Raw genomic sequence first — 57,079 nt, forward strand, 5'->3', positions numbered from 1 at the left:
CCCCCCCCCCCCCCCCCCCCCCCCCCCCCCCCCCCCCCCCCCCCCCCCCCCCCTGCTCCCCCCCCCCCCCCCCCCCCCCCCCCCCCCCACCGGCGTTCCCATGCGGACAGCGTTCGAGGCCGGCCCTCCGGCGAAACATTGGAGGACTGCTGGTGCTGGCCCTCAACAGCGGGTCCCTGGGGTCGTTGCCGTCCCGCGGAGGTCCGGCCCCCAGACCGTCGAACCCGCAGTACTTTCCCCTTGTTCGGAGACACCCTGACGCGTGCTCTGCCCCGTCGTGCCGTGCTTGCCGCTCCGTGCCGTCCTGATGTTCACGCTGGCCGCCTGCGGCGGTTCCGACTCCGGCGCCGACAACTCCAGCGCCGCGAACAACCAGCAGCAGGCCCAGAGCGCGGGTGGCGCCGAGGTGGCGGGTGAAGCCGCCGGAGACGCCGACGACAAGATGGACGCCACCGGCGCTACCGGCCCGAAAGGCGCCGCCTTCGCCGGACGGAGACGTCGGTGACGCGGGTGCTGGATGCCGCAGTCGGCCGCGCGGCGGGCACGCCGTCCGGAGGTCCGCTCGGTCACGTCCGTCTGCACAGGATGCTGAGCGAGTTGGCCGCGACGATGGCCCCGATACTCGCCCACTCCGTCCAGCCCAGGTCCTGGCCGAGGCCGATCCAGCCGACGACCGCGGCGAGGACAGGGTTGACGCTCATGAAGAGTCCGAACGCCTCGGCGGGCACCCGGCGCAGCGTGAACAGGTCCGCCAGGTACGGGACCGCCGAGGACAGGACACCGGCCGCGACGGCGTAGCCGACCGCCGGCCCGGTCGGAGGCTGCTGAAGGAGGAGCACGATGCCGACCGGCAGGAACATCAGGGCGGAGACCGTGGCGGCAGCCGCGGACCCCTGCGCGCCGGGGACGCGTCGGCCCACGGTGCGGTTGAGCAGGATGTACGACGCCCAGCACGCAGCGGCGAGCAGACCGAGCCCCATGCCGGCGTAGTCGGTCGAGGGCTGCGGGCGCATCAGCGTGACGACCCCCGCCGCGGCGATCACCGCGCAGCACGCGTCCACGCGTCGGCGCGCGGCGGTCAGGGCGATCGTGAGCGGACCTAGGAACTCCAGTGTCACCGCCAGCCCCAGCCCGATGCGGTCGATGGCGCTGTACAGGGACAGGTTCATCGTCCCGAACACCACGGCCAGCCCGAGCACCGGCCGCCACTGCCGCCAGGTGAAGCTCCGCAGCCGGGGCCGGCCGACCGCCAGCAGGACGAGCGCGGCGACGTACTGGCGGACGGCGACGACACCGACGGGCCCGAGGACGGGGAAGGCGAGCGACCCGATCGCGGCGCCGCTCTGGTTGGACAGGCCGCTGCCGATCATCGCGGCCACGCCCGCGAAGCGGCTGCGGTCGGGCTCCGGGTCCGGGCGCGCCGCAGCGTGGGCGGACGGGGCGGAGCGGGTGGGCGCCGTGACGGGGGCGGGTTCGGCTCGCATGCCTCGATCGTGTGGCGACCCTGCCCATGCGTAAAATGCGTTCACCGTTCGATCTATACGATCGAGTCATGGATCTGGAGCTTCGGCAGTTGCGCTGCCTCGTCGCCATCGTCGACGAGGGCACCTTCACCGACGCGGCCATTGCCCTCGGCGTCTCCCAGGCGGCCGTGTCCCGGACCTTGGCCTCATTCGAACGGGCCCTGGGTGTACGGCTGTTGCGCCGCACCTCGCGCGAGGTGACACCGACCGCGACGGGGCTGCGGGTGCTCGCGCAGGCCAGGCGGGTGCTCGCGGAGGTGGAGGATCTGGTCCAGGAGGCCACCTCGGGCCACACCCGCCTGCGGATCGGCTACGCATGGTCGGCACTCGGCCGCCACACGCCGGCCTTCCAGCGCCGCTGGGCCCAGGCGCAACCCGGCACGGACCTGCGTCTCGTGCGCGTCAACTCCGCCACCGCCGGGCTCGCGGACGGCGCCTGTGACCTCGCGGTGGTACGCAGACCGTTGGAGGACCGGCGTTTCGAGTCCGCCATCGTGGGGCTGGAACGACGGCTCGCCGCCCTGTCCGCCGACGACGCCCTGGCGCCGCGCCGCTCGCTACGGCTCGCGGAGCTCAGCGAGCGCACGCTGCTGATCGACCGGCGGACCGGCACCACCACGCCCGACCTGTGGCCGCCGGACTCCCGTCCGGCGACCGAGGAGACGCACGACGTCGACGACTGGCTCACCGTGATCTCCAGCGGCCGCTGCGTCGGCCTGACGGCCGAGTCCACCGCCCACCAGTACCCGCGCCCCGGCGTCGTCTACCGGCCGGTGCGCGACGCTGAGCCCATCGCCGTACGCCTCGCCTGGTGGCGGGACGACCCGCACCCCGCCACCCAGTCCGTGATGGAACTGCTCACCGCCCTCTACCGCGAAACTCGACGATCTCCACCGAGCTCTTGTCGTGCTGGAAGGAGGCGTACACCTGCTGCCGGATGATCCCGCTGGGCAGCCGGCTCAGCTTCGGCCGGACGAACATGCCGTGCTGGTTCTCGCAATGACGCCGATCGCTATGCGGCCCAGCTGTGTGAACGTCTGGGCGTGGCCAGGGAGTTCAGCTCTGCGGACGGCCCGCGGGTCGCCTCCGAACTCCGCGAGGAGAACGACGTACTGCGCTCCCTCGCGCCCGACTACCAGGTGTGGGGCGGGTACGACGGCCGAGGCCTGGTCATCCGCTCTCCCGAACCGGTGGACTTCCACCCGGACGGAAAGATCGTCAGCGTCGTCCCGGTCGCCGCACTGACCGAAGCCGTCGCGCACGCCGGTGTCGCCACGCAGACGGTCGGTGTGTACCCCGACCGGCGCAAGGCGGAACTGCGCGACGCCCTCGCCTGTGCCGGAGTCCAGCGGCCCGACTGGTAGGCGATCACGACCGGTCGGGCACGGTCGCGCGCGTCGAGTTCGGCCATGGCGCGTTGATGTGGCTGCGGACGGTCAGCGGGCTGAGGACGAGATGGTCGGCGATCTCGGCGTCGGACTACGGCAAAGGCATCTTCGTTCACGGCCGCCCCGGAGAGGTGGCCGAATGACCCCCTCGGGCGACTCCCGGGGCGACAGACGATACGTCGTATCGTACGGTGACCCGTATGCCCCGCCACTCACCCTCACTGGACCGCGCGACCCCGGACCGCATCGCCGAAACCGCCCTCCTTCTGATCGATGAGGGCGGGCCCGAGGCTCTGACCTTGCGCGCGCTGGCATCGCGGCTGGAGATCTCCCTCGCCTCGCTCCAGCGCCGCTGCACCGATCTGGCCGGACTGCTGGACCTGTGCATCGACCATCTGGCCGCCCGGCTGCCCGAGACCGGTCCGGACACCGACTGGGCCACCGCCACCGAGACCCGGTTCACCGCGCTCTACCAGCTGCTCACGGCGCATCCGGGACTGCTCGCCCTGCGCGGGACGCGGCCCTGGCTCGGACGCCACCTGCTGGCCCGCCTGGTCGAGCCGCAACTCGCCGACAGCCTCGCCGCCGGAATGACTCCCGAGGAGGCGATCACCGCCTACCGGCGGATGTACCTGCTCACCCTCGGCAGCGCCGGCTTCGTGGACCACCGGGACGCCAAGGCCGCCCAGGCCACCACGCGCGCCGCCCTGGCCGCGCTCGATCCGGAGGAGTTCCCGGCGCTGAGCGGCAACCTCGCCGCGATCGTGCCCGCCGTGACCGACCACGACGTCTACTACGGCGCGCTGCGCCAGCTCATCGCTGCCGCTGCCGTCGTCTCTCCCGCCGCCACCGCACCACAAGGAACGTGACCATGAGCACCCCCACTCCCGCGGCTCGCATCTTCAGCAGCGACAACGTCGCCGGCGCCTCTCCGGAAATCGTCGACGCCGTGACCCGGGCGGCCTCCGGCCAGGCCCTCCCGTACGGCTCCGACAGCATCACCGGCGACGCCCGGCGCCGTCTGTGCGAGATCTTCGAGTGCGACGTCGACGTGCTCCTCGTCTCCACCGGCTCCGCCGCCAACGCCCTGGGCCTGGCCGCCCTGACCCCGCCGTGGGGCAGCGTGCTGTGCCACCGCGAGAGCCACATCAACAACGACGAGTGCGGTGCGCCCGAGTTCTACACGGCGGGCGCGAAGCTGGTCCCGCTCGGCGGGGACGACGCCAAGATCGACCCGGAGGAGCTGCGGGCCGCCGCCCGGCACAAGGCCGGGGACGTGCACAGCGTGGAGCCCTCCGTCGTGAGCATCACCCAGGCCACCGAGAGCGGAGCGGTCTACACACTCGACGAGATCCGCACCCTCGGGTCGATCGCCGAGGAGGCGGGGCTGCGCCTGCACATGGACGGCGCGCGTTTCGCCGGAGCGGTCGCCTCCCTGGGCTGCCCCCCGGCCGAACTGACCTGGCGGGCCGGAGTCGACCTGCTGTCCTTCGGGGCCACCAAGAACGGCACGATGACCGCCGACGCGATCGTCGTCTTCGACCGCTCCCTCACCGCCGAACTCGCCTTCCGCGCCAAGCGTGCCGGCCAGCTCACCTCCAAGATGCGCTTCCAGGCCGCCCAGTTGGACGCCTACCTCACCGACGGCCTCTGGCTGCGCAACGCGGCCCACGCGGGCGCCATGGCCGCCCGCCTCCAGCAGGGCCTGAAGGCGATACCCGGGGTGGGTCTTCTCGGCGCCGCCGACGCCAACATCCTCTTCTGCCGTCTGCCCCAGGAGGTCACCGAAGGACTCCTGGCCGAGGGCTTCGCCTTCTACCACGACCGCTGGGAGGCGGGCGTCGTCCGCTTCGTGACCTCCTTCGCCACCACGGAACAGGACGTCGACCACCTCGTCCAGGCCGTCAGTCGCCTCGCCGTCTGATAATCGGTTGCCTGTCGGCGATGGTGGTGGATGCAATGTCCGGCATGATCACCCAGATGCGCCGTCACGGCGAGATGAGATGAATACGCCCGCGCTCGCCGTGATGCCGCGACCGCTTCGTCACACGGGAGACGCCAGCGCATGAGTACGCCACCATCACCCCCGAGAGCGGAGCGGACTGCCGGGTCATCCGTCCGGATCGGCGTTCTCGTTCCGCTGACTCGGCCTGGCTGGGTGGAGGCGGGCCAACACTTGCTCGCGGGACTCGAGCTGGCCGTTCGCGAAGTCAATGACGCCGGGGGCATCGGCGGAAGACCGCTCGAGCTGGTGGTCCGGGACACCGCGGCTGATCCGCAGAGGGCCGCGGCGGCCGTAGACGAATTGGCTCGCCTGGGCGTGGCCGCGTTGGCGGGGGAATATCACAGCGTCGTCGCTCGCGCCGCCGCCGCCAGGGCCGACGCCCTCGGCCTGCCGTTCCTCTGCTCGTCAGCGGTTCTCGACGCGCTCACCGAGGAGCCGACGGAATGGGTCGCGCGCCTCTCCCCGCCGCAGTCCCGCGGCTGGCGGCTCTACGCGGACTTCGTCCTCGGCGCGGGCCACAGCCGCATCGCCGTAGCAGCCCAGCCGAGTGTCTACTGGGCATCCGGGTCCCGCATTCTGCGGGACCACCTCGCTCCACGCGGCGGCACCGTCATCGAACTCGACATGCGCACGCTCGCTCCCACGGCCCTGTGCGACGAACTCGTCGACAACCGCGCGACAGCCCTCCTTCTTCTGGTCGGCCATCCGGAGCCGGCAGTGTCGATCGTCAAGTCCGTCCGCCGCGACCAGCGCCTCGCCGAGATCATGATCGGTGCTCCGGCCGGGCAACCGGAGTTCGCCGAATGGGCGACGTTGCTGGGCGACGACAGCGCCGCGATCCCGTTCCTGCGCTACCTGCCCGAACGCCTCACCCCACTCGGTGCACGCGTCGAGACCGCCCTTCGTGAGCGGCTGGCCGAAGTGCCCTCCTTCGTCGCCTTCGAGGGCTACGACACGATCGCCGTCCTCGCCGACGTGCTGCGCTCTCACGGCACGGACCGGGCGCGCACCGCAGAATCCTGGCCGCGCGTCGCAGTCGAAGGCACCCGCGGGCAGATCCAGTTCTCCCGCACGCCCGGCATCAGCGTGTGGCAATGGGCTTCGACGCCGATCCAAGTGGTGGATCGAGATCCGGCGGAACCTGATCGCTTTCGGATCCTGCACGCCGGCTGAGAGCGCGGGGAGGCCCGACTGCCCGGCCGCGCTCGGCCGGCGGCCGGGCCAACTGAGGGCCCTGCATGAGCAACTGACTGCTCGGACTCACCGGATGGTGCCTGCCTCCGTCCGGGTGCCGCCGCACAGCACCGAGAGCTCCTCCGCGAGCACCCTCAGCGTCGCCGTGAGGAGTGCTGGGGGGCGCTCAGTCGCCGATCCGCAGCAGCAGCTTGCCCGTCGACCTGCGCCCACCCATCAGCCGGTGGGCCTCGGCCGCCTCCGCCAGCGGGAACTCCGCGGTGACCGGGAGGTTCACGATGCCGTCGGCGACCGTGCGGAAGGCCCGTTCGGCGAGTGCGCGCAGCGCCTCGGGCGCCGACTGCGCGAGTGCGAGGATGGAGAAGCCCCCGACCGATCGGCCCCGTGCGTAGAGCTCGGGCTGTCCGACCTGCCACGGCCCTTCCCCGCTCGCGTTGCCGAAGGACACCAAGCGTCCGAAGACGGCCAGGGTGTCGAGGCCGCGGCGCAGGGTGTCGCCGCCGACCGGGTCGAGGATCAGGTCGACGCCCTTTCCGCCGGTGGCGCGGCGGACGTCGTCGGGGAAGGTGTCGGTGGTGAACACCTCGTCGTAGCCGTGCTTGAGGGCGTGGTCGGCCTTGCTCGTCGAGGAGACCACGCCGTACACCGCCTCGGCGCCCGCCGCCCGGGCCAGCTGCCCGGCGACCGTGCCGACGCCCCCCGCGGCACCGTGCACCAGCACGCTCTCTCCGGTACGCAGCCGGCCCACCTCGTGCAGGAGGGCGTGCGCGGTCGGCACCACGGTGGGGAGGGTGGCCGCGGTGCGCAGGTCCACGCCCTCGGGCAGCGGGAAGACGGTCGCGGTACCGGCGAGCACCACCTCCGCATAGGCGCCGCTGTTGACCAGAGCGGCGACCTCCTGCCCCGGGTGCAGCCCCTCGACGCCGGGGCCGACGGCACGGACCCGCCCGGAGACCTCCAGGCCCGGTCGGAAGGGCAGCGACTCCACGCGGTAGCCCTCGGTGCGGGCCTTGAGATCGGCGAAGTTCACGCCCACGTAAGCGGCGTCGATGGTCACCTCACCCGGCCCCGGCTCGGGGGTGTCGGCCTGCACGATCTTCAGCACCTCGGGGGCGCCGTACTCCTGGAACTCGACTGCACGCATGGGCGGAACGCACCCTTCGACGACTGTTCGGATGGTTGTCCGGATAACTGTTCAATGGAAAGCGAACACTGGGACTGTAAGATATTCATCGAACACTCGGCAACCGGCCGGGACACTCTGCGAGGCGTGTCACGGCGTCGTGCGGGACGGGGGAGAGGGCCATGTCGAACCAGGTCGCGGGCGGCAGTCATCGTGCGGCGCCGGTCCATACGCATCCCGAGGATGTGTCCGTACTCACCGCACTGTCCGCGGTCGCCGATCCCGTCCGCATCCAGCTCATCCGCGAGCTGGCGAGCTCTCCCGACTGGACGCGCAGCTGCGGCAGTTTCGACGTGCCCGTCGGCAAAGCCGCCAAGAGTCACCACTTCTCGGTGCTGCGCGGCGCCGGCCTGGTCGAGCAGCGCGACGAGGGACCCAGGCGGGTCAACCGCCTGCGCCGCGAGGAGTTCGACGCGCGCTTCCCGGGGCTCCTCGATCTGGTCCTCCGCGCCGACGGCACTGACTGAGGACGCCCGGCCCGGGCGCGTCTTCCCGGTGGGGCAGCTGGGGATGGCGCCCCGCGCCGGCGATCACACGGTGGCGTGCGGGAGGGGGCTCAGCAGGGGCCTGGCCTTCGGGGGTGAGTGGATCGTTGGGGCCCCTGGTTCGCGGTGGCGGCCAGGAGCCGGGCGCTGGTGGTCGCGACGGTGCCGCGGCGAAGATCCGCGACAGCCGATCGGAGCGCGGTCGCGTGGCCCGTGGCGCCGGTCAGTCGCTCGGCCAGAGCCTCGGGGGTGGTCCGGCTCGGGTACCAGTGGGTCAGGGGCGTTCACTGGGCGGTGCGGGCCGGGTGCGCCTGGAGGAAGAACGGTGATACGAGCGTGAGTCGATCCACCGCGTGGGGGTGGGCGGTCGCGGCCTCGACGGCAGCCGCGGCGCCGATGGAGTGGCCCACCAGGTGACGGGCACCGGTCTCGGCCACCGGTGCGGTCAGCCAGGACGGCCAGTCGTCCCGGCGTTTCGTACTCATGCCCAGGCCGGGCAGGTCGACGGCGCGGGCGGGTCCCACCGCTGCGACGACCGGCGCCCAGGTGTCGGCGTTGACCGGAAGGCCGGGCAGCACCAGAGCGCAGCGGAAGGGCAGGCTGTTGCCGTGGAAGACCATCCGATGGAGCGGCGGGATGTCTCCATCGGAGGCGAGTGGGTGAAGCGGGTGGGGAGGGCCGTCCGCGAAGTCGTCTCCCGTCGACCGAGGAGGTCGTCGGCGAGATCCCGATCTTGACCGTGGAGGACGTGCACCGTGCCGTGGCGGCCGCCCGTGCCGCCTTCGACGAGTACGGGACCTCGGACGACACCGGACGAACGAGCCGACGTCCTGGCCCGCGCCACCATTGCCGCCTCCGGCCTACGACCGCCAACGGGCCCCGGGCCGACCGCAGTTCCACCGGCCGGCCCGGGACGTCCGCGAGTTACTTCTGGGTGAGCGGTGTGACGGCGATCCGGTCGATGACCGGCGCGTACGGGGAGCGCTGGTCGTACGGGTTGTAGGTGTCGCCGTTGAAGTCGGGCAGCTCGTCCGCCGTGAACATGAGCCGGTTCGTGCCCTTCTTCAGCGTCACCGGGACGGTGAGTTCCCAGAAGTTGTTGAAGTGGAAGGTGGTCGGGAACAGCACCCGGCGGGCCGGTCCGCCGTTGACCGAGAGGTCGGCGTGTCGGGCGATCGGGTCGGGGTTGTAATGGGTGGCCGGCGCCTGCTCCGCGTTGGAGTAGCGGATGGTCACCGCGTGCCGCCCGGACCGCTGGGCGACGACGTCGACGCTGAGGGCGTTGTCCTTGCCGTCGCCGATGTCGGTGACCGCCTTGGCGCCGGAGGCGAAGGTGTAGGCGTCGGTGACCTTGGCGGCGCCCGTCAGGGTGCCGGCCTCCGCCTGGTACACCTTGGTCGTCAGCGTGCCGCTGGACGGGGCGGCCCGCAGCCGGTCGAGGAGCAGCTCGCCTGACGTTCCGGTGACGGTGATCTTGTTGATACCGCCGGACAGGAACATCCGGACACTGTCCGTGCCCTTCTTACCGCCTCCGACCTTGGGTACGTCGAGCTTCTCGCCGTTGAGGGACAGGCTCGCCCGGCCACCGCCCAAGTGGTCGACGGACACGGTCGATTCACCGTCGGTGGGGGAGTGGACCCAGAAGGTCGCGGAGTCGCCCTTGGCCAGCGGTACGGCGCCGGGGCCCGAGGCGCCGGGGTGGGCGTAGTCCGGCCTGGCCCCGTCGAGCGCCGCGTACTCGGCCTCGTAGACCGCGGGTGCGGTCACGCGCTCGTCCCGCAGCGCCAGGTCGACCTTGTCGATGATCGCGTCGCCCTTGGTGACACCGAGATCGGGGTCCTGCGCGGAGAGCGTGATGCGGTGCTTGCCCGCCGTCAGCCTCACCGTCGTGTCGGTATGGCCCCAGACCACCCATTTGTAGCCCAGCGGCAGCCTCAGCTCCTGCGGGTCCTTCCCGTCGACGCGCAGGAAGACGTTGGTGGGGCCCTGCTCCTTCACCAGGTCGTAGAGGTTGTAGGAGTTGGCGAAGACGCTCAGGTCGTACGTGCCGCCCTGCGGGACCTCGACGTCGAAGGCGAGGACCCCGTCGGAGCCGGTGCGCAGACCGCCCACGTTGTAGGCGCCGGAGGTGGCGAACTTGCCGACGTCCTTCGGCGAGCCCTCGGGGCCGTTCTTGGAGTAGCCCTTGCCGGTGTAGGTGGCGTTCTCCGCCTCGTACGTCTTGCGCCAGCCGACGGAGGGTTCGGCCGGGACGCCCCCTTGGCCGCCGGGGGAGAGGATGACCTGGTACGCCGACATCTCGTTCATGCCGGTCATGGGCAGCGTGACCGAGCCGTCCGCGCCGACCGCGAGCTCCTGGTCCGCGAGCCGCAGAGGCTGGGCGGAGTCGCCGACCTGTCCGGTCCAGGGGATCTCCTGGACGGTGGCGTGGACGGTCGTTCCGAACAGCTTGGGGTCGATGTTCTTGAAGACGACGTCCGCGTCACCGCTCTTGCCGCCGAAGATGGCCCGGGACTGCTTCTTGTCCTCGTCGAGGGTGGCGACGCCCTGGAGGGTGTACTGCTGGTTGGGGTGCGGGGCGGTCACCTCCACGGTGTGGCCGGTCATCTGGCCGTAGGCGTTGAACAGCCACCACTGTCCGTTGCCCTTGTTGGCCTCCACGGCGGAGTCGTTGAGGTTGCCGTCGATGTTCCAGTACGCCAGGTCGGCGTCGATCTTGGACTCCTCGATGGCGGAGACCCACTGGACGACCTGGCCGGGGACGGAGAGGTGGTAGTTGTGGCCGTACTCGTTGACGTTGATCGGCAGCGGGCCGACGCCGACGTCCTTCTCCATCTGCCGGTACTTCGCCACGTTCGTGCGGACAGCGGCAGGCGACGACAGTTCGTGCCAGGTCATCACGTCCGGGACCACGTCGTTGGCCTTGGCGTACTGCAGGAAACCCTTGACCTGGTCGTAGAGGACGCTGGTGTTGGGGCCGGCGATACGGGCGTCCGGGTCGAGGTCCTTGATGAGGTGGTAGACCTCCTTCCAGGCCTCGAAGTAGTACTGCGGGTCGTTCAGCCAGGAGACCTTGTTGTAACTCCACTCGCCGGTGCCGAACATGTTCCCTTCGGGCTCGTTGAAGGGAACGTAGACGACGTGGTCCTTGTAGTCGCCCATGGTCAGAACCTGCTGGACCTGCTTCTTGATCTTCTCCTTGAAATCGGCGAGCCGCGACGGTCCGTCGGCGCCCGGCCACTGGTAGGGGAAGCCGCGGTAGATGTCGGTCATGTAGATGTAGACGTCCTTGCCGCCGGAGTCCACGAACGGCGGCAGCATCTCCAGGGCGTCCGCGCCCGGGTGCTGGGGCCCGTCCTGTGCCTTGGTCGACACCGTGCGGACGTGCATGCCTTCGAGGACGTTGCGGCTCGGCACGCCGTCGCCGTAGACGCCGTACAGCGAGCCGGAGGCACCGCCGTGGAAGGCGCCGGTGTCGGTGGCGAGGTCGATGGTGAGCTGCTCCGGTTCCGCCGCGCGGGCGGTGCCCGCGGTGGGTACGGCGAACAGGGCGGCGAGCACTGCCGCCGCGGCACCGGCGCTTGCTGCTGTTCTGCTGCGTCTGCGTGGCACTGAGGTCTCCGTGAAGGTGATCCGTCGCGTCGGCGATACGAACCGGTTGGATCAACGGGTCGAGTCGATGAGGCCTCGCTCGGCGCGGTACGACTCGGGGCATCGCGATCACGAGCGGCTCTTGATCGGAACTGTCGAACCGGTTCGCCGGAACCTAGCACCGCTGGAAACGGCCCAGCAATACCTCCGACACGGATCGGCAGGTGAATCAACGGAATTGCGTACGGGGCATTGACACTCCACCCCCGGTGCTCCTAGCTTCCCTTCACGCGAACCGGTTCGACGGTCGGTCCGCCCGTTGAAGCGGTTCGCCTCATTCGCTCCGTGCACTCTCTCGCCGAGCACCACGCCTTCACCGGTCCCGGCGGCCGGTCGCCACTCTCGTCTGTTTGGCATGCCCATGTTCATGTCCCTGCCGGCTCGCAAAGGAACGCACCATGAACGGATCCACCGGACGGCGGCTCACCGCCGCAGCCCTGACGGTCGTCGCCGTCGCCACCGGCACCACCGCCTGCTCGTCCGACGGCAGCACGTCCACGAAAGGCGCGGGCAGCGGCACGTACGCCATCTGGGATCCGTACCCGCAGTTCGCCAAGGGGTCGGCCTGGACGGCGCTGCTGGACAAGTGCGGTACCGAGGCCGGTGTGAAGATCAAACGGACCGGTTTCGACACCAGCGATCTGGCCAACAAGACGCTGCTGGCGGCGCAGCAGGGCAACTCCCCGGACGTGCTGATCGTGGACAACCCGGTGGTGTCGACTTTGGCGGAGGCGGGCGTGCTCACCACGACCGACGACACCAAGCTGGACACCTCCACGGTGGACCCGAACCTGCTCGCGGCCGGTCAGGCGGGCGGGAAGACGTACGGCACGCCGATCGGTGCGAACACGCTCGCGCTCTACTACAACAAGAAGGTGCTGAAGGAGGCCGGTGTCGACATTGCGTCGGTCAAGGACTGGAAGTCGCTGTCGGCGGCGCTGGAGAAGGTGAAGAAGGCGGGGAAGAAGGGCATCACCTTCTCCGCGATCGGTACGGAGGAGGGCAGCTTCCAGTTCCTGCCGTGGTTCTGGGGCTCCGGCGCGAAGCTGACCGGACTCGACTCCGCGCAGGGCGTGTCGGCGCTGTCGCTGTGGAGTGGCTGGCTGAAGAAGGGCTATGCCCCCAACTCGGTGATCAACAATACCCAGACGACGAGCTGGCAGGAGTTCGCGAGCGGGGACTACGCGTTCGCTGAGAACGGTACGTGGCAGCTGGCGAATGCCGAGAAGGCGGGCTTCGATTACGGGGTCCTGCCCATTCCCGGCGCCGACGGGGGCAATGCCTCGGCTCCGACCGGCGGTGAGTTCGTCACCGTCCCGGTGCAGGACGACACCGGCCGCTACGCCACGTCTCAGAAGCTGGTGTCCTGTCTGACCAGCATCGAGAACCTGTACAACACCGACACGACGCTGTCCTACGTGGCTCCCACCAGCGAGGTCCAGGACAAGCAGGTGACAGCGAACCCCAAGCTGAAGCCGTGGGTCGAGGCGGTCAAGGCGGCCAAGGGGCGCACCAGTGACGACCTCGGCACCAAGTATCCCAAGATCTCCGAGCAGATGTGGAAGGCCGTCCAGACTGCCCTCAGCGGAGCCAAGTCCCCCGAGGACGCGCTCACCGAGGCGCAGTCCGCAGTCAAGTGACGTGGACCTGATGAAGCAGACGACCCACCCGCCGGACCGCTCACGCCCCCGCTCGCAGCAGTGGGCCGCCTGGGCTTTCCTCGCCCCGGTGACTCTTTACCTTGTCCTCTTCTATGCCTATCCGCTCTACCGCAACCTCGACCTGAGCCTGCGCAATTACACCGTCCGCTCCTTCGTGCAGGGCAACGCGCCGTTCACGGGCCTGAAGAACTACGACACCGTCTTCGACGATCCGGCCTTCGGCCCGGCACTGGAGCACACGGTGGTGTTCACTGCCGTGTGTCTGTTCTTCCAGTACGTCATCGGTCTGGCACTGGCGGTCTTCTTCAACCAGCACTTCCGCCTCTCGGCGACTTTGCGGGCGTTGTTCCTGGTGCCGTGGCTGCTGCCGTTGATCGTGTCGGCTTCCACCTGGTCGTGGATGCTGAACAGCGATTCGGGGATCGTCAACTCTGTGTTGAGTGGGGTTGGGGTCGATCCGGTGAACTGGCTGACGTCACCGCAGTGGTCGCTGGCTTCAGTGATCATCGCCAACATTTGGATCGGTGTGCCGTTCAACCTGGTCGTGCTCTACAGCGGTCTGCAGTCGATCCCGGCGAATCTGTATGAGGCGGCGGCCCTCGACGGCGCGAACGCGTGGGTGCGTTTTCGTCGTATCACGTTCCCGTTGCTGCGGCCGGTCTCGGCGATCACTTTGCTGCTCGGGCTGGTTTACACCCTGAAGGTCTTCGACATCATCTGGATCATGACGAAGGGTGGTCCGGCGGACTCGTCCACCACTTTTGCCACCTGGTCCTACCGGCTCGGCTTCGGCAACCTCCTGCCCGCCTTCGGCCCGGGCGCGGCGGTGGGGAATCTGCTGGTCGTCGCGGCCCTGGTGTTCGGTCTGGTCTATCTCAGGGTCCAGCGAAAGCAGGTGCAGTCATGAACCGAAGCCGCCGTAGGGGATGGAAGACGGTTCTGGGTCTGCTGCTGACCGCGGTCATGCTCTTCCCGGTCTACTGGATGCTCAACGTGTCCTTCACCCGTGACCAGGACATGCGCAAGAGTCCGCCGGACCTGCTGCCGGTCCACGGCACGCTGGAGGGCTACCGGACCGTCTTCGATCAGCAGTTGCCCTACCTCGCAACCAGTCTCGTCATCGGCCTGGGCACCGTGGCCCTCACCGTGGCACTGGCCGCGCCGGCCGGCTACGCGCTGGCGAAGCTGCGCCCGCGTGGCGGAGGCCTGCTCAGCTTCCTCTTCCTGGTCGCCCAGATGATCCCCGGCATCATCATGGCGATGGGCTTCTACGCCATCTACCTCAGCCTGGGCCTGCTGCAGTCGGTACCCGGCCTGATCGTCGCGGACTCCACGCTGGCCGTGCCGTTCGCGGTACTGATCTTCACCGCGTTCATGTCCGGTATACCCGGCGAGCTGCTCCAGGCCGCGAAGACCGACGGAGCGGGGCCGTGGCGCACGTTCCGGTCGATCGTGCTGCCGATGAGCCGCAACGCCGTGGTGACGGTGTCGCTGTTCGCGTTCCTGTGGTCCTGGTCCGACTTCGTCTTCGCCAGCACCCTGGCCAACGGCGGCGCGCACGAGCCGATCACGCTCGGGATCTACCACTACATCGGCAACAACAACCAGGAGTGGAACGCCATCATGGCCACCGCCGTCGTGGCCTCGCTGCCCGCCGCGGTGATCCTCGTCCTCGCTCAGCGCTACGTCGCCGCCGGCGTGACCGCCGGAGCCGTCAAGGACTGAACCCCAGAGAAATGAGTAACGCCTGATGACCGCCGCCCGACCCGGCCCGGCCTTCTCCCTCCATGACATCCCGTTCAGCACGCACGGGTCCTGGTTCGGTATTTCTCCGGTGCTCGCCGAAACGACGCGCTCCGAGGACCTCCATCTTGTCTCTCACCAGAACGGCATGCACGCCGTCCTGCGCTTCGTGCCCCTCGACGCGTCGACCGGCGGCCGGGCCGAGACCCGCTTCCAGACGACACCGGGCCTGCTCGAATGGGCCGGCGACAGCGGACGCGTCCGCCTCGCCTACGCGTCACCGGACACCATCCGTCTGCGGGGCGAGGGGCTGGGGCTGCGCATCACCGCGGCGGCCACATCTCTGACCCCCTTCACCGGCCCCTACTTCCACCGCGACCCGGTGTCCGGCGCGCACATGTTCACCACGTACGAGACAGGCCGCCGTTACCGGATCACCGTGCTCTCCGGCTCTGTCTCCGAAGTCTTCGGCAGCCAGGCCCTGGGCACCGCCGACCGCGGCCTCACGATCACCGCGGACGCCGGTGGGGCCTGGGAAGCGGCCGTGGAGGAACTGGACAGCGCGAGACGCCCCTACGCCTCCTCACAGACGTTCGACCACGTCGTGGCGACAGTGCAGGGCACCTTCACCGCCTTCGCCGACGCGGTGGCCCCTTGGCGCTCGTCCGACACCCCGGCCGCCGAACTCGCCGCGTACGTCCTGTGGTCGGCCACGGTCCGCCCGGCATCCCTCGTCACTCGGCCCGCTGTGCTCATGTCCAAGCACTGGATGGACAAGGTCTGGAGCTGGGACCACTGCTTCAACGCCCTCGCCCTGGGGCCCGGAGTGCCCGCGCTGGCCTGGGACCAGTTCTCACTGCCGTTCGACCACCAGGACGAGAGCGGGTCCCTGCCCGACTCGGTGACGCATTCGGAGGTTCTCTACAACTTCGTCAAACCCCCGATCCACGGCTGGGCCCTGGGCCGGCTGCGCCGACGGCTCCCTGAACCCCTCGACCGGACGGAACTCACCGAGATCTACCGCCGGTTGGAGCGCTGGACGGACTTCTGGCTCACCTCGCGCCGCGCCCCGGGCGCCGCCCTGCCCCACTACCAGCACGGCAACGACAGCGGCTGGGACAACGCCACCACCTTCGACCCCGAGCGCGTCGTCGTCACCGCCGACCTGGCCGCCTTCCTCACTCTCCAACTCCGGCAACTCGCCGACCTCGCCACCGAACTGGGCCTACCGACCGAGGCCCACCGCTGGACCCGTACCGCCGAGGCGACCCAGGCGGCGATGCTCGACGAGCTGTGGACGGGGGAGCGGTTCGTGGCGCGTGGCGTCGACAGTTCACAGACCTGGAGCACTTCCAGTCTGCTGGACCTGATGCCGATGGCGCTGGGCGAGCATCTGCCCGAGAACGTCTCCGCCGTGCTGGCGGCCGGGATCGAGGCCCATCTGACCCCGTACGGACTGGCCACCGAACTGCCCGCCTCGCCGCACTACCGCCCCGACGGCTACTGGCGCGGCCCGATCTGGGCCCCCGCCACCGTTCTCATCGAGGACGGCCTGCGCCGCAGCGGCCACCACCGCCTCGCGGACGAGATCAGTGCCCGCTTCCGTGCCCTGTGCGAAACCCACGGCTTCGCGGAGAACTTCGACGCCCTCACCGGGACCGGCCTGCGCGACCGCGCCTACACCTGGACCGCGGCCGCCTACCTCCTCCTGGCCGAAGCCCACGAACTCCGGCGCGCCGCGCCCGGGTCCACCGCCCGCTCCGGCGGATGAGCCCACCCGCGTCCGGTCGGACGCCAACAACACCACCGGTGTCTTCGCTTTCCGCAACGACAGCTCCTTCCAGGCTCCCGGCCTGGGGTTGACCCGCCCCTGCCACCTCCACCTTCCCCTTCTCGGGAGATCACATGGGCATGTCCCGCATCCTCGCTCCGCCCAGACTCAGCGGCCGACCCGGCTCCGCCGCAGGCAGCCGTCTGCGCAGGACCACCGCGCTCGCCGCGCTGTTCGCGTCGGTCGCGGCCGTCGTCCTCCCCGGGACGACGGCCCAGGCCGCCGACACCACCGTCGCCGTCGACTTCTCCATCGCAGGCGGCGCCCCCAGCTACCGCGCCTCGGGCACCATCTACGGGATGACCGAGAACGGCTCGCTGCCCCAGGACCACTTCTACAAGGACATCAAGTGGAAGTTCATGCGGGCGGGCGGAGCCCAGCTGGACAACCCGGGTGGTTGGGTCGCCGGTAAGTACGACCGCCGGTGGAACTCCACGCTCGCCCAGTACAAGCGCACCAAGGCGCTGGGCGGAACGTTCGTCATGCTGCCGCACGACCTGTGGGGAGCCGACGGCACCACCACTCCCACCTTCCCGGGGGACAACGGCGACTGGTCCCGCTTCGACGCCTTCTACGACCGGCTGCTGTCCGACGTGAAGGCGGCGGGCATGACCGACATCGAGTGGGACATCTGGAACGAGCCCGACTGCGGCCTGTTCTGGGGTTCCGGCCAGCCCCAGTACCTGGAGATGTGGAAGCGCGCCTACCATAAGATCCGCGCCGCCATCCCCGGCGCGGTCGTCGTCGGCGCGAGCACCTGCGGCAGACCCACGGCATCCAACACCTGGTGGAACACGTACCTCGACTACGTGAAGGCGAACAACGTCCAGCCGGATGTCTACAGCTGGCACGACCTCCCCGGTGACCCGGTCGCCGACAGCAGCACCCTGAAGGCCAAGCTGTCGGATCGTGGCATGACGACGAACCGTCCGTTCCAGGTGAACGAGTACGCGAACACCAACGAGCAGAACCCCGGCCGTGGCGGCTGGTACATCTCGCGTCTTGAGCGAGCGGGGGCGGACGGGCTGCGCGCCAACTGGGCGTCGGGCGCCAACCTCCACGACTTCCAGGCGAAGTTGCTCACCAGGACCGGTAGCCAGTACCTGCCCCTGGGGGAGTGGTTCCTGTACCGCTATTACGGTTCGCAGTCGGGCAACATCGTGAACCTCGCGCCCGGTACGAACACGGACGGCCTGGCGACGAAGGACAACGGCGCCCGCAACGCGAAGATCCTGCTGGGCAGCAACGGCAACACCGGCACGGTAACCGTCAACCTCAACCGCCTCGACACCACTTCCGTGGTGGAGAACGGCCGGGTCCGCGCGGTCGTCCAGCGCATACCGAACAACGGCGGCGGGGCGGTGAGCGGACCTGTCACCGTCTCCGACCGACTTCTCACGGTCAGCGGCACCTCGGCCTCGGTGAACGTACCGTGGACGGACGCCTCCGACGGCTACACCGTCACGCTGCTGCCGCCGTCCAACACCACCGTCTCCACGGTGGCGGTGGTCCAGCACAGCGGTCAGTGCCTGGACGACACCAACCTCAGCACCGCCAACGGCACGCAGTACCAGCAGTACCACTGTGAGGGCGGCTACCAGCAGATGCTCGACTTCAAGCCGGTCGCCGGCCGCGCCAACACCTACACCGTGGTCGACGAGCTCAGCGGCAAGTGCCTGGACGTCGCGAGTGGCTCCACGGCCGACGGTGCCGCGGTCGGCCAGTACACCTGCAACGGCGGCACGAACCAGATGTTCACCCTCAACCCCGTCACCGCGCTCGGCAACAGCAAGGACTACCAGCTGGTCGCCGTGCACAGCGGCAAGTGCGTCGACGTCAGCCAGATCTCGACGACACCCGGAGCGAAGATCCACCAGTGGACCTGCGACCCGGCCAGCGCGCTGAACAACAAGAGGAACCAGATCTGGCGCCTCCAGGGCATGGGCTGACCCTCGCCCCTACCTCATGGGGCTCCCCGCGACGGCAGGGAGCCCCCCCCGGCTGTCGTCCCTCCCGCGCTCTGTGCCGTTTACCGGGCAGTCCCGAAGTCCTGCGTCCAGTAGCTGTTGGGCTGTGCCAGTCCGACTCCGATTTCCTTGAACGCACAGTTGAGGATGTTCGCCTTGTGGCCGGGGCTGGACATCCAGCCCGCCATGACCTGCTCGGGTGTGGCGTAGCCGTAGGCGACGTTCTCGCCGTAGGTGCTCCAGATGTAGCCGGCTCGCGTGATCCGGTCGCCGGGGGAAGACCCGTCGGACCCGGTGTGCGACATGTTCTGGTGGGCTGCCATGTCCGCGCTGTGGGCCTGGGCGGCCTTGGTCAGCACCGCGTTCAGCGTCACGGGCGAGCAACCGACCTTGCCGCGCTCGGCGTTGACGAGTTGCACGATGCGAGCGGCGACCCCGGACGCCGGGGCGGCGGCCTTCGGGGAGCTGGGCGATGTCGGAGTTGCTGCGGGGGTGGTCTTCGCAGTGCTGGTAGGCGCGGTGGTCCTGGGCGCGGGAGCCGCGCTCTTCGCCGTGCTCGGCGGCGCGCTGGTCCTTGGTTTCGGCGCGGTGGTCTCCGGGGCGCTCGCAGCGGCGGTCGGAGTCTTTGACGCTGCGGAGCTGGGCCGGCTGTGCTCGGTGCCCTTCCAGTCGTGGCTCCAGTCGCCGTGCCGGGGGCGATCCTGGGCCCGGTCGTTCCACCAGTCCTTGGCGGCCGTGTTCTCGGCGCTGTAGGGCTGGTGCCCTCCGCTGTCCTGCCAGTCGGTACAGGCCAGCGCGACGGACGGCAGGCCCACGGTGCCCACGCCGACGGCAACGATGACTATTCGCCGGTAATGCCCTCTTCTACGGTGCTTACCCATGAATGACCTCACTCGGTAATCGCCGAGCGCCCCTTGTGCGGCTGGGTCTGCGCAGACTCGGCTCCTGAGCTGCGGAGATGCTCGGCGGGTCGTCATTCTTAGGACGGGTTCGCGTGCGGAGCAAAGGCACTGTCTACTACGTTGCCTCGTAGATCTGCACGGCCCTTGCCATGGGCGTGGGCGCGTGCTGACGCGGCTTCCGCGGACGCCGAGGACTGCTGTCGCTCCGTCAGGAACCACCCTCTCCGTGCGGGTGGAGGGAGAATGCCGGGCGGGCGGCGCGCGTCAGGGCCGGCGTGACGCACACCTGTACCAAGCCAGACAAATCCCATATGTCACCGGAGTGGCATCTACTATCCGGGACGCTTAGTTCCCGTAATCGGTGTGACCGATGTCACGACGAGGCGGGGGTGGGCCGCCTCAGGCGATCGAAGCCGACACGATTGCGGACACAGCAAGGTTGCAGGACACCGTCACCCAGACCGCGGGATGAGGCTCTGACTCGACCAGCGTCGCACCCAGGCGTCCCGGCGTGATCAGGTCCACCACCAGGAACGCCACGGCCATCATCGCCAGACCCAGCAGCCCGAACGCCGCGGTCGACACCAACCCCTTGCCGAAGTTCTCGTACGTCGTCCAGATGGACGTGAATACGATGCCGCCGATACCGAGCAGCGCGGAGCTGAGCACCGCGGCGGCGTTGCGATTGCGCTGCTCCCAGATCTGTCGGCCGAGCTTTCCGGGCGTCAGTACGTCGACCAGGACGATACCGAGGACCAGCAGGATCAGCCCCAGGCCGCCGTACGCGATGGCCCGCCCGAGTCCGTTGACGATGTCGCTCATGGGGTTGCCGACTCCGTAGCGTGAGAGATCGTGAGTGATCGCGGTCAAGGCGAGGCAAAATGTAGCGCACGCGTTCGGCCCGTTGATCGGCGCCAGGCCATCTGACCGTGCCCTGCCGTTGGTTGGCCCCCTTCCAGGTGCGTGACGGCTCTCGCATGAGGGGCCGCGTCGGGTGCGTCGCTGGTAGCGCACGGTCAGTTCTGGCGATGCGGACCGGCCTGTCTGTAAGCGCGACATCGGCGAGACGCCGTACATGGCGACTGCTCACCCACTCGCTCAGACTGCCGCATCCCGCGGCCTGCCGGAGCGTGGGACCGCGTACGGGCCTGGACTGCGACGACGGGACCAGAAGCATTGACCCGAGGCCACCAGCGCAGCTGCCAACTGCAGTACAGGCTTGGTCAGTTCGACCCAACACAGTCAAAGGATGCCCGCTGTGCGGACTGGCCGTCGCACCAAGATGATCTCCGCCTACGAGACCTTGCCGGAGCCGCGTCGTGTGTACGCCGACAAAGAGGTGGGACATGGCACCGCGGTGGCGCGCGATGTGACGTGGTTCACATCTGGAGCCTGTCACGTCCGGTGCGGGTTGCTTGTCCCATGGGCGTCACCGGAACCGAAACCGGTGCCCGACCTGGGGAGAACGAAATGAACAACGGTCACCGCGTCGTCGTCCTCGGCGCTGGCTACACGGGCATGTTCAGCGCCATCCGGCTGGCACACCGAACCCGCCGGACCGGCGTGAAGATCACGCTGGTCAACCCGTCGAGCCGGTTCGTCGAACGGCTGCGGATGCACCAGATCGCAGCCGGGCAGGAACTGACCGACCACCACATCCCCGACCTGCTCGCCAAGACCGGCGTCACGTTCGTCCAGGGCGCCGCCACCGCCATCGACCCCGACGCTCGGCAGATCACCATCGACGGTGCCGAGACCCTCGGCTATGACACGCTCGTCTACGCGCTGGGCAGCTCGACCGACACCGGCACGGTCCCCGGGGCGGCCGCCCACGCGTTCACCCTCAACAGCCCGGAGATCGCCGGCCGGTTCGCCGAGCGGCTCACCGAGATCGCCGACGTCGGCGGTATCGTCACCGTCTGCGGCGGCGGCCTGACCGGCGTCGAGGCGGCCACCGAGATCGCCGAGAGCCACCCCGGCCTGAACGTCACGTTGATCAGCTCGGAAGAGCCCGGCGGCATGATGGGCCAGCAGGCCCGCGCCTACCTCTACCGCGCGCTGGACCGCCTCGGCGTCACCCTGGAAACCGGCGCCCGCATCACCAAAGTGCTGCCCCACGCCGTCGAACTGGCCGACGGCCGGCTCGTCCACTCCGACGCCTGCCTGTGGACCACCGGCGTCAAGGTGTCGCCGCTCGCCTCCGAAGCGCAGATCGCCACCGACGACCGCGGCCTCGTCCTGGTCGACGCCACGTTGCGGTCGGTGTCCCACCCGCAGATCCACGCCGTCGGCGACGCCGCCGCCATCCGCCTGGCCTGGGGGCACATCCATGGCACCTGCCAGAGCGGCCTGCCCACCGCCCAGTACACCGCCGACACCATCGCACGGCTGCTGCGCGGCAAGACCGTCAAGCCGTTCCGGTTCGGCTACTTCCACCAGCCGGTCAGCCTCGGCCGCCGCGACGCGGTCATCCAGTTCACCAAGGCCGACGAAACCCCGCGCCGGTGGATCCTCAAGGGCCGTGGCGCCGTTGCCTACAAGGAGATCGTAAGCGGCAGCCCTCTCAAGACCTACCGGCTCAGCAAGCACCTGAACGTCACCACCATCGTCTCCAAGGGCGGCCGCGCCACCCGCAGGCCCGCCGTGTGACGGGCACCGACTCAGGCGCCGTGATCTCGCGTCTTGTCGTCAAGGTAACGGCGCTGGCAACATGAGCCGATGGTCTTATTCGACGGCAGGGCCGAGCAGGACCCCTACATCGAACATCGGCGGCTGCTGTTCGCCACCGCCTACCGCATGCTGGGCAGCGTCACCGACGCGGAGGACGTCCTCCAGGACGCCTGGCTCACCTGGAGCGCCGCCGACCGCGACACGATCCGCCACCCCAAGGCCTACCTGGTGCGAACGGTCACCAACCTGTCACTGAACCGCCTGACCTCCGCGCGGGCAACCCGCGAAACCTACGTCGGTCCGTGGCTCCCCGAGCCGCTCCTGACCTCCCCCGACGTCGCCGCGGAGGCCGAACTGACCGACACCGTCTCCACCGCGATGCTGGTCGTCCTGGAAACCCTCAGCCCCGTCGAACGGGCCGTCTTCCTGCTCCGCGAGGTCTTCGGCTACTCCCACGCCGAGATCGCCCAGACCCTCGAACGCCCCGAGCCGACGGTCCGCCAGATAGCCCACCGCGCCCGCGAGCACGTCGAAGCACGCCGTCCCCGCTTCGACACCGACCAGGCCCAGCGCCGGCACGTCACCGAACAGTTCATGAGGGCCTGTGCGGGCGGCGACCTGAACGCCGTGATGGAGCTGCTCGCCCCCGACGTCGCCGCCTGGTCCGACGGCGGCGGCAAGGTCACCGCCGCCCGCCGCCCCCTCCACGGCACCGAGCACGTCGCGCGCTGGATCCTGGGCTTCCTGGCCAAGCCCGAGCTGGCCGCCCTGACGATGGAGCCCGCCGTCATCAACGGCGAGCTAGGCATCGTGGCCACTCTCCACGGCCACACCGTCGGCGCCCTGTCGTTCGACCTCGTCGACAGCCACATCCAGAACCTGCGCTTCCAGGTCAACCCCGACAAGCTCAGCGGCCTGGGGACCGTGAATCGTTGGTGACACCTCCTTCGGGTCGGCGACCTTGAAGGGCATCGCCAGCTTCAAGCGGATGGGGCCGCCAGCGCGGCGACGGTCTTCACGACGCGGTCCAGGCCCGTCGCCCACATGCACAACCTCGCCCTGGCAGCGTGACCAGAACAGCAGATACCTGGCCTGACCTGCCAGATCACAGCCTTGAGCAACACGCTTCAGAAACCCTTAGCGGCTGGGGTTACGTCGTGCCTTGGGGACTCAGCGCGAGCGGATGCCGGAGGGCGACACGCCCGTCCCCGACGGCCCGGACCGCGCCCTGAACCGCTTCCAGCAGCCTGGCGGGGCCAGTGCGCCGGCGTATCAGGGTCCTGGGCGCTGTTGAACCTCTCTTCACCGAGACCCGGTCCTCGCCCGTGCCGTAAATGATCTGCGGCCCTGCCACGCGAGGAGGCAGAATGCCCAGACATGCGAGATAGGCCGACGGGCTTGAGCGAGACCGCACTGATCCGGGCACTGGCCGACGGCTGGGCCATCGAGACCCAGTCGGTCGAGTACCTGCCGGTGGGCGCGGGCAGCTATCACTGGTCGGCGGTCGACCGGCACGGGACGGCGTGGTTCGTCAAGGCCGACGACCTCGGTGTCGAGGCCACCGGGCGCGATGACGCGTTCGGCCGGCTCGGCCGGTCGTTGAGCACCGCGCTGGCCCTGAAGCGCGACGCCGGGCTCGACTTCGTCCTCGCGCCAGTCCCGGCCGAGACCGGCGCAGTGGTGTGGCGGCTCACTCCGCGGTACGCCCTCTCGGTGTTCCCGATGATCGCGGGCGTCGCCGGGCAGTTCGGGGTACACCGACCCGAGGATCGGGCCGAAGTGATAGACATTCTGGCCGAGTTGCATCGGGCCACCCCTGTGGTGGCGGACACCGCTCTGCGCACAGATCTGGTGCTGCCTGGCCGGGACCGGCTGCACGAGGCGCTGCGTGACCTCGACCAGCAATGGACCGGCGGGCCTTTGGCCGAGCCGGCCCGCCAGGTCCTGGCCGCGCACGCCGGACGCATCCAAGGGTGGCTCGCCGACTTCGACCGGTACGTCGACGCGGTCCGTGGCACCGAGGCGACGTGGGTGGTCACACACGGCGAACCGCATCCCGGCAACATCATGCGATCCCCCGCCGGACCGTGGCTCATCGACTGGGGCACTGTGCAGATCGCTCCACCGGAACGAGACCTGTGGATGCTCACCACCGCCCTGGCCGACATGCTCGGTGAGGAGCCGGCCCGCAGTGAGAACAAGGTACTGGCGCGCTACACCCGGGTCACCGGCCGCATCGCAACGCCGGCCGGCCTCGCGCTGTATCGGATGTGGTGGATGCTGGCCGACATCGCCATCTTCGTCGACGAGCTGCGTCGGCCGCACGGCACCGGCGAGGACATCGCCGCGGCGTTGACCTGTCTCACCGGCTATCTCGAATCCAGCCGGAACTTCCAGTAGTGACCAGCTTCCGGACACGCAGCCCGGCCGGGCAGTCCTCCATGCCGTCGACCACCGGCTCCTGTCATCCCGGGAGGCTACTGCTGACGACAGCGCTTCCTCTGCGATCGTGTCGAGCACGCCGAGGCGTCCGGCATGGTCACAGGGGCGGGGTCACCAGGGGATGACGCCGTCGTCCTCGAAGAACGCCCCCGTCGGGCCGCCGTCGGGCAGCGTGGCGAGCCGGATCGCTGTGGCTGCGCCCTGCTCAGGAGTTCGGGGCCCGTGGAAGCCGGTGAAGTCTGTCGCGACCAGCCCCGGGCAGGCGGCGTTGATCAGGATGTTCGTACCGGCGAACTGCCGGGCGTATTGCACGGTGACGGCGTTGAGGAACGACTTCGACGGCGCGTAGGCCGCCATGACGGGGCCGATCTCGATGTCCGGGTCCGCCTGCCGGGTCAGGGAGCCGACGGAACTGGAGACGTTGACGATGCGCGGCGACGTCGAGCGCCGCAGCAGCGGCAGCATCGCGTTGGTCACCCGGACGACACCGATGACGTTGGTCTCCACGACCGTGCGGACCACGTCGAGGTCGAGCGTGGTCGGGTCCTGCACCCACCCCGGCCCCGTGTCTCCCGAGATGCCGGCGTTGTTCACCAGGACGTCCAGACGCCCGGCCTGACGTTCCACCAGTTCCGCGGCATCGGTGACGCTCCGGTCGCCGGTCACGTCCAGCGGCACCCCGAACGCGTCCACCCCGGCGGCGCGCAGCTTCTCGACGGCGGACTCGCGCCGGGCATCGTCGCGGGCTCCCACGCCCACGCGGTACCCGAGGGCGCCCAGCCCGGTCGCGATTTCGTATCCGATTCCCTTGTTCGCGCCGGTCACCAGCGCGATCTTCGTTTCGCTCATGCCATTGATGCTCGCTCGCGGACGAGCGGCGCATCCAACACCGATACAGTGCCCTGTGATACCCGGTGGGTATCACTGGCGTATGGTGTGGCCGTGGACACCTTGGAGACCCGCGAGTTGAGGTACTTCGTGGCCGTCGCCGAGGAACTGCACTTCGGCCGCGCCGCCGAACGCCTCGGCATGGCCCAGCCACCGCTGTCCCGGGCGATCCAGCAGCTCGAGCGGCGCCTCGGCGTCTGCCTGCTCGAACGTGACCGCCGCGGTGTCCGTCTGACCGGCGCCGGAGAGGTACTGCTGCACGAGGGCCGGGCAGCCCTCGACGCGAACGCCGCTGCCGCCCGCCGCACCCGTCGCGCAGGTGGCGCCGACACTCCGGGCGGCCCGCGCAACCGCCTGGTGCTGGCAGTGAAGGCCGCCGCGTCTCACGAGCTGCTGCAGAAGCTCCTCGACGCGTACGCGGCCGAGCCCGGCGCCGCCGAGGTCGAGGTGCTGCCGAGCGGCATGTGTGAGCAGGAAGTAATGCTGCGCGACGGCCGCGCCGACGTGGCGCTCATGCACGCGCCGTTCGACTCCCTCGCCGGGTTCGACAGCGAGGAACTGATGACCGAGGGGCAGGTCGCCATCCTGCCCGCCTGGCACCCCCTCGCCGCACACAAGACTCTGTCCCTGGCCGACATCAGCGACGTCCCCGGCCTTCCGCTCGCCCGCTGGCCCCACCGCCACGGCACGTACCCGCCCGGCCCGGGCCCCGAGATCCACGACCAGACGCAGTTGGCCCAGCTGATCGCCCTCGGGCGCACCATGGCCGTCTTCCCCGACTCCGCCCGTGCCTGGCTATGGGCCGAGCACATCGCCGTCCCCCTGGCCGACGCACCCCCCGTCATCACCCACATCGCCTGGCCCGCGCACAGCAGCTCCCTCGCCCTCGCCGGGCTGATCCGTACGGCCACGCAGCTATGACCGTCTCTTGCCTTCGGATCGCGGTGGGCGTAGAGCTTGCGCGCGGGTGCCTTCACGGCCGCGGAGTTGCTGAAGGGTAAGTGCCCGTTCCTGAACCGGCTTCCTGAGCCGTGGGGCGGGTCTGGGCCGGCTGAGTGGCCGGGGCCCAAGGGCCGCCGATCGAGCGGTGTTGTCCCGGTTGCGGTGTGCGGGTGGACGCGACGGTCTGGTCCAGCGAACACCGGGGACCACCGGGCGCCCATCTGCGGCACGCACTTTGCTCATCGCGCTGCTGGAGAAACTGATGGCCGACGTCCCAGCAGGGGCCAGGTCTCCGGAACACCTCAGGTGCGGAGTGCGGTGTCGAGGTCGCGCATGAGCTCTCCCACACGTCCGCCGCCGGGAGGCGTGGCGGGTAGCCGGCCGAGTACGGCGGTGACCGCCGGTGGTGCGTGATGACGCGCCCATTCAAGGGCCCCTGGGGTGACGCGCTTGTCATCCGATGCCAGCTCTTCTGCTCGTGCCGCATGTGCTGCCGCACCGAGAATGTGCTTCACCTGATGAGCGTCCGCCAGGGGATGAAGGTACGCGGCGGCGGCCGCATGGCTTGCCGCTCGTGCCGCGTCGACCGCGGCGGGGAAAGCGGCTTCTTGGGCCGCTCGGTACGCCGCCCACCCGGTCTGCCGCAGAGCCGCCGTGCGCCGACCGCCGCCGGCGAAGGCGTCGGCGGCGTCGATGGCGTCGCGTGGGCGTGGGTCAGCGGGAAGGTGCTGTTCGAAGATCGCCAGCGTCCGCCGCGCACAGTCGGCCGCGTAGCCCGTGATCTCACGAAGTTCGTGTTCGCTCAGCTCGATCTTGTCGGATTCAGTTGGCACGGCTCAATCCTGCCGCAGATCGCCGGTCGAGCGCCGGGGCACCGGGCCTTGTGGTGCCGCGATTCGAACCGGTTCGAGGGACCTGACGCCGATCCCAATCCTCCTGCAGTACCCAGCTTGCCGAGAGGCAGGGCGGCTCATCCATGGCCTGCCCATGGTCCCGTTCATGACTTCGGGTCTGTTACGAGCAGTGCGGAGGGAGGTGCTCTGACAGCTGCCCCGCTTGTTCCTGCCTTCGCTTTCAGCTAACCGGTTCGACACCCGGCTTTCGCTCCGTCATCGTTCTCTGTACTCATACGACCGGCGGCCTGCTATCTTCCGAAGCATCGAACCGGTTCGAGCAAGTTCGAGCAAGGAGTCCCTCGTGAACATCGGTGAGATCGCCAAGCGGGCCGGTGTCTCGCGGAGCACCGTGTCCTACGCGCTGAGCGGCAAGCGCCCCGTGTCGGACGAGACGCGCCGGAGGATTCAGGACGTCATCGACGAGCTGGGCTACCGGCCCAACGCCAGCGCACGTGCCCTGGCCAACGGCCGGACCAGCACGATCGGCCTGGTGTTCCCCCCGGCCGGTAACCACTACACCGGGATGCAGCTGGACTTCATCGGCAGCGTGGTGGAGGCCGCCGCGGCGTACGACTACGACGTGCTGCTGTCACCCAGCGGCGTGGACAGCGACCGTTCGTTCCAGCGGCTGCTGGGGGAGCGGAGGGTCGACGGTGCGATCCTGATGGAGATCAGGCTCCAGGACGACCGGGTCGATCACCTGGCCGCGCTGGGCTTCCCCTCCGTCGCCATCGGCCGCACCGCCCATCCCGAGGGCGGCTGGTGGGTGGGCCTGGACCACACCGCGCTGGCGGCGGCGTGCGTCCACCATCTCGCGGACCTCGGCCACCGCAGGGTCGCGTTCGTCAACCGGCCCGAGCAGCTCTTGCGGGCGGGCTACGAGTCCGCACACCGGGGACTGGACGGGTTCACCAAGGCCGCAGCCGAGCGCGGGCTCACCGTCCGCACGTACACCTGCGGGGACGATGCCGCCTCCGGCCAGGCATGCCTGGAGCGAATCCTGCTCGACGACCCGGCCACCACGGGCCTGGTCACGCTCAACGAGGCTGCGCTGGGCGGCCTCTATCGAGGGCTCACCGAGGCGGGCCGTCATGTGCCGCGCGACTTCTCGGTCACCGGGGTCGTGGCCGGCCGGTGGGCGGAGACGGTGACCCCGCAGCTCACCGCGGCGGACGTACCGGCGGAGGAGATGGGCCGTCGCGCCGTCGACCTGCTGGTCGAGCGGCTCGATCACCCCGACGCGTCCGCCCGGCACCACCTGCTCGCGCCACCGATCTCGTTGCGGTCCAGCACCGGGCCCGCCGTCGGCACATCCACTGCCGAAGCCTCGGACCCGGGCCGCGGCCCGCGTTAGCCTCCCGCTACGGCGGGCTCCGGAGGCTCGGCTGTACGGGCCAGCAGGCCGCGGCAGGCGAAGGCGACGACGGCGGCGACCAGCGCCATGCCGAAGCCGACGGCGAAGACGCCGCGCGGGCCGGCCGGTTCCATGAGCAGGCCGCCGCCTGCTGTCCGAGCGCGTCGCCCACGACGGTGGCCACGGACGCCCAGGTGAACGCCTCGGTCAGGGACCGGCTGTCCGCCACCGTACTGACCAGGGTCATCTCACTCGCGGCCATCAGCGCGATGGGTACGCTGCCCACCGCCAGCGCGAGCCCCGGCGTCAGAGGGGACGTCGCGAGCAGCGGCAGTGCCGTGCCGAGGGCGAAGGCGAGGACCAGGCGCGGGAAGCGCAGATGCACCGCCATCTGCGACTGGGAGCGGCCCAGCCACAGGGCGCCCACGGCGCTGCCCACGCCCCAGCAGGCGTACACCAGGCCGGTGCTCTCTCGCGAACCGTGTGCGTCGACGAAGGCGGGAATGGCCAGCGTCATCAGCCGGATGGGCACGGCGCAGAGCACCATCGTGCCGGTCAGCGCGAGCATCGGCCGCGACCGCAGCGGACCCAGTAGGTTGCCACGGCCGGTCCCGTCGTCCGAATCTCCGGCTGCCTCGGCTTTTGCCGCGCCGTCCGTTTCCTCCGGCACCTCGACCAAGCCCAGCCCCGTGGCGCCGACGCCGCCGATCACCGCGACGACGGTCAGCGCCCTCCCGGCGGAGCCCGTCAGCATCAGCGCCGCCAGCATCAACGGCGCCCCGATCACCAGCACTTCGGTGAGCAGCGCTTCCCACAGGTAGGCGGTGTCCCGTTCGTCGTCGCGGAGCGGCAGGCGTGCCCACAACGACCGCATGCAAGAGATCATTTACTCGATGTAAGTGGAATATATCGGGCGGGAGGTGAGCTGTTCGACCCGGTCGTGGAGGCGCTCCACGTGGTGCTCGGATTCCGGCTTCATCAGGACGCTGCGCAGGATGCGTGCGCCGTCGGCGTCCGCGGTGATTATCGGGTGGCGTGCGGCGAACGCCTCGCGGTCGGCCTTGAGGGTGCTCAGGAACACCGGATCAGCACTCGCCATGCCGTCCGCCAGGACGCGTGCCGATGCCGAGTCGACGGCGGAGAGGGTGGCGGGTTCCACCGCCGGGAAGTAGCTGACGATGTCCAACTCGGGCTGCTGGTAAAGCTCCAGGGCATCGGACGCGGTGATCAGCTCCGACCAGCGCAGGGCGGCCCGTCGGCCGGCACCCAGGACGCGGCCGAGGCCGTCGGGCGTGGGCGGGACGAGCTGGAAGGTCAGCCACAGGGCGGCGGCCGAGGCGCCGGCGCGGGAACATTCCAGGCTGATCTCGCCGAGGTGGAGCTCGGTGGAGGTGAAGTAGGTGTAGGGCGAGTCGTGGAGGTAGAAGCGGCCCACCTCCGGGTCGCGGAAGAGGACGGCGCCGCAGCCGTAGGGCTGGAGTCCGTGCTTGTGCGGGTCGATGACGACGGAGTCGCAGTGAGCGATCGCCCGCCAGGGCTCCGGGGGGAGCCCTTCGGGGCCGCCGGCTCCGGCCAGCAGGGTGAAGAAGCCGCCGTACGCCGCGTCGACGTGGAGCCGGACACCGTGACGGCCCCTGAGGGCGAGGGCGGCGTCGATCGGATCGACGGCCCCGAGACCGGTTGTCCCGGCGGTGAGGACGACCGTGCCGACGTCTCCGGTCCGAAGGACGTCCTCCAGTGCGTCGAGGTTCATGCGGCCGCGGTCGTCGGTGGGGATCGGGTGGCCCTTCATGCCGAGGACGTGGCACATGCGGCCGTGGGTGTAGTGGGCGTCGGCGCTGTAGGCGACGCCTCGGCCGGGGTGCAGCTCCCGCGCGACGAACAGGGCCTCGAGGTTGGCGATCGTGCCGCTGGTGGTGAGGTGGCCGAGGTGGGTGTCGTAGCCGAACATCGCGGCGAGCTGCGCGACGGCCTCGCGTTCCATGCGGGCGGTGGCGGGGCCGCCGTCCAGGGCGTGGTTGTTGGGGTTGATCAGCATGGCGGTGAGGTAGCCGACCACGGCGGCCGGGTGCGGGGGCTTGAGCATCTGCCCCGCGTAGTTCGGGTGGAAGAAGGGGTAGTTGTCCTTCAGCCGACCGGTGAACTCCTCGAAGGCGGCGGCGAAGCGGTCGTCCTCGACGAGGAGGGACGGGTGCCGCTCGTAGGGCCCGAAGGTGTCGGCCCACTCTTCTGTCGCGTGGTTGGCCCGGCCGAGCCAGTGCTGCAGGTCCACTGATTTCTCCCTCTCCGACCCTCTCTGGTGGGTACTGAAGTGCACTATAGGATTTCGTTGACTGCTCAGCAATTGACTGCTCAGTAATTGAGACGTTCGTAGATGAGGAAGCAGTAAAATCGGCCGACGGTCCTGGACAGGGGCCCACGGCACGAGAGGACGCAACAGGTGGATGCCGCGACTCGACAGGGCGACCAGGCCGCCCGCGCCGCCAACAGCCGGCTCGTTCACGACTTCGGGCTGCTGATCAAGGCCGCCACCCTGCTGGAACGGCGGATCGACACGGCCCTGCGGCAGGAGTGCGAGATCAGCCACACCATGTTCGAGGTCCTCATCAGGCTCTGCCGACAGCCGGACGAGGAGGTCTCGCAGCGCCGACTCGCCGACGACCTCACGCTCACCAGCAGCGGCATCACCCGTCTGATCGACCGCATGGAGGGGGCAGATCTGGTCCGACGCGTGCCGGCCCCCGGGGACCGCAGAAGTATCCTGGTCGAATCGACCGACCACGGTCATGCGGTGTTCCTGCGGGCCGCCGCTGTTCACGCACAAGTCGTCGAACGGTACTTCGTCGCGCCGGTGGCCACGGACGACTACGGACGGTTCACCGACTCGCTGAGCGAGATCCAGAAAGCCCTGCGCGACGACTGAATCCTGTCGCGCGCCGACCGCGAAACGTGGCCGAACGCTGCCCCTCCCCAGGTGTCACGCAAGATTGGCTCACTGGCGTGACGCCGGTCGGCGCACCGTCTCCCCACTTGCGGCTCTCCATCCGCCGCCTTGTGTGGTGCACCGGCCTGCTCATGCTGACCACCTTCGACCTCGACGACTACGTCTACGAGGCCCTCCAGGCCGGGGTGAGCGGGTTTCTCCTCAAGGCGGCGCCGGTGGCCGAACTCGCCCAGGCGGTACGGGTGACAGCCGCCGGCGACGCGCTGCTCGCCCCGTCCGTGACCCGCCGGCTCATCGAGGACGTCTCCCGGCGCCGCCCGGGCTCCGCGCCATACCCGCCTGCGGCTCGACGTGGGTGTGACTCCGACGCCGCCGGACAGCAAGAGGCTCTGCACGCCAAGCCCCGCTCACCCGCGTCGCCGAGGCACTGCTCGTTTCCTCCGGCCTGATCCGCCGGACAGGCTCTAGTGCTGCGACCGGAAAGGTTCACCGGCTCGCGACGCCCGGCACGGCACCTCGCCGCGTTGTCGCATCACCCGAGTACATCCAGTACGCGGGTCATGCTCCGCCTTGCGAGGCACCGCACCGGACGCCGCGAGCTTCCCGGCAAACCTTTCCGGTGACAGCACTAGCGGGCCAGACCCCGCAGCAAGAGCTCGGAGAGCTGGGCGTAGGCATCGGCGTCGCCGAGGCCCGTGGCGGCGGTGACCTGGCGCTGTTGGATGCGGACCATCACCGAGGTGATGACGTCGGCGGCGAACGCCACGTGGACGGCGCGGAACACGCCCGCCGCGACGCCTTCCTCGATCAGCTGCTCCACGCGGCGGGCGGCCGCCCGCGTGTTGCGCTCGTAGACCTCCGCGGCGGGCTCGAACCCGGCCACATCGTCGAAGAACTGCGAAGACAGCGGACCGAGTTCCGCCGCCACGGCGTGGAGATAGGCCGCCAGCCGCGCGGCCGGATCGCCCTCGGCGGCCAGGGCGGCCTCGACGCGTTCGGTGGCCCCCCGGAAGAAGTGCACCACCACGGCCCGGACCAGTTGCTCCTTGCTGTCGGCCAGCCCGTACAGGGTGCGCTTGGAGCAGTGCAGACGCGCCGCCAGATCGTCCAGGGTGAAGCGTGCGAAGCCTTCCTCGGTGAGCAGCGCCACGAGCGCCTCGAACAGCTCGGAGCGCCGGGCGGCACCCCGGCCCGTGAGCTTGGGGCTGATAGGGGCGGAGGCCTTGATCATCCGACCAGTATCCCAGGCGTCACATCACCTCCACATGCGCTACGGTAAGCGGTACTGACGTACCGCTTTGAGTACCACTTGGAGCCACCATGACGGTCGACCGCATGCTTCCCACCCAGGAGGCCGAGGACCTGATCGCCCTGACCCGCGAACTCGCCGAAAAGGAACTCGGCAAGCGGGTCGAGGAGCACGAGGCCGACGAGACCTACCCGGAGGACCTGTTCGCGGTACTCGGCCGGGCCGGGCTGCTGGGCCTGCCGTACCCGGAGGAGCACGGTGGCGGGGGTCAGCCGTACGAGGTGTACCTGCAGGTCCTGGAGGAACTGGCGAGCCAGTGGGCCGCGGTCGCCGTGGCCACCAGCGTGCACACCCTGGCCTGCCACCCCCTGCACGCCTACGGCACCCCGGCACAGCGGGAACGCTGGCTGCCCCGCATGCTGGCCGGTGAGCTCCTCGGTGGCTACAGCCTGTCCGAGCCCCAGGCCGGCTCGGACGCGGCGGCCCTGACCTGCAAGGCCGAACGCGTCGAGGACGGCTACCGCGTCACCGGGACCAAGGCGTGGATCACCCATGGCGGCAAGGCCGACTTCTACGCCCTCTTCGCCCGCACCGCGCCGGGCAGCCGCGGCATCTCCTGCTTCCTCGCCCCCGGTGCGACCGAGGGGCTCAGCTTCGGCAGGCCCGAACGCAAGATGGGCCTGCACGCCGTCCCGACCACCTCGGCCATGTGGGACGGCGCGGTCATCGACGCCGACCGGCTGATCGGCGGCGAGGGCCAGGGCCTGGAGATCGCGTTCAGTGCCCTGGACAGCGGCCGGCTGGGCATCGCCGCCTGCGCCACCGGGCTCGCCCAGGCCGCCCTGGACACGGCCGTCGCCTACGCCAACGAGCGCACCACCTTCGGCCGCAAGATCGTCGACCACCAGGGGCTGGGCTTCCTCCTCGCCGACATGGCCGCCGCGGTGGACTCCGCCCGCGCCACCTACCTGGACGCGGCCCGCCGCCGCGACTTCGGCCGCCCCTTCAGCCGTCAGGCAAGCGTCGCCAAGCTGGTGGCCACGGACGCGGCGATGAAGGTCACCACCGACGCGGTGCAGGTACTGGGGGGCTACGGCTACACCCGGGACTTCCCCGTCGAGCGCTACATGCGCGAAGCGAAGATCATGCAGATCTTCGAGGGAACGAACCAGATCCAGCGGCTGGTCATCAGCCGCCACCTCGCCGCCTGACGCACCATCAACCATGCACGCCCTAAGTCAGTTGACGGACCATCATCGAGGAGAACCATGAACCTTGCCGGAACCGCAGCGCTGGTCACCGGGGCGGCCTCGGGCCTGGGCGCGGCGACCGCAGCCGCCCTCGCCGCGCGCGGTGCCACCGTCTACGGCCTCGACCTGGACAAGGCGGTGTCCGCCGCGGGACCGCAGCCCGACGGTGTCACCCTGCTCGCCGCGGACGTCACCGAAGAGGCGCCGGTCCGCGAGGCGCTGGCCCGCGTGGACGCCGACGGCGTGGAACTGCGGCTCGCCGTCAACTGCGCCGGCATCGCCCCGTCCGCCCGCATTCTGGGCCGCTCAGGACCACACGACCTCGACCTGTTCCACACCGTGCTGAAGGTCAACCTCCTGGGCACCTTCAACGTCCTGCGCCTGGCCGCCGAGTCGATCGCCCGGCACGAGCCGGACGGAAACGGCCAGCGCGGCGTCATCGTCAACACCGCGTCGATCGCCGCGTTCGAGGGACAGGTCGGCCAGATCGCCTACTCCGCTTCCAAGGCCGGCGTCGCAGGCATGACCCTGACCGCCGCCCGTGACCTGGCCCAGCACGGCATCCGCGTGGTCACCGTCGCCCCCGGCATCGTGGACACCCCCATGATGGCCGGCTTCGGCGACGAGGTCCGGGCCGGCCTCGCCGCGAGCGTCCCCTTCCCCCAACGCCTCGCCCAGCCCGAAGAGTTCGCGCGCCTGGTCACCATGATCGCCGAGCACGACTACCTGAACGGCGAGACCATCCGCATGGACGGCGCCCTGAGGATGTCGGTCCGCTGAGCTGCGACTCGGGACGAGTACCCGACGGTTCCGGAGTCAGTCGTTGCGCCTGCGACCCGGGCGCGGAATCGGATCCGTAGCGTGAGTCGGCACGCCGAGCAGCGAGATCGGGGCTGCGTCGGATGCGTCAGGCCCGTAGGGACCCGCGCTGGGGCAGCCAAGTGACCCGATGGGACCGGCTGTCTGCAGAGGTTCCGGGGAGACCGGTTCCCACACGGCCGGCCTCCCAGGACCTCAGCAGCCGGAAGGCTGTCAACCTCCCAGGACGCCCTTGGGCAGGATGGTGTTGAGAGCCCCGCCGCCCAGGACGCCGCTCACCTGGGACATCAGGCCGCCGACAGCGTCGTCCTTACCGGCAGGGGCAGGGCCCGCTCCGGGAGCTTCGACAGCGTGGGCGCCGGCAACACCCATGGCCAGCAGCCCCGTGGTGAGCACGACGGCGGTGGCAACGCGTACCGCGGCCTGTCGGACGGGAGTGGGGTTTCGCATCGACTTGGTCCTTCCGTATGCGGGGATGGGGTGCTCGGGGGGATCGAGACCCTTTGAGCACCCCATCAACGTCCCAGCGCGCTGGAAGGTAACTGTGAGTGTCGAATGCGTGGCTTCGTACGGACCGAGGTGTGCGCTCCGTGACCGCTCTTGCGTCGGCCTGATGCACGCCCGGCGAGGGCTGCGGCTGTCACTCCGGGGCTTCGATCCAGTGCACGCACACCAGCCCCTGTCCCTCCAGCCGGTACTTGATGCAGAGTCGGCCCCGGCGCGCCTCGGGCTCCGTGTCCCGATCGCGGAACTCGGTGATGATCCGGTCGCCCTCGATCCAGGAGAATCCGTACTGCCGGGCGAAGTCGATGCCCAGCTGGCCTTCGAGCGCGAGGCTTGCCACGGCGTACCTCTCGGCGGCTTCGGGGTGCTTCCTGAACACCTCGGTGATGTCGGCGAAGAACGCGGTGTCCGACTTGGTGTCGTAGTCAGCAGCGGTCACAGCCATCTCCTCGAGCGTCGAGCGAAAGCGTGGATACGACCCTGTCTCCAGGCTGCTACGTGCCCCCGCCCGCACGCCAGTCGGGGCCCCGCCGGTGGGGGCCGTCCCGGGTTCTTGTCACGTGCCGGGGTGGAGCCCCAACCAGCCGGGGCTGGGAGCGTCTTCGACCTCACCGAAGTACAGGGTGCCGCGACGCCTGCGCGGCCCGCGACGCGCGCTGGGTCGGGCCGCTGCTCCCCGCGGCTCCGACAGCGTCGGTGCACCCCGACGAGCGCGGTGAGCGCGGCATGGCACAGGCCGTACTCCGCACCGTCGGAGCTGACGGCTGACCTCCGGCTGACCTCGGGCTGACCTCGGGCTGATGAGGACGGTCTCCCGGTGAAGCGGTTCATGTCTGTGTTTCCGTCAGGGCGTGCGCGAAGTGGTCGGCGAGGTGGGGCAGCCAGTCGGGCCGTGCGTTGCCGAGAAGGTGGTCGCCGTGGGGGACGGACAGGTAGGTGCCGTGCGGTGCCAGACGGGCGAGGGGCTCGCCGTTCGTCACGCCGGGGATGACGTCCTGGCCTCCGTCCACGACCAGGAGGGGGGCCGCGACGCGGGGCGCCAGAGCGGCGAGGTCCACGTGGTGGGCGAACTCGCGAGCGGCGTCGGGGCCTCCGGTGCGTCGGGCCATGATGTCCCGCACCGGCGGGGGCAGTTCCCCCCAGGCGAGGCGGAAGGGGCCGCTGACGGTGGCGACCGCCGCCACGCGCGGCTCCAGCGCCGCGGCCCGGGCCGCGAAGTAACCGCCCAGGCTGAGGCCGACGAGCCCGACGCGTGCGACGCCGAGGGCGTCGATGACCCGGCCCACGACCTCCTCGTAGTCCGGCCTGAGGGTCGTCGTGGCCGCGAGCACGCCCTGCCCGGGGCCGTCCATGGCGAACACGGCCAGGCCCCTGGCCAGCAGCGCGGACACCAGATCGAGGAACTCCTCCTTGGCCGAGTCCAGACCGGGGACGACGACCACGGTGCCGGGCGCGTCGACGGGCCCGCGCAGCCAGCCGGTGAATCCCTCGCCGCTCACGCGCCGGGCACCGGGCTCCAGCACAGTGAGCGCCGTGGCCAAGGCGTGGTCCGCCTCGGCGGCGGCACGAAGTGCCTCCGCGTACGGCGCGAGTGTGGCGAGGTGGAACCATCGCGCTGCCATGAGCAGGTACTCGCCGGCCGAGACGGACGATTCCGCGTCCTGCGCGCGCTCGAGGTAGCCGTGGCCGGTGCGCAGGAAGGACGGTCCCCAGTCGGCGACGGAGGTGAGGCCATCGGTGACACGCCGGTACTCGTGGGGGTCGACGCCCGCGCCGGTGGCGCGCGTCCACTGGGCGGTGGCGAACTCGGAGACGCTCATCGCGCTCCTCCCGTCAGCAGGACGGCCTTGCCGCGGATCCGGCGCTCGCGCAGGTCGACCAGAGTGCCGGCGGTCTCCACCCAGCCGGCGATCCGGCCGATCTCCGGGTGCAGCTGCCCTCGTTCCACGAGCCTCACCAGAACCTCCAGATCAGAGCCGTAGGGGGCGTCGGCGTAGTGGAAGTGCTGGATCGTGGCGCGCTCAGGGCCACCGAGCAGTTGGAAGAAGTCGAGGGTGACCGGGGTGCGGCTTGCCTGGCCGAACCAGACAAGGGTGCCGCCCGGGCGCACCTTCGACAGCGCGAGTGGCAGCTCCGGCCCGCCCGTGGATTCCAACACCACGTCGAACGGCCCTTGAGCCGCCGCGACCTCGTGCACCACCTCGGCTCCCAGCTCCGCGAGTCGCTCGCCGCGCACCGGTGTGGCCGTCACCGCGGTCAGCTCGGCCCCGGCCCGCACGGCCAGTTCGGTGACGTAGTGGCCGACCCCGCCCGAGGCGCCGGTCAGCAGCACCCGTCGGCCGACCAGAGAACCGGCCGTACGCAGCAGGCGCAGGGCGGTGATCCCGGCCAGGGGCAGGGCCGCAGCCCGGACGTGGTCGATGCTGTCCGGGAGCACCGCGAGCGAGTGCGTGGGTACGGCGGCGTACTCGGCCCAGCCGCCTTGTGCGGGATGCCCGACCACGCGGGTGCCGATGCCGGGGCCCGAGCCGTCGGCTGCGGCCTGTACGACGAGCCCTGCGATGTCCTTGCCGGGCAGCGCCCCTGGGCGGGGGTGTTCGAGGAGGAATGTCTCACCCCGGTTCGGCGCGAACGCCTCGACCTTGATCAGTGCCTCACCCGGCTCCGGGACGGGCTGGGGGGCCTCGGCGAAGGCGACCGGACGCGCCGCTTTCCCCGTGGGAATCAGTCTTTGCATGCCGAAGATGCAACCCCGCGACCCCACCGGCGATCCAACAACGAACAAGCAAGACCGACAACTTCTGGTTGTCGCCTATGGTGAGGGCCATGGATTTCGACGTGGCGCAGGTACGTGCCTTCGTACGCGCCGCCGAGGAACTGCACTTCGGGCGGGCGGCCGGAACACTGGCCATCTCCCAGCAGGCGCTGTCCAAGAGAATCGCGCGACTGGAATCCCTGCTCGGCGTCAAGCTGTTCCAGCGCGGCGGCACCGGGGTTCGCCTCACCGAGGCCGGACAACGTTTCCTCCCAGCAGCCCGGCAGACCCTGGCCGCCGCCGACGCCGCGGTCGCCGCGGCTCTCGGGAAGGACCGCCCACTGCGTGTCGACGTCTGGGGACACCTCTACGCGCCGATGCGCACACTGGCCCAGGTCGCGGGACGGGCCGGGGACCTGGTCCTGGGGCACGGGCGCGATCTGCCGTCGGTGACGGACGCACTGCTGCACGGCGACATCGACGCCGCCTTCGGCCGGGTCCACCCCCCGCTGCACGCAGGGCTGGCACACCGCCTCGTCCGCCTCGAACCGGTCGACGCCGTGCTGAGCGCGCACCATCCACGCGCGGCAGAACCGGCGCTACGCCCCGACCAGTTGCGCGGCAGCCTGCTGTGGGCGCCCGGTGCGCTGGACCGGCTCGACTTCCTCCACCAGTTCGCCGACCGATTCGACATCCAGGACAGGGCCGCCGGCGTCAACCTGGGGCTCACCCACTTCCTCGTAGAGCTGGCGGACGATCCGCGACGCTTCTCGCTGCTGCCGGCCGACGTGCCGCTGCCGGACGTCCCCGGGCTGCGCTCGATCCCACTGGTCGACCCCACGCCGCTGTACGCCTGGTCACTGCTCTGGCACGCCGGCAACAGGCACCCCGGACTGGACGCCCTCACCGCCGCCTGCGCCGCGCAGGCGGGCCAAAGCCGATGGCTGGAGTACGACCCGGCACGCGACTGGCTGCCCGAACCGCCCACGAACCGCCTCCCGCCTCGGGACAAGCAGCGTTGACAGCAGGTCGGCGGCCTCGGCGAGCTCGGGCCATGGTGGCATCGCGGCATGATGCCGCGGGGATGGTTCGGGCAGTGCCGAACTGTTCGGGCTCTAGCGTCAGCGGCATGACGCACACGATGCATGAGTTCGACCGCTACGAGGACGTGCGGGCGGCGCTTGCCGACCCGGCGCTCGTTCCGGAGCTCCCGGCTGCGGACGACGGTCCGGCCGGGGCGAGTGTCGCCTGGCTGCGTGCCACCGTGGCTCGGTTCAGTGCCGGTGAGCCGCATCGGCGGAGGCGGGCTGTGGTGGAAGCGGAGCTGGCCCGGCTGGAGCCCGCCTCGCTGTGGCGGGCGGCGGCGGCAGGGCCCGGGCCGGAGGGCCGGGGGAGGGTGGTGCGTACCCTCGCCGACGCCCTGGGGATGCCGGACCCCGGGGCAGTCGCCGAGGCCGTGACCGTGGTGGCGGGGGCCTACTTCGGGGGTGCCGACGCGGCCGCGGACGAGGCGGTGGCCCGGCTGGTGGCGCAACTGGCGCCGGAGCGCGCGGACGAGGCCGCGCTGGAGTCCGTCGCCAACCGCATCGGGTTGCTGGTGCAAGCGTGCGAGGCGACGGCTGCGCTGATGGAGGCCGCGGCGGACGGCGACGTTCCATTGGCCCGGGTGCTCCGGGAGGATCCGCCGGTACGGACCATGCGCCGGGTCGCCGCGAAGGCCACCCGGGTCGCCGGCCGGGAGATCGCCGAGGGCGATGTCGTGCTCCTGGACATCGCGAAAGCCGGTCGCGTGCACCCCGTCCCCCTCACCTTCGGCGCACCGCCACGGGTCTGCCCCGGCCGGGCCCACGCCCTCGCCCTGGCCCACGGCGTGCTTCAGCGCCCACTGACCGACTTCGCCCGTCTGCACCACCAGGCCACACCCCTGTTGCTGCCCAACGCCTGGGACCACGCCTCCGCGGCCCTTCTCGCGGCACAGGGCTTCCAGGCGATCGGCACCACAAGCCTGGGCGTGGCCGCGGCCGCAGGTCTGCAGGACGGGGCAGCCGCGACCGGCGCAGCGACCCTGGCGCTGGCCCGCCGACTCGGACAGGGGTCCTTCCTGTTCACCGTCGACGCCGAAGGGGGCTTCAGCGACGACCCGGAGGAGGTGGCCCGGCTGGCCCGGCAGTTGCACGACGCGGGCGCTGCGGGCATCAACCTCGAAGACGGCCGCCCGGACGGCACACTCACCCCCGTGGAACTGCACGCCGCGAAGATCGCCGCCGTCAAGGCTGCCGTGCCGGAGCTGTTCGTGAACGCGCGCACCGACACCCACTGGCAGGGCAGCCGGGAGGACGAGACCGCTGTCCGCCTCGCGCTCTACGAACAGGCCGGCGCGGACGGGGTGTTCGTGCCAGGACTGTCGGAGCCGGACGAGATCGCCGCCCTGACGTCAACACTCGTCGTCCCGCTGAACATCCTGTACACGCCGACCGGCCCCACCGTCGCCGAGCTGGCCGCGCTGGGCGTGCGCAGGATCAGCCTGGGCTCGCTGCTGTACCGCAGCGCCCTGGCGGCGGCTGTGACCACCGCGACCACCATCCGCGACGGTCGGCCGACGGACCTCGGGACCCTCTCCTACGCCGAGGTACAGGCGCTGGGAGCACCTCAAGTACGCCGGTAGGCCTTTCGCGTGCCGTCTGTCAGAGATCGTGCACCGCCATCCACAGGTCCATGTCGTAGGTCAAAAGTCGGCCGGGACGCTGAGTGGCGGTCTCCGCGGTCAGACAGGCGCGCGGTCAGACAGGCGGCGGTGAGAGCGACGGCGGCGCGGGCGGGTCCGCAAGGTGCTATGCGCGTGACCAGGGGCGCCTGACGACGCAGATGGTCAGGCCGTTCGGGGACTTCTGCGGAGTGGCCCCGACTACGGTTGCTCCGCATGACGCATACCGAGATCGAGGTCACCGCGGAGTTGGTCCGGGACCTGCTCAGCGACCAGCACCCGGACCTGGCCGATCATCCTCTGAGTCTCGGAGCGCGTGGCTGGGACAACCAGCTTTGGCGGCTCGGCGACGACCTCGCCGTCCGGTTGCCCTGGGCGACGCAGTCCGCGGACGCGCTGCTGCGCAAGGAGCACGCCTGGCTGCCCTCCCTCGCCCCGCACCTTCCGTTGCCGGTCCCCGTCCCGCAGCGCCTCGGCGAGCCCTCCGAGCGGTTTCCGCGCCCCTGGATCGTCACCACCTGGGTGCAGGGCGAGCCCGCCGACCGCGCCCCCGCCACGAGCGGTGCGCAGGCGGCCGACGCCCTGGCCGCCTTCCTGACGGCCCTTCACCGGCCCGCTCCCGAGGCGGCGCCCGTCGGCCGTGGCCGCGGGGGGCCGCTGGCCGACCGCGCCGAGCAGTTCGCCGAACACCTCACCTCGGCTACCGAGCTGGGACTGATCGCCGACCCCGAAGCCGTCCGCGCGGTCTGGGAAGACGCCGTCGCCGCGTCGGACTGGGCGGGCCCGGCACTGTGGCTGCACGGCGATCTGCATCCCGCCAATGTCCTCACCGCGGACGGTACCTTCTGCGGCGTGATCGACTTCGGCGATCTCTGCGCGGGCGATCCGGCCTGCGACCTCGCCGCCGCTTGGGTACTCCTGCCGGACGGCGCCGCCGACCACTTCCACGGCGCCTACCAGCCCACCCCGGACACCGCGACCCTTCGCCGCGCCCGCGGCTGGGCGGTGCTGCGAGCCCTCAGCGGCCTCCTCATCGGAGAGGCAGGCGTCCACGGCCGCCCCGGCGGCAAGGCCACCTGGGGCCCACCCGCGCACGCCACACTAAGACGCCTCATCGCAACGGCCCGCTGAACAACCGGGAGGCCGCAACCGCCGGACCCGGCTGATCAGCGCCGCCCACCCGGTCAGCGCCGCCCACCCGGTCAACCGTGCATCCCGACGCTGACGGGGCGTCACCGGGCCCGGCCGCCGGCCGGCCCCGGTCCGGCCGCGGGGTACTCCTCGGTGGATCCCAGCGCATGTCCACCTCGATGGTCAGCTAGTCACCAGATCCGTGTGCGACGGCACCCCCGGGAGTTGCGGCGGGAACTCTGTGCGCATACCGCGTTGTGGACTGTCGAGGACGGTCGCCGTCGTCGCTCCGGACACCGTCAGGTCGGTAAGCCCGGCGCCAGGCCTACTTGTTCGAGCGACTCGCTCGATGGATTAAGTCGGTATGATAGATGCATGGCTCACGTCTCAGCGGCCGAGCGCCGCCCTCAACTGATCAAAGCGGCGATCGACCTCATGGCGAGAGAAGGGGTCGCCGCCGGAAGCACGCGTGCGATCGCCGCGGAGCTCGGCGTGGCCCAGGCCACGGTGCACTACACCTTCGGAACGAAGGAGGACTTGTACCGTGCCGTCATCGAGCACCTCACCCAGGAACTGGTGGAGCAGGTGCGGCAGACCGCGCCGGCTGACGCAGGCTTCGAGGAAACAGTGGGTGTGCTGGCCTCTGCGCTGTGGCGCACGGTGCGTGACCAGTCGAGAAGCTACCAACTGCTCACTGAACTGGGCATGTTCGCGCTCCGCTCACCCCACCTCCGCGAGGCTCTTGAAGCGCACAACCTCGGCGTGGTCAACGTGACAGCGGGGCTTGTCGAGGAAGCGGCTGAGCGCACCGGGCAGCAACTCGCGCAGCCTGCGCAAATGATCGCGCGGTTCTTCCTCGCCGGGTTCGATGGACTCACGCTGCAGCGTCTGGCGCATCCCGATGACGAGGCAGAGTTTTCGTGCCTGCAAGCGTTGGTTTCCTCTACCGTGGCGCTGGCTCGTGGCCGTGTGGAGATGGTGGCGGTACCGCGTGACCTGGCTACGGGAAGCCTGTCGAGCGCTTGACTGCTGTGCGCCGGGACCGCGTGAGACTGGAGCCGGCCGTGGGTGGATGGTTTGGCTCGTTGAGCCCGGCTGGGAGGAAGGGGACCGGCGTGGCGGACTGGGGGAGATCCGCGCCCGGTTGCAGGGGCCGAGCAGATGCCGATCCGGGCGATCGCGCGGCATTTGGATATCTCGAGGGAAAAGGGCCGACGGGTTCTGGCGAGTGGTGCGGCGCCCACGTACCGGCGCGCACCGAGGCGGCCGCACCGGAGATCCCGGTGCTGTAGCGCTTCTCGGACATCTGTGAGAGGGCGATCGCCGAACGGTCCTGCTCGTGGCTGTGCTCCAGGCCGACGTGGGTGGTGGCGAAGTCCTCAGCGATCCTCCTCGGCCCAGCCGTGCGGCCTCGGCCAATTGGTCGGCAACGCCTCGTGGGCGAGTCGGGCGCCGGGCGTCCGCGGTGTCCTGTCACCGGTTCGCCCATGCGCAGCAGCAGGCACGCCCGCGCCGCACAGAACGGGAAGTTGTCCGCCGCCGAAGCGGCTCGGACAGCCCGAATTGCCGTGAGCGACGGAATGGTTCGGGGGCGTCAGCAGCGGTGTGACGCCACCCGGGGCAGGATCAGGCAGTCGGTTCGCCGGTCCAGGCGGGCTGGGGGTCGATCGCGGCGCGGACCAGCCTGCTCGCCCCTGGTGACGCCCGCCGTTGACCGCCCGCACCCCGGCAGGGCTGGCCGCGCGGGCGGGGCCGTTCAGCGAGGAATCACCCAGCCCGGTGCCCAGGTCCCGGCGGCGTCCTGGCCGGCCGTCGTGGCGGCGAGGTGGGCGCGGAGGGTGGCCAGCGCCGGGTGGGGGTTGTCGCGGTGCCAGAGGAGCGAGTGTGGGTAGACGGGCGTCGGGTCGGTCACCGGGATGCGGCGCAGACCGTGGTCGGCGGGCCAGATGAGGCGGGTGTGCTCGCCCATGAAGGTGGCCAGGGCCGGAGTGTCGGAGATGGTGTCGAGGAGCGCGTCGGAGCCGAAGTTGGGGCCCGTCACCTCAATGGTGAGGCCGAACTCGGCGACGAGGTCGTCGTAGTAGGCGCCCCACTCGGTACCGGGGGCGATGCCGGGCATCCAGATCCGGTGCCCGGCGAGCTGAGCGACGGTCACAGACCGGGCGCCCGCCAGCGCGTGGGCGGGGCCGGTGAGGAGCTGGAGCGGCTCGTCGAGCACCCGGACGGAGGCGATTTCCTCGGGAAGGGGTCGGCCGGGCGCGGCGACGGCGCGGAAGGACGCGTCGATCGCACCGGAGAGGATGGCGGTGATGGCCGTCTCGATGTCGAACAACATCATCACGTCGAGGTCGATGTCGGGGTGTGCGCGGTGGAAGCCGCGCATCAGGCTCGACTGCGCGCTGCGCGAGGCGATCACGTCGACGCGCAGCGGACGGCGGCCGGGGCGCACGGACGCGCCCGCACGCTCGGCGACGCGCAGCAGCTCGCGTGCGTGGGGCAGGAATGCCTGCCCGTCGATGGTGAGCTCAGCGCCGCGTGGGGCCCGGGTGAACAACCGCACGCCGAGGGTGCGCTCCAGAGCGGCGATGCGTTTGGAGACGGCCTGCTGGGTGATCGACAGGTCGACTGCGGCTTTCTGGAACTGGCCCGCTTCCGCGACGGCGACGAAGGTACGTACTGCTTCGAGATCCACGCCGACCCACCTTAGTGAACAACTGACAGTTGTGGATTGATGGCAGGTCGGTTGTTTGACCTGCTGTTGTCCTGCCCGCTTATCTCTCATCGGGCAACGTCAGTTTGTTCGGGTGGGACCTCAAGGGGAGTGCGCTGAGCATGGTGGGCAGGAGACGGTTGGGCCGGCAGTTCGGCTGGCTGTGGGCGTCGTATGCGGTGAGCGCATATGGGTCCGGGCTGGGGTTCGGGGCGTTGCCGCTGATCGCCGTGCTGGTGCTGCATGCCGGACCCGCTGAGGTGTCCGCGCTGTCCGCGGTGGGGCCCGCGGTGGGTGCGCTGATCGCGGTGCCGCTCGCGCCGTGGGTGGAGTTCCGGCGCAAGCGCCCGGTCATGATCATGATGGACCTGGCCCGGTTCGCGGCCATGGCGACGATCCCCGTCGCCTACACCTTCGGATGGCTCAGTTTCGTACAACTGGTCGTGGTCTCGACTGTGGTTGCCGCAGCCAAGATCGCCTTCAACGCGGCCAGCGGCGCCTACCTCAAGGCCCTCGTGCGGCCGGACGACCTTCTCGTCGCCAACGCGCGGTTCGAGTCCACGAACTGGAGCTCCATCGCGGTGGGGCCACCGTTGGGCGGGGCGGCGATCGGCCTGGTCGGGCCGGTCACCACCGTGGTGGCCGACGCGCTCAGCTACCTGCTCTCCGCACTGGGCATCACCGCGATCCGCGACCAGGAGGAAGCGCCGCGAACAACCGACAAGAGCCCGGTCCGGGCAGGCGCACTGCTCGACGGCTGGCGACACATCATGGGCCACCCCGGTCTTCGGCCGCTCTACCTCAACCAAATGCTCGTCGCCGGCCTGATCATGGCCACCGAGCCGCTGCTGGCCGTGCTCCTGCTTCGCCAGCTCGGGTTCCCACCCTGGCAGTACGGCCTCGCCTTCGCCGCCCCCTGCCTCGGCGGACTCATCGGCTCGCGACTGGCCCGCCATGTCGTAGCCCGCTTCGGCCGGCACTGGGTCTTCCGGACCGTCGGCACCCTGCGCGCAATCTGGCTGATCGGCCTGGCCTTTGTCCGTCCCGGCGTCGTCGGCCTCGTCACCGTGATGGCCATCGAGCTGGCGATCATCATCAACATGAGCCTGTACAGCCCGGTACTCGCCACCTACCGGCTCGAACACACCCCCAAGCATCTTGTCGCCCGCACCCTGACGGCCTGGTCGATCGGCCAGCAGGCGTCCATCGCCATCCTCACCGCACTCGCCGGGCTGCTCGCCGACATCACCAGCCCACACACCGCTCTCACGGTCGCTGGACTGCTCATCCTGACCACCCCGCTCCTGCTTCCCCGACAGGACCAGACGTCGCAGCACGAGCCGGAACTGTCCCGCAGCCACTCATGAGACACCGCAACTCACCACCGAAGCCCGCAGCCTCACCCGGTCCACCGGTGCGCGTCCGCGTCGACCAGGCACACCACCAGCAAGGAGAACACTCGCGTGAGCACTGCCCCCGCACTCGACCCCACGCACACCGCTCTTCTCGTCATGGACTACCAACCCGCGATCCTGGCCTTTGTGCCTGAAGGCGAGGACCGAAACGCCCTGCTCGGTCGCGTGGCAGGGGCCATCGCCGACGTTCGCGCAAACGGCGGCACCATTGCCTACGTACGCGTCGGTTTCACCGAGGCCGACTGGGACGCGATCCCGGCCTCCGACAAGTCCTTCGCCCCGCTGGCCCAACACCGCGTCATGCACCACGAGGACCCTGCCACCGCCGTCCACGAGCGCCTGGCTCCCCAGGACGGCGACATCACCGTACGCAAGATCCGCTACGGCGGCATGTCCACCACCGACCTCGACCAGCAGCTGCGCGAGCGCGGCATCACCACTCTGGTCGTCTCCGGCATCAGTACCAGCGGCGTCGTCCTGTCCACCGTCATCGACGCGGCCGACCTCGACTACCAGCTCTACGTCCTGTCCGACGGCGTCGCCGACCCAGACACCGAAGTCCACAATGCTCTGCTCCACAAAGTCTTCCCCTCACGGGCCCACATCATCGACACCGCCGAGCTGCGTACCCTGCTCCGGGCTGACTGACTCGAACCACGAGCCGATGCCACGCACGGCCGCCGCACCCCCGGTGCGGCGGCCGCCCACACCCCAGTGCCGGCCCAGCAGCAGCCTGTGGCTCTCGCCGGCCGCCTACCGCACCCGCCGCCACGCCCTCCGCCGGTGTTACGGCTCCCGGCACCCTGTGAACCCGGTGACCAGTACAAACGTCGCCGCCGGGAGAGTCCCGGCGGCGATGGCCACCGGGTTCACACCTCTTCGGCCGCGTCCAGGTCGCGCAGCGGGCGCATCCCGCCGGGCAGTTCGGGGAGCTGGAAGGAGTACCGGCCGAGCATGTTGCAGCGCCGCCGGCGCGACGAAGATCCGCCGTCTGCAGAGGCGATCGGACAGTACCCCGGCGACGGAGGCGGCCAGGATTCCGGCCACCAGATAGAGCGCGGTGCAGGGCCAGGAGGCTGCCGGCCGGACACCGCGGCGATCAGCTCTTCCCGTCGGCCCTTTGCTGCCATACGCGACATCTGGCCCGCTTTATGCTTCAAGACTGCCCATCACGGCCCGGGTGTTGCTCTGGCCTCAGTTCGCCCGTCGCTGATGAGGCGCCTGTTCCACTCGTCGCGACGGCTCATGCTCGCAGTCCGGATCAGAAGGCTGGCGAAGGTTGCTCCTGCCGCGTTCCCTGACTGCGTGCCTTGAGCAGCGCGTCCCGTAGGCGGTTGTGGGTCATGGCCAGGCACGCGTGCACCGCGCCGCGTGCTACTGAGAGTCCCAGAATCTGGGAGACGGTCGTGATCCGGGGGATGGCCGGCAAGTTCTGCGCGAGTCGCTTGCGTACCTCAGGGAGTACCTCATCCACCAAGGGGTGCAACCGGCCGACGAAGTAGACGGACTCGGGATCGAGCGTCACGGCGACGATGCTCACGGCGGTCGTGACCGCCGTCGTGAACGCCTTGAGTATCTCGGCACGGGCTCGATGGTCCTGACGTGCCAGCCACAGGTCCTCGACGCGTTCGAGGTCCAGTCCGTGTTCCCGAGCGAACTTCACAAGCCCTGCGGTGCTCAGCAGCCCGTTCAGGGTGCGGTCGTCGATGCCGGAGGAGAGGGAACCGATGTCGCCGAACGAAGGAGTACGTCCCCGAGCCAGTTCCCGGCCCGTGCAGGTGGCGAAATTCAGGGTGCTGCTGACGCTGAGCAGGGCAGCGTCATGGATGCTCGCGTCGTCCGTGAGCACCTGGAGCAAGGACGCGTTCGCGTCACTGTCGAAGGACACTGGAGCACCGACGAGCTTTTCGACGGTTCGGTGGAGGTCTCTGCCGGAGAAGACTTTCATCGGATCGGCAGGCCGAAAGACCTCGGCGCCGTCGCGGACATGGGCGGGCAGTGCCGCGACGACCTGGCGCAGTGGCCCTCGTGCGGATGCGCTGGTCTGCGCGATCAGGTCGACCAGCCACCGGCCGGCAGCGGGGACGTCGTGGTGCTCGACCGTCGGAACGATCACATGTCCGATCTCACGGCCGCGTAGGTCGGTCACCAGCACGCCAGTGGTCACGGCGCCGAAGCCGACCCCCACGACATGTCCGGCCGTCTCGGGCACATCGAGGTACGTCGACGGACGGCCACGCCCGACGACGGCGTCGACTCCCCCGTCCACGACGAACCCGTCAGAGCGCAGTTCCTCGACGGCCCGCGACACCGTCGCCTTGCTCAACCCCGTGAGCTCGATGAGCTTGTTCCGGGTCAACGGCGCATGGGAGAGAACCACGTCAAGGACACTTGCCTTGTTGTAGTCGCGTGGTGTGGGGTTGATGCTGCTCACCTCATGACCTTAGCGAGACCACACGCAGCCCGAACCAGTGGTCTCTGCCGGACTTGCCGAGTTGGCCGTCCTGTGCCGGCCTGGATCAGGTTCGGAGATGATGGCGATCTCGTACTTGCTCTTCAGGGCCCGCAAGCGTCCGGGACCTCCCGGAAGGGGCCGAAGGTGGGCACAGCCTCGACGAAGGCGTCGCCGTCGGACGTGCGGTAGGCCTCCAGGGCGGCCTGGAGCGCACGACCCGGAAGTCGTCGAGGAACTCGTCGACATCCAGGTTGTGCAGATCCAGCCGACCCTCGATGACCGGAGGCCAGGCCAGGCCGGCCGTGTCGGAAGCGGACGAGTGTCGCCTCAGTGGCGCCGCTCAAGGCGTGTCATGGCGGGTGCTCAGCAAGCGGGCCACGACCTCCTCCATGGCGACGGCCATGGCCCGCTCCACGTTGACCCAGTCGTCTCTGGCGTGCTCGAGCAGGTAGTCGCGACGCTCCGGCACTCGTTCCGCACGCCAATGGGTGACCAGCGCGCGAAGTGTCAGGCGTGCCAGCGCGGCAACAGGCAGGAGCGGGAGTTCGGTGTCCTTGATCGGCCGGGCCCGCTCGTATCCCGCGACGAAGCTGCATGCCTCACGCCAGGGATCCGACGGTGTCCGGCCGAGAAGGTTCGCGAGAGACACAGCAGGATCGAAGATCAAAGCACTGCGCATGCTGTCACCGAAGTCGATTACTCCTGTGACGAAGCTGTCTGTCCGCGGATCCACCAGGACGTTGTAGGGGCTGTAGTCACCATGGATCACTTGGGTCTCGAGATCACCCAGCCTCGGAACAATGGCCTCGTGGAAAAGGCGGAACACTTCTTGTGCCAGCCGACGGTGCACGGCGCTGGGCGTGTACTCGATGAGCTCCCGCAGCTGGTCGAAGTGGCGAAGGTCCCACACAAGGCGCCGCTCGTCCGCTGGATGCCTGAATGACCGCAGCGCCAGATCCACTCGCCCGAGCATCTGCCCGACCTGGGCAAGCTGGTGGGGATCGGGGTTCGTCCGCGCCAGGACGGCACCTTCGACGAAGTCGAAGACGCGCAGGACTCGAACCCCGCCGTCTTTCGTCTCGATCGGTACGTTGTCGCTGCCTTCGGTGGTCTCCTTGACCCGCTGGACGGGGAGATGAGGAGCTTCGGTTTCGAGGTGGCGCATCACAGCCGTTTGCAGAGCTACGACATCTACCGCCTCGTCAGGCGGGGAAACCTTGACGAGATGGTCGGCCGTGCCGGTCCGCAGTCGGAACGTGTCGTCCTTCTCGGTTGCCAGCCGCTCGAGATGTCCGCTCAGCTGGTAGTGCCGGGCGAGGAGGGCGTCCACCACGTTCGTTTCGATGGGCTCGTGGGACGATGCCAGGCCGCTCTCCTCGAACAACTGCTGGGCGATACGTGCGGGGGGCGAGGTGTTCACCGTTCGGTCCCTTCGGCTTTCGGCCTGCTACAGGCGCATCTCGGCGATCTCGGCGAAGGTCTCGAGGAATCGCGTCACGTCGGCCGAGTCGAAGGCCAGTGGCGGTCGGATCTTGAGTACGTTGACGGCTTCCCCGGTGCCGCTGATGAGGATGCGACGCTCGCGCATGTCGTTGATGATGTGGTCGGCGCGGACACGATCGGGCTCCAGCGACTCCCGGTCCTTCACGAGTTCGACGCCCACGTACAGACCACTGCCGCGGACCTCCGCGATGTAGGGAGACTCGCGAGTGATCTCCTCAAGGCCGGCTTTGAGCGCCCTGCCGTTGTCGAGAACTCGCTGCGGCACGTTCTCCGCTTCGAAGACGTCCAGAACCGCGGCACCGGCGGCAACCGCGATCGAACTGCCGGCAAAGGTGTTGAAGTAACGGACATTCTGTCCGAACTCGTCGCACACCTCGGGCCTGAACACCACGCCGGACATCGGCATGCCGTTGCCCATGGGCTTGCCCATCGTGACGATGTCCGGAAGCACTCCATGGCGGCTGAACCCCCACATCGACTCTCCGAGCCGGGCGAATCCCGACTGGACCTCGTCGGCGATGTACACGCCGCCCGCGGCGTGCACCTCCTCGACCATGTCACGCAGGTAACCGACAGGATCGGTGAAGAGGCCGTCGCTTGAGTGCGCGCAGTCGGTGATCAGCGCCGCGAGCCTGTAGCCGTGGCGCTCGAGGTCGTTGATCGCGCCTCGCACCTGGTTTCGCATGTAGTCGGGAAGCGATGAACCCGGCGGGACGAGTCGCGGATCAGGAGCATCGATGAGCCGCACATTCGGCCCGAGCGGTGAGCCCGCGCCGAGCGTCGGCGAGAAGCTCGCAACCTCGCGAGTGAGACCGTGGTAAGCCCAGCGAGTCACTACGATTCCCTCGCCGCCCGTGTGGAAGCGAGCCACGCGCATGGCCAGGTCGTTCGCCTCCGACCCGCTGCACGCGAAGCTGACCTTCGAGAGCGCCTCGGGCATCGTCGCGAGAAGGCGCTCGGCGTAGTCGACGAGTGATTCCTGCACATAGCGCGTGTTGGTGTTGACCGCCGCCATCTGGCGGGACACGGCCTCGACAACGTGTGGATGTGCGTGACCGACGCACGGCACGTTGTTGTAGGCGTCAAGGTAGTCGTTGCCATCCCGGTCGAACAGGTGAGCGCCTCGGCCGGAGACGAATTCGACCGGCTCCCGGTAGTTCAGCGCGTAACCAGGGCCCAGCACGTTGTTTCGCCGCTTGACGGTGGACTGCAACCGCTCAGGCAGTTCACCGACCGCTGCGGGGTCGAACCTGTTGGGGTAGTTGACCAGTGCTCGACTCAGCGTGGAAGTCATCAGCAGGTCCCCTCCTTCGTGGCTTGCATCTCGTCTCGGCTGCTTCAGCGGCAGCATACCAGCTTTTGTTTCAGTTCCAGCCTGAAACTTATTCTTTCGTGCGCGGGTGCGGCATGGCCCAGGCCTTCGACCAGTACGCGCTCGAGCGGTACGAGCGACTGCCGTCGGGAGCCAGCGACTTCCTGCGGGTCGACCTGTTCCGCCCGACCTCTGCGAGTCGTTGTCCCATCGCGCCGACCTGGGCCGGTTCTTCCTCAACCGGCTCCTGTTCCTGACCGAGCAGGGCGAGATCAGCGGCCTCTCTCACGTCCGCTTGGTCGGACACGTGAGGCGGACTGGGCCGGACGCGGGCCCTGGGCCCGACACCACCCCCGACCAGCCGCTGCACGGCCTCAGCGACACCTTCGCGCTTCGGCCCGAGGCCGTGCCCGACGAGCCCGAGGACAGCCATCGAGCGGGCCACGACCATGCAGTTCGAGCGGAACGCCAACCGCGTCCGGCGCCAGGCCCAACTCGTCCTCGACTCCGAGCACGCCCGGCGGGCCACCGGGGTGGTCCAGGTGCCCTACGGACTCTGCACCGAACCGACCGACGACGCAGCCGGCGGACACGGCTGCCCTGTCCCAGGCACTGACCGCCCTGAGCGAGCGTGGCGGGGTCTCGCCCGCCTCGATGAGCCAGACGGTGAACCGCCTGACCTCGGCCGGTTACGCCGTGCGCTCCCGCGACCCAGACGATCGCCGCAAGGTGCTCTTCAGCGCCACCGAGGAGGGCGACCGGCTCGGCTACACCACGCAGGCGCAGCGCAGCGCCTGGCTCGATGAGCAATTGGATGCCCTCGACGCTGAAGACCGTGCAGTGATCGCCCGGGCCGCAGCGCTGTTCGCTGCCATCGCCGACTCCTGAGCGCCAGTCCCAGCAGCGCCGATCCACCGGTCTTGACAATTGCTCGCTCAAAAGGGGCTGGCATGACCGGCGGTGAGCGTACTGGCCTCGGTCGGCAACAGTCCATGCCGGAGATCGTCTGGCAGGCCGCCACCCGAACTGCGGCTCAGTTCGTGGGCACTCGGTTGGGGAATTTCACGTCGGTGAGTTCCTCGGAGATCGCCCACAGGCGCTGTTGGTCGGCCACGTCGTAGGAAGCCGCGTTGGAGGTGACCACCTGGGGATGTCCCTTGTACTGGCCCATCCCGTCGGGGCCGTAGTACTGGCCCCCGAGGGCGCCGGGGTCGGTGGCGGCCCGCAGCGTCGGGAGCGCGGCCATGGTCGGTGGCTGGGTTATGACGGGCGAGATCAGAGTGAAGGCCAGGCGTGTGCCGGCGGAGGCGTGGTTGGTGGGTCCATCGGTACTGGCCACGCCGGGGTGGGCGGCGAGGGAGATGGTGGTGCCGTGCGGTGCGAGGCGGCGTTGCAGCTCGTAGGCGAACAGCAGGTTGGCGAGCTTGGACTGGCCGTATGCCGCGTTCCGGTTGTAGGAACATTCCGACTGCAGGTCGTCGAAGTTGATGCTGCTGGCCATTTTGCTGCTGATGGTTACCACCCGGGAGCCCGGCACGGGCAGCAGCATGTCGAGGAGCAGCCCGGTGAGGGCGAAGTGGCCGAGGTGGTTCGTGCCGAACTGCAGCGCGCCGATGGTCGGGGTCTTCAGGGCCCGGGTCAGGTAGGCGATCATGGACGGAAGGCCGTCCTTGGTCGGCGCGGTGGTGGTCACTCACTGCTCGCTTTCGTTGTGCTCGCGGGGTCGAAGTCGACGCCGAACAGGGCGTCGTAGTCGGGCAGGGCCCGGAGGGCGACGCCATGGCCGTCGCTGTGCTGGCGGGTTGCCGCCTGGCGTCTTTGCCGGTCCAGCGCCAGGGCTTGGCGCATCCGGGCCGCGGTAGCCGCGTGGACGGGGTCGGTGACCACGGCCTGCTTGGCCCAGGACCGCTGGTGGTGGGCGACGACCTGGCCGTCGCAGATGGCCGTGACCGTGTCCGGCATCGCGGTCACGTCGACGAACCGGCCGATGACCTGCGGGTCCACCGAGTAGTCGACGGTGTCGACGCGGACGTGGTAGTCCCGGCCAAGCCGGACCCGCTGTGTCAGCCCGATCGGAGGCGCGAAGGGCGGCAGCGCGATCATCGCCTGGCGGTCGGTCTCCAGCAGGTCGACCGGGCGGCCCTGGATGGAGCGGACGGTGCGGGCGTTGGCCCGCTCCAGCCACTCGGCCAACTGCTGGTTGAAGTCGGTTGGCGAGGCGAACTGCCGGCCCGGCAGGAACGAGGTTTCCAGGAACTGGTTGTTCCGCTCGACCATGCCCTTGCATTCCGGGTCGCGTGGCGGCGCGAGCTTGATCTTTGTGGCCAGCGTCCCGGCGAACGCGGCGGCCAGCGCGGTCACCTTCCCGCTACCGCCGATGGCCGCCTCGCGGTCCCAGACCAGCGTGTGCGTCACCCGGCCGATGCCGCTGATCAGCGACCACATGCCCGCCAGGATGTCGCCGCCCTGTTGCGTCGGGATCATCTCCGCGGTCAGGACCGGGAGAAGCCGAGCGTCATGACCAGGACTGGCAGGACCCGCTGCTGGCCGGGTGCGACCTGGACCCTCGTCTCTGGGAACCACAGGTCGCACTGGGTGATCTGGCCGTGTTCGTAGGCCACCCGGTCGACCGGGTCGATGCCGACGTACTCCGGCCGGATCTCGGCCAGTTTCTTCGTCAGCGGAGACATCGAGTACGGCCACTTGATCCGCTCGGCGATCACCGGCGCCGGCATCGTCGGCCATTCGTTCAACAAGCCTCGGATCTGCGGCTCGAAGGCGTCCGCTACCCGTCCGCGCGGGGCCCGTTCGTACTTCGGCGGCCGGTCCGAGTTCAACGCGGCCCGCACCGTGTTCCGGGCCACCCCCAGCCGCCGTGAGATCTCCTTGATGGGCACGCCCTCTGCTCGATGCAGCCGACGTATCTCCGCCCAGTCCTCCACCTTCAGCACCCTCTTGTATCGAGCAGCCTCCGTGACACCGAGTGCGGCCACCTGCCCCGTCGCAGGTCGCCGACCCGATGGGGCGGCCACGGCTTCAGGATTGAACTGCCGCAGTCGGCTCCGGGAAGGTGACGCCGGTCAGCTCTTCGGAGGCGGTCCACAGACGGCGGGCGGTGGCCGGGTCGCTGGCCGCTGCCGAACGGCCGGCCAGGGAGGGGGTGCCGCGTATCTCGAACATGCCGTCGGGGCCGACGAAACTCCCGCCGGGAAGGTCCTGGACGGCCGCGTACAAGGAGTTGAGTGCGCCGGCCTCGCCGTCCTGGGCGATCAGCTTGTTGCCGAGACGGAGGAAGAGGCGTCGCAGGAGGTTGGCGTCGTTGCCCTGGAGGTTGGTGGCGGCCCAGCCCGGGTGGGCGGCCAAGGCGCGGACGGGCGAGCCGGCGGCGCTGAGTCGTCGCTGCAGTTCCAGGGTGAACAGCAGGACCGCCAGCTTGGACTGGCTGTAGGCGGTCATCGGGTCGTACTCGCCGGTCAGGTCGAGGTTGTCGAAGTGGATGTGGGGACTGCCCGGGGACTTGTGCGCCATCGACGACAGGGACACCACGCGGTCGGTGATGTGCGGCAGCAACAGGTTGGTCAGGGCGAAGTGCCCCAGGTAGTTGGTGCCGAACTGCGTCTCGAAGCCATCCTTGGTGCGGCCCTCGGGGACGTTCATGACGCCGGCGTTGTTGATGAGCAGGTCCAGGTCACCGTGCCAGTCGGCGGCGAACTCGCGCACGGAGGCAAGGTCGGCCAGGTCGAGCCGACGGACCTCCACGCTGCCGTTCACCGTCGCGGCTGCGGCTTCACCGCGCTTGGTGTCCCGTACGGCGAGGACGACGTGGGCGCCCGCGGCGGCCAGTGCCGTGGTGGTGGCGAGTCCGAGGCCGCTGTTGGCGCCGGTCACGACGGCGGTGCGGCCGGTCTGGTCGGGGATGTCGGTGGTGTTCCAGGGCTGGGTGTGCGTGTTCTTTGCCATGGCCCCAATGTATGCACCGATCACAATGTAGGCAACATTAACAATGTAAGCGTCACCTACACTCGGCTAAGCTGAGGGCATGACGGACCGCCCCTACCACCACGGAGACCTCCCCGCCGCGCTGCTCGCGCGGGCCGAGAAGACACTGCGCGAGAGGGGGGCGTCTGCGTTGTCCCTGCGCGAACTGGCCCGCGAGATCGGGGTGAGCCCCGCCGCGCCGAGTCGCCACTTCAAGTCCAAGCAGGCACTGCTGGACGCCCTGGCACTGACCGGGTTCGAGCGGCTCGCCGAGGCCATCGCAGCCTCACAGGAAGGCGCTGGTGAGGCGTTCGCCAACCGGCTGGGTGCTGCGGCCCGCGCCTACGTGGGCTTCGCCGTGGCCAACGCCGCACTGCTCGACCTGATGTTCTCGGTCAAGCACAGCCCGGAGGCGTCGGAGGCACTCGGGGCGACCGCCCACCGGTGGTCCGATCAACTCCTGGAGCTGATCGGCGACGGGCAGCGCCGGGGCGAAGTACGCGAGGGGCCACTCGAACGGATTGCCCTGCCGATCGTCGCGGCGCTGCATGGCTACGCCGGCCTGACGGTGAGCGGCGTGCTACCGCCGGAGGCGGCTGAGCACGGCTTGGACGACATGATCGCGTCCATCCTGCGCGGCAGCGCGCCGCAGTAGAGCCGCGCAGGATGACCAGAGGGGTCAACTTTCAAGAACTGGCTGAGGGTCACTTTTCAGAGACTGGCGACACGGTGGCGCTGCACGACCGTCGTGCCCTCCGGGCCTTCCTCGTGAGGGGGCTGGAGGGTCTGGGCGAGGTCGAGCCCGAGGCGTGCTTCCTCGAGCATGTGGGTGCGCCGCTCGCCGTGCTGGGTGTGCGCGGCGGTGAGAAGGGCGGCAACGGTGTGCTGCACGTCGGCGTGCATGTGGGTCTCCCTTGTGGGATGGAGCAGGGGTCAGGCGACCAGCGAGTGCGTGGCCGTGGGGGAAGTGATGTAGGTGTCCGGGCTGGGCACGTAGCCGCTGTGGCAGGCGTCGCAGCAGACCTGGGTGCGCAGCGGTACTGGCGCAGAGCACTTGTTCCGTGGCTGTCGTATTCCTGTGATGACGCCTGGAACCCCACCCCTTGCTTGGGGGTGGGACAGACCGGCTCGCTGAGATTCCCCACCCACCGGTCGCCGTCACGCACACCCCCTCATGCGGTCCTGACCGGTGCGGCACAATCGCGGTCAACTGGGCAGGCAACGGTGGGGGAGGGAACGTGGGGCGTTTTGGCTGGCGAAGCCGACGTAAGGGCATACCGAACGAGCCGGCACTACTGGCGGCGGCTGCTGAGAATCCCGGTGGCAGCGTCGCCGAGATTGACTCGACGTATATCGACGATCCGAACGGCTACGTACCACCCGAGGCAATCCGCGGCGCGTGGTTGGTGGACAGCAGCGGGAAACTGACAGGTGAGTACCAGCAGAATCCCCGTCACGGGGTGCCGCAGGACGACTTCAGCAAGCTCACTGACCCTGATCACTGGCTTGGCTGGCTCGGCGATGATCCCGCGACCGCCGTCCGGAAGGGCATCGAAGAGTCCTTGCGCGCCCAGGTGACAGACGCAGTGGTCGAGTGGGTCAAGATCCTTGAAACGCCTCGGTTT

51 protein-coding genes and 2 pseudogenes (1 of these 53 running past the window's edge) are annotated in these 57,079 nt (G+C 69.7%); 30 read left to right on the top strand and 23 right to left on the bottom strand.

Annotated elements, in window-relative coordinates:
• The first annotated feature begins 286 nt into the window (after positions 1-286).
• A complete protein-coding gene (locus tag AC067M_RS39485) occupies positions 287-505 on the top strand; it encodes a hypothetical protein (RefSeq protein WP_478701833.1) in 219 nt (72 codons plus the stop codon).
• A gap of 61 nt (positions 506-566) precedes the next feature.
• Here the strand turns inward: AC067M_RS39485 and AC067M_RS39490 are convergent, their stop codons facing one another.
• Positions 567-1,484, bottom strand: a complete 918-nt coding sequence (locus tag AC067M_RS39490) for an EamA family transporter (protein WP_478701834.1) — start codon at positions 1,482-1,484, stop codon at positions 567-569.
• A gap of 68 nt (positions 1,485-1,552) precedes the next feature.
• Here AC067M_RS39490 and AC067M_RS39495 point away from each other — a divergent pair, with 68 nt between their 5' ends.
• The 5 genes from AC067M_RS39495 (at position 1,553) to AC067M_RS39515 (ending at position 6,089) form a co-directional block, all read left to right on the top strand.
• Positions 1,553-2,464: a LysR family transcriptional regulator gene (locus AC067M_RS39495; RefSeq protein ID WP_478701835.1), complete on the top strand. Its 912-nt coding sequence runs from the start codon at positions 1,553-1,555 to the stop codon at positions 2,462-2,464.
• A 102-nt stretch (positions 2,465-2,566) separates the two neighbouring features.
• The gene (locus AC067M_RS39500) at positions 2,567-2,887 is read left to right on the top strand and encodes a hypothetical protein (RefSeq protein ID WP_478701836.1); all 321 of its coding nucleotides are present in this window, start codon (positions 2,567-2,569) and stop codon (positions 2,885-2,887) included.
• Between the two features lie 224 nt (positions 2,888-3,111).
• Positions 3,112-3,780: a TetR/AcrR family transcriptional regulator gene (locus tag AC067M_RS39505; RefSeq protein ID WP_478701837.1), complete on the top strand. Its 669-nt coding sequence runs from the start codon at positions 3,112-3,114 to the stop codon at positions 3,778-3,780.
• Between the two features lie 2 nt (positions 3,781-3,782).
• Positions 3,783-4,835 carry a threonine aldolase family protein gene (locus tag AC067M_RS39510; protein ID WP_478701838.1) on the top strand — a complete coding sequence of 351 codons (1,053 nt, stop codon included), beginning with the start codon at positions 3,783-3,785 and terminating at the stop codon, positions 4,833-4,835.
• A 141-nt stretch (positions 4,836-4,976) separates the two neighbouring features.
• Entirely contained in the window at positions 4,977-6,089 is a 1,113-nt protein-coding gene (locus AC067M_RS39515) for an ABC transporter substrate-binding protein (protein WP_478701839.1), read from the top strand.
• Between the two features lie 187 nt (positions 6,090-6,276).
• Here the strand turns inward: AC067M_RS39515 and AC067M_RS39520 are convergent, their stop codons facing one another.
• Entirely contained in the window at positions 6,277-7,254 is a 978-nt protein-coding gene (locus AC067M_RS39520) for a quinone oxidoreductase family protein (protein WP_478701840.1), read from the bottom strand.
• Between the two features lie 161 nt (positions 7,255-7,415).
• Here AC067M_RS39520 and AC067M_RS39525 point away from each other — a divergent pair, with 161 nt between their 5' ends.
• Entirely contained in the window at positions 7,416-7,760 is a 345-nt protein-coding gene (locus tag AC067M_RS39525; RefSeq protein WP_478701841.1) for an ArsR/SmtB family transcription factor, read from the top strand.
• A 302-nt stretch (positions 7,761-8,062) separates the two neighbouring features.
• On the opposite strand, the gene AC067M_RS39530 is transcribed toward AC067M_RS39525, so the two are convergent.
• Together AC067M_RS39530 and AC067M_RS39535 are read right to left on the bottom strand one after the other, a co-directional pair.
• Entirely contained in the window at positions 8,063-8,398 is a 336-nt protein-coding gene (locus tag AC067M_RS39530; protein ID WP_478701842.1) for an alpha/beta fold hydrolase, read from the bottom strand.
• 304 nt (positions 8,399-8,702) lie between these two features.
• Positions 8,703-11,327: a cellulosome protein gene (locus AC067M_RS39535; RefSeq protein WP_478701900.1), complete on the bottom strand. Its 2,625-nt coding sequence runs from the start codon at positions 11,325-11,327 to the stop codon at positions 8,703-8,705.
• A gap of 500 nt (positions 11,328-11,827) precedes the next feature.
• On the opposite strand from AC067M_RS39535, the gene AC067M_RS39540 reads away from it, so the two are divergent.
• The 5 genes from AC067M_RS39540 (at position 11,828) to AC067M_RS39560 (ending at position 18,613) form a co-directional block, all read left to right on the top strand.
• Positions 11,828-13,069, top strand: coding sequence for a sugar ABC transporter substrate-binding protein (locus tag AC067M_RS39540; RefSeq protein ID WP_478701843.1), 1,242 nt, complete (start codon positions 11,828-11,830; stop codon positions 13,067-13,069).
• A gap of 10 nt (positions 13,070-13,079) precedes the next feature.
• Complete coding sequence (locus tag AC067M_RS39545) at positions 13,080-13,997, top strand: carbohydrate ABC transporter permease (RefSeq protein ID WP_478701844.1); 918 nt, start codon at positions 13,080-13,082, stop codon at positions 13,995-13,997.
• Positions 13,994-14,815 carry a carbohydrate ABC transporter permease gene (locus AC067M_RS39550; protein WP_478701845.1) on the top strand — a complete coding sequence of 274 codons (822 nt, stop codon included), beginning with the start codon at positions 13,994-13,996 and terminating at the stop codon, positions 14,813-14,815. The genes AC067M_RS39545 and AC067M_RS39550 overlap by 4 nt, the downstream gene beginning before the upstream one ends.
• 25 nt (positions 14,816-14,840) lie before the next feature.
• Entirely contained in the window at positions 14,841-16,604 is a 1,764-nt protein-coding gene (locus AC067M_RS39555) for an amylo-alpha-1,6-glucosidase (protein ID WP_478701846.1), read from the top strand.
• Between the two features lie 140 nt (positions 16,605-16,744).
• Positions 16,745-18,613: an RICIN domain-containing protein gene (locus AC067M_RS39560; RefSeq protein WP_478701847.1), complete on the top strand. Its 1,869-nt coding sequence runs from the start codon at positions 16,745-16,747 to the stop codon at positions 18,611-18,613.
• Positions 18,614-18,693: 80 nt separating this feature from the next.
• Here the strand turns inward: AC067M_RS39560 and AC067M_RS39565 are convergent, their stop codons facing one another.
• Positions 18,694-19,512, bottom strand: coding sequence for a CAP domain-containing protein (locus AC067M_RS39565; protein ID WP_478701848.1), 819 nt, complete (start codon positions 19,510-19,512; stop codon positions 18,694-18,696).
• 420 nt (positions 19,513-19,932) lie between these two features.
• Positions 19,933-20,355: a DUF350 domain-containing protein gene (locus AC067M_RS39570; protein ID WP_478701849.1), complete on the bottom strand. Its 423-nt coding sequence runs from the start codon at positions 20,353-20,355 to the stop codon at positions 19,933-19,935.
• Positions 20,356-21,003: 648 nt separating this feature from the next.
• On the opposite strand from AC067M_RS39570, the gene AC067M_RS39575 reads away from it, so the two are divergent.
• From AC067M_RS39575 to AC067M_RS39585, 3 genes are all read left to right on the top strand, one after another.
• Positions 21,004-22,182, top strand: coding sequence for an NAD(P)/FAD-dependent oxidoreductase (locus AC067M_RS39575; protein WP_478701850.1), 1,179 nt, complete (start codon positions 21,004-21,006; stop codon positions 22,180-22,182).
• 69 nt (positions 22,183-22,251) lie between these two features.
• Positions 22,252-23,142: an RNA polymerase sigma-70 factor gene (locus AC067M_RS39580; protein WP_478701851.1), complete on the top strand. Its 891-nt coding sequence runs from the start codon at positions 22,252-22,254 to the stop codon at positions 23,140-23,142.
• Positions 23,143-23,601: 459 nt separating this feature from the next.
• Positions 23,602-24,603 (top strand): phosphotransferase, encoded by a 1,002-nt coding sequence (locus AC067M_RS39585; protein WP_478701852.1) that lies wholly within the window; start codon positions 23,602-23,604, stop codon positions 24,601-24,603.
• Between the two features lie 153 nt (positions 24,604-24,756).
• Here AC067M_RS39585 and AC067M_RS39590 read toward each other — a convergent pair whose 3' ends face one another.
• Positions 24,757-25,494 (bottom strand): SDR family oxidoreductase, encoded by a 738-nt coding sequence (locus AC067M_RS39590; RefSeq protein ID WP_478701853.1) that lies wholly within the window; start codon positions 25,492-25,494, stop codon positions 24,757-24,759.
• A 93-nt stretch (positions 25,495-25,587) separates the two neighbouring features.
• Here AC067M_RS39590 and AC067M_RS39595 point away from each other — a divergent pair, with 93 nt between their 5' ends.
• Positions 25,588-26,454 (top strand): LysR family transcriptional regulator, encoded by an 867-nt coding sequence (locus AC067M_RS39595; protein ID WP_478701854.1) that lies wholly within the window; start codon positions 25,588-25,590, stop codon positions 26,452-26,454.
• Between the two features lie 323 nt (positions 26,455-26,777).
• Here AC067M_RS39595 and AC067M_RS39600 read toward each other — a convergent pair whose 3' ends face one another.
• Entirely contained in the window at positions 26,778-27,308 is a 531-nt protein-coding gene (locus tag AC067M_RS39600; RefSeq protein ID WP_478701855.1) for a putative immunity protein, read from the bottom strand.
• 364 nt (positions 27,309-27,672) lie between these two features.
• Here AC067M_RS39600 and AC067M_RS39605 point away from each other — a divergent pair, with 364 nt between their 5' ends.
• Positions 27,673-28,725, top strand: a complete 1,053-nt coding sequence (locus tag AC067M_RS39605; RefSeq protein WP_478701856.1) for a LacI family DNA-binding transcriptional regulator — start codon at positions 27,673-27,675, stop codon at positions 28,723-28,725.
• A gap of 7 nt (positions 28,726-28,732) precedes the next feature.
• On the opposite strand, the gene AC067M_RS39610 is transcribed toward AC067M_RS39605, so the two are convergent.
• Both AC067M_RS39610 and AC067M_RS39615 read right to left on the bottom strand, forming a co-directional pair.
• Positions 28,733-29,599: an MFS transporter gene (locus tag AC067M_RS39610; protein ID WP_478701857.1), complete on the bottom strand. Its 867-nt coding sequence runs from the start codon at positions 29,597-29,599 to the stop codon at positions 28,733-28,735.
• A gap of 12 nt (positions 29,600-29,611) precedes the next feature.
• The gene (locus AC067M_RS39615; RefSeq protein ID WP_478701858.1) at positions 29,612-30,997 is read right to left on the bottom strand and encodes a pyridoxal phosphate-dependent decarboxylase family protein; all 1,386 of its coding nucleotides are present in this window, start codon (positions 30,995-30,997) and stop codon (positions 29,612-29,614) included.
• A gap of 168 nt (positions 30,998-31,165) precedes the next feature.
• On the opposite strand from AC067M_RS39615, the gene AC067M_RS39620 reads away from it, so the two are divergent.
• Positions 31,166-31,648 (top strand): MarR family winged helix-turn-helix transcriptional regulator, encoded by a 483-nt coding sequence (locus tag AC067M_RS39620; protein ID WP_478701859.1) that lies wholly within the window; start codon positions 31,166-31,168, stop codon positions 31,646-31,648.
• A gap of 107 nt (positions 31,649-31,755) precedes the next feature.
• Positions 31,756-32,118, top strand: a complete 363-nt coding sequence (locus AC067M_RS39625; RefSeq protein ID WP_478701860.1) for a response regulator — start codon at positions 31,756-31,758, stop codon at positions 32,116-32,118.
• 179 nt (positions 32,119-32,297) lie between these two features.
• On the opposite strand, the gene AC067M_RS39630 is transcribed toward AC067M_RS39625, so the two are convergent.
• Positions 32,298-32,900 (bottom strand): TetR/AcrR family transcriptional regulator, encoded by a 603-nt coding sequence (locus AC067M_RS39630; RefSeq protein ID WP_478701861.1) that lies wholly within the window; start codon positions 32,898-32,900, stop codon positions 32,298-32,300.
• 89 nt (positions 32,901-32,989) lie between these two features.
• Between AC067M_RS39630 and AC067M_RS39635 the strand changes: the two genes are divergently transcribed.
• Together AC067M_RS39635 and AC067M_RS39640 are read left to right on the top strand one after the other, a co-directional pair.
• Positions 32,990-34,129 carry an acyl-CoA dehydrogenase family protein gene (locus AC067M_RS39635; protein WP_478701862.1) on the top strand — a complete coding sequence of 380 codons (1,140 nt, stop codon included), beginning with the start codon at positions 32,990-32,992 and terminating at the stop codon, positions 34,127-34,129.
• A 57-nt stretch (positions 34,130-34,186) separates the two neighbouring features.
• The gene (locus AC067M_RS39640) at positions 34,187-34,948 is read left to right on the top strand and encodes an SDR family NAD(P)-dependent oxidoreductase (RefSeq protein WP_478701863.1); all 762 of its coding nucleotides are present in this window, start codon (positions 34,187-34,189) and stop codon (positions 34,946-34,948) included.
• Between the two features lie 252 nt (positions 34,949-35,200).
• Here AC067M_RS39640 and AC067M_RS39645 read toward each other — a convergent pair whose 3' ends face one another.
• From AC067M_RS39645 to AC067M_RS39660, 4 genes are all read right to left on the bottom strand, one after another.
• A complete protein-coding gene (locus tag AC067M_RS39645; protein ID WP_478701864.1) occupies positions 35,201-35,437 on the bottom strand; it encodes a hypothetical protein in 237 nt (78 codons plus the stop codon).
• A gap of 190 nt (positions 35,438-35,627) precedes the next feature.
• The gene (locus AC067M_RS39650) at positions 35,628-35,936 is read right to left on the bottom strand and encodes a hypothetical protein (protein WP_478701865.1); all 309 of its coding nucleotides are present in this window, start codon (positions 35,934-35,936) and stop codon (positions 35,628-35,630) included.
• Between the two features lie 382 nt (positions 35,937-36,318).
• Positions 36,319-37,311, bottom strand: coding sequence for an alpha/beta hydrolase family protein (locus tag AC067M_RS39655; RefSeq protein ID WP_478701866.1), 993 nt, complete (start codon positions 37,309-37,311; stop codon positions 36,319-36,321).
• Positions 37,308-38,228 (bottom strand): zinc-binding dehydrogenase, encoded by a 921-nt coding sequence (locus tag AC067M_RS39660; RefSeq protein WP_478701867.1) that lies wholly within the window; start codon positions 38,226-38,228, stop codon positions 37,308-37,310. The genes AC067M_RS39655 and AC067M_RS39660 overlap by 4 nt, the downstream gene beginning before the upstream one ends.
• Before the next feature lie 89 nt (positions 38,229-38,317).
• Here AC067M_RS39660 and AC067M_RS39665 point away from each other — a divergent pair, with 89 nt between their 5' ends.
• The 4 genes from AC067M_RS39665 (at position 38,318) to AC067M_RS39680 (ending at position 43,107) form a co-directional block, all read left to right on the top strand.
• On the top strand, positions 38,318-39,268 hold the full coding sequence (locus AC067M_RS39665) for a LysR family transcriptional regulator (RefSeq protein ID WP_478701868.1): 951 nt from the start codon (positions 38,318-38,320) through the stop codon (positions 39,266-39,268).
• Positions 39,269-39,375: 107 nt separating this feature from the next.
• On the top strand, positions 39,376-40,911 hold the full coding sequence (locus tag AC067M_RS39670) for an isocitrate lyase/phosphoenolpyruvate mutase family protein (RefSeq protein WP_478701869.1): 1,536 nt from the start codon (positions 39,376-39,378) through the stop codon (positions 40,909-40,911).
• A gap of 255 nt (positions 40,912-41,166) precedes the next feature.
• Positions 41,167-42,081 carry an aminoglycoside phosphotransferase family protein gene (locus AC067M_RS39675; protein ID WP_478701870.1) on the top strand — a complete coding sequence of 305 codons (915 nt, stop codon included), beginning with the start codon at positions 41,167-41,169 and terminating at the stop codon, positions 42,079-42,081.
• Positions 42,082-42,456: 375 nt separating this feature from the next.
• Entirely contained in the window at positions 42,457-43,107 is a 651-nt protein-coding gene (locus AC067M_RS39680) for a TetR/AcrR family transcriptional regulator (RefSeq protein ID WP_478701871.1), read from the top strand.
• 730 nt (positions 43,108-43,837) lie between these two features.
• Here AC067M_RS39680 and AC067M_RS39685 read toward each other — a convergent pair.
• Entirely contained in the window at positions 43,838-44,773 is a 936-nt protein-coding gene (locus AC067M_RS39685; protein ID WP_478701872.1) for a LysR family transcriptional regulator, read from the bottom strand.
• A gap of 140 nt (positions 44,774-44,913) precedes the next feature.
• Between AC067M_RS39685 and AC067M_RS39690 the strand changes: the two genes are divergently transcribed.
• Together AC067M_RS39690 and AC067M_RS39695 are read left to right on the top strand one after the other, a co-directional pair.
• Complete coding sequence (locus AC067M_RS39690; RefSeq protein ID WP_478701873.1) at positions 44,914-46,158, top strand: MFS transporter; 1,245 nt, start codon at positions 44,914-44,916, stop codon at positions 46,156-46,158.
• 96 nt (positions 46,159-46,254) lie between these two features.
• The gene (locus AC067M_RS39695; protein ID WP_478701874.1) at positions 46,255-46,854 is read left to right on the top strand and encodes a cysteine hydrolase family protein; all 600 of its coding nucleotides are present in this window, start codon (positions 46,255-46,257) and stop codon (positions 46,852-46,854) included.
• Positions 46,855-47,467: 613 nt separating this feature from the next.
• On the opposite strand, the gene AC067M_RS39700 is transcribed toward AC067M_RS39695, so the two are convergent.
• From AC067M_RS39700 to AC067M_RS39710, 3 genes are all read right to left on the bottom strand, one after another.
• The gene (locus tag AC067M_RS39700) at positions 47,468-48,640 is read right to left on the bottom strand and encodes an ROK family transcriptional regulator (protein WP_478701875.1); all 1,173 of its coding nucleotides are present in this window, start codon (positions 48,638-48,640) and stop codon (positions 47,468-47,470) included.
• 361 nt (positions 48,641-49,001) lie between these two features.
• On the bottom strand, positions 49,002-50,081 hold the full coding sequence (locus AC067M_RS39705; RefSeq protein WP_478701876.1) for a phosphotransferase: 1,080 nt from the start codon (positions 50,079-50,081) through the stop codon (positions 49,002-49,004).
• 27 nt (positions 50,082-50,108) lie between these two features.
• Positions 50,109-51,458, bottom strand: a complete 1,350-nt coding sequence (locus AC067M_RS39710) for an aspartate aminotransferase family protein (protein ID WP_478701877.1) — start codon at positions 51,456-51,458, stop codon at positions 50,109-50,111.
• An 18-nt stretch (positions 51,459-51,476) separates the two neighbouring features.
• Between AC067M_RS39710 and AC067M_RS39715 the strand changes: the two genes are divergently transcribed.
• Positions 51,477-52,364 (top strand): MarR family winged helix-turn-helix transcriptional regulator, encoded by an 888-nt coding sequence (locus tag AC067M_RS39715; RefSeq protein WP_478701878.1) that lies wholly within the window; start codon positions 51,477-51,479, stop codon positions 52,362-52,364.
• 145 nt (positions 52,365-52,509) lie between these two features.
• Here AC067M_RS39715 and AC067M_RS39720 read toward each other — a convergent pair.
• The 3 genes and pseudogenes from AC067M_RS39720 to AC067M_RS39730 all read right to left on the bottom strand — a co-directional run.
• A pseudogene (locus AC067M_RS39720) lies at positions 52,510-53,082 on the bottom strand (oxidoreductase); the annotation flags it as partial.
• Positions 53,083-53,165: 83 nt separating this feature from the next.
• Positions 53,166-54,427 (bottom strand): annotated as a pseudogene (gene istA / locus AC067M_RS39725) (IS21 family transposase).
• Between the two features lie 85 nt (positions 54,428-54,512).
• Positions 54,513-55,436, bottom strand: a complete 924-nt coding sequence (locus tag AC067M_RS39730) for an oxidoreductase (protein WP_478701879.1) — start codon at positions 55,434-55,436, stop codon at positions 54,513-54,515.
• 79 nt (positions 55,437-55,515) lie between these two features.
• Here AC067M_RS39730 and AC067M_RS39735 point away from each other — a divergent pair, with 79 nt between their 5' ends.
• A complete protein-coding gene (locus tag AC067M_RS39735; protein WP_466252695.1) occupies positions 55,516-56,109 on the top strand; it encodes a TetR/AcrR family transcriptional regulator in 594 nt (197 codons plus the stop codon).
• A gap of 56 nt (positions 56,110-56,165) precedes the next feature.
• On the opposite strand, the gene AC067M_RS39740 is transcribed toward AC067M_RS39735, so the two are convergent.
• A complete protein-coding gene (locus AC067M_RS39740) occupies positions 56,166-56,357 on the bottom strand; it encodes a hypothetical protein (RefSeq protein ID WP_478701880.1) in 192 nt (63 codons plus the stop codon).
• Positions 56,358-56,692: 335 nt separating this feature from the next.
• Here AC067M_RS39740 and AC067M_RS39745 point away from each other — a divergent pair, with 335 nt between their 5' ends.
• Positions 56,693-57,079 carry the 5' portion of a hypothetical protein gene (locus tag AC067M_RS39745; RefSeq protein ID WP_478701881.1) on the top strand. It continues 276 nt past the right edge of the window, so the window shows 387 of its 663 coding nt (coding positions 1-387); the start codon lies at positions 56,693-56,695; its stop codon lies beyond the right edge, outside the window.

Source organism: Streptomyces sp. NPDC043427 (genome assembly GCF_056436655.1).

Coding starts and splice junctions, on each gene's coding strand:
- AC067M_RS39635 (WP_478701862.1), top strand. CDS start 32,990: ATGACGGTCGACCGCATGCTTCCCACCCAGGAGGCCGAGGACCTGATC.
- AC067M_RS39665 (WP_478701868.1), top strand. CDS start 38,318: ATGGATTTCGACGTGGCGCAGGTACGTGCCTTCGTACGCGCCGCCGAG.
- AC067M_RS39645 (WP_478701864.1), bottom strand. CDS start 35,437: ATGCGAAACCCCACTCCCGTCCGACAGGCCGCGGTACGCGTTGCCACC.
- AC067M_RS39570 (WP_478701849.1), bottom strand. CDS start 20,355: ATGAGCGACATCGTCAACGGACTCGGGCGGGCCATCGCGTACGGCGGC.
- AC067M_RS39490 (WP_478701834.1), bottom strand. CDS start 1,484: ATGCGAGCCGAACCCGCCCCCGTCACGGCGCCCACCCGCTCCGCCCCG.
- AC067M_RS39505 (WP_478701837.1), top strand. CDS start 3,112: ATGCCCCGCCACTCACCCTCACTGGACCGCGCGACCCCGGACCGCATC.
- AC067M_RS39495 (WP_478701835.1), top strand. CDS start 1,553: ATGGATCTGGAGCTTCGGCAGTTGCGCTGCCTCGTCGCCATCGTCGAC.
- AC067M_RS39540 (WP_478701843.1), top strand. CDS start 11,828: ATGAACGGATCCACCGGACGGCGGCTCACCGCCGCAGCCCTGACGGTC.
- AC067M_RS39525 (WP_478701841.1), top strand. CDS start 7,416: ATGTCGAACCAGGTCGCGGGCGGCAGTCATCGTGCGGCGCCGGTCCAT.
- AC067M_RS39675 (WP_478701870.1), top strand. CDS start 41,167: ATGACGCATACCGAGATCGAGGTCACCGCGGAGTTGGTCCGGGACCTG.
- AC067M_RS39710 (WP_478701877.1), bottom strand. CDS start 51,458: ATGACTTCCACGCTGAGTCGAGCACTGGTCAACTACCCCAACAGGTTC.
- AC067M_RS39560 (WP_478701847.1), top strand. CDS start 16,745: ATGTCCCGCATCCTCGCTCCGCCCAGACTCAGCGGCCGACCCGGCTCC.
- AC067M_RS39580 (WP_478701851.1), top strand. CDS start 22,252: ATGGTCTTATTCGACGGCAGGGCCGAGCAGGACCCCTACATCGAACAT.
- AC067M_RS39740 (WP_478701880.1), bottom strand. CDS start 56,357: ATGCACGCCGACGTGCAGCACACCGTTGCCGCCCTTCTCACCGCCGCG.
- AC067M_RS39545 (WP_478701844.1), top strand. CDS start 13,080: ATGAAGCAGACGACCCACCCGCCGGACCGCTCACGCCCCCGCTCGCAG.
- AC067M_RS39520 (WP_478701840.1), bottom strand. CDS start 7,254: ATGCGTGCAGTCGAGTTCCAGGAGTACGGCGCCCCCGAGGTGCTGAAG.
- AC067M_RS39530 (WP_478701842.1), bottom strand. CDS start 8,398: ATGGTCTTCCACGGCAACAGCCTGCCCTTCCGCTGCGCTCTGGTGCTG.
- AC067M_RS39565 (WP_478701848.1), bottom strand. CDS start 19,512: ATGGGTAAGCACCGTAGAAGAGGGCATTACCGGCGAATAGTCATCGTT.
- AC067M_RS39640 (WP_478701863.1), top strand. CDS start 34,187: ATGAACCTTGCCGGAACCGCAGCGCTGGTCACCGGGGCGGCCTCGGGC.
- AC067M_RS39650 (WP_478701865.1), bottom strand. CDS start 35,936: ATGGCTGTGACCGCTGCTGACTACGACACCAAGTCGGACACCGCGTTC.
- AC067M_RS39590 (WP_478701853.1), bottom strand. CDS start 25,494: ATGAGCGAAACGAAGATCGCGCTGGTGACCGGCGCGAACAAGGGAATC.
- AC067M_RS39510 (WP_478701838.1), top strand. CDS start 3,783: ATGAGCACCCCCACTCCCGCGGCTCGCATCTTCAGCAGCGACAACGTC.
- AC067M_RS39670 (WP_478701869.1), top strand. CDS start 39,376: ATGACGCACACGATGCATGAGTTCGACCGCTACGAGGACGTGCGGGCG.
- AC067M_RS39630 (WP_478701861.1), bottom strand. CDS start 32,900: ATGATCAAGGCCTCCGCCCCTATCAGCCCCAAGCTCACGGGCCGGGGT.
- AC067M_RS39735 (WP_466252695.1), top strand. CDS start 55,516: ATGACGGACCGCCCCTACCACCACGGAGACCTCCCCGCCGCGCTGCTC.
- AC067M_RS39690 (WP_478701873.1), top strand. CDS start 44,914: ATGGTGGGCAGGAGACGGTTGGGCCGGCAGTTCGGCTGGCTGTGGGCG.
- AC067M_RS39730 (WP_478701879.1), bottom strand. CDS start 55,436: ATGGCAAAGAACACGCACACCCAGCCCTGGAACACCACCGACATCCCC.
- AC067M_RS39550 (WP_478701845.1), top strand. CDS start 13,994: ATGAACCGAAGCCGCCGTAGGGGATGGAAGACGGTTCTGGGTCTGCTG.
- AC067M_RS39680 (WP_478701871.1), top strand. CDS start 42,457: ATGGCTCACGTCTCAGCGGCCGAGCGCCGCCCTCAACTGATCAAAGCG.
- AC067M_RS39660 (WP_478701867.1), bottom strand. CDS start 38,228: ATGCAAAGACTGATTCCCACGGGGAAAGCGGCGCGTCCGGTCGCCTTC.
- AC067M_RS39610 (WP_478701857.1), bottom strand. CDS start 29,599: ATGCGGTCGTTGTGGGCACGCCTGCCGCTCCGCGACGACGAACGGGAC.
- AC067M_RS39515 (WP_478701839.1), top strand. CDS start 4,977: ATGAGTACGCCACCATCACCCCCGAGAGCGGAGCGGACTGCCGGGTCA.
- AC067M_RS39555 (WP_478701846.1), top strand. CDS start 14,841: ATGACCGCCGCCCGACCCGGCCCGGCCTTCTCCCTCCATGACATCCCG.
- AC067M_RS39575 (WP_478701850.1), top strand. CDS start 21,004: ATGAACAACGGTCACCGCGTCGTCGTCCTCGGCGCTGGCTACACGGGC.
- AC067M_RS39655 (WP_478701866.1), bottom strand. CDS start 37,311: ATGAGCGTCTCCGAGTTCGCCACCGCCCAGTGGACGCGCGCCACCGGC.